General features: G+C 62.4%; 64 protein-coding genes and 1 pseudogene (2 of these 65 cut by a window edge). 36 read left to right on the top strand and 29 right to left on the bottom strand.

Features of this window, described 5'->3' with window-relative positions; all coding sequences use genetic code 11:
- Both NKJ81_RS19815 and NKJ81_RS19810 read right to left on the bottom strand, forming a co-directional pair.
- Positions 1-42, bottom strand: the start of a protein-coding gene (locus NKJ81_RS19815; RefSeq protein WP_352541451.1) for an FMN-binding negative transcriptional regulator. Its footprint begins 609 nt before the window's first position; only the first 42 of its 651 coding nucleotides appear in the window; its start codon is at positions 40-42; the stop codon falls past the left edge of the window.
- Between the two features lie 6 nt (positions 43-48).
- Entirely contained in the window at positions 49-723 is a 675-nt protein-coding gene (locus NKJ81_RS19810) for an alpha/beta hydrolase (RefSeq protein ID WP_023674683.1), read from the bottom strand.
- 255 nt (positions 724-978) lie between these two features.
- Here NKJ81_RS19810 and NKJ81_RS19805 point away from each other — a divergent pair, with 255 nt between their 5' ends.
- The 8 genes from NKJ81_RS19805 (at position 979) to sufA (ending at position 8,527) form a co-directional block, all read left to right on the top strand.
- A complete protein-coding gene (locus NKJ81_RS19805) occupies positions 979-2,157 on the top strand; it encodes a cysteine desulfurase family protein (RefSeq protein WP_352541450.1) in 1,179 nt (392 codons plus the stop codon).
- 188 nt (positions 2,158-2,345) lie between these two features.
- A complete protein-coding gene (gene sufB, locus NKJ81_RS19800; protein WP_352541449.1) occupies positions 2,346-3,863 on the top strand; it encodes a Fe-S cluster assembly protein SufB in 1,518 nt (505 codons plus the stop codon).
- A gap of 19 nt (positions 3,864-3,882) precedes the next feature.
- Positions 3,883-4,149: a hypothetical protein gene (locus tag NKJ81_RS19795; protein WP_352501568.1), complete on the top strand. Its 267-nt coding sequence runs from the start codon at positions 3,883-3,885 to the stop codon at positions 4,147-4,149.
- Complete coding sequence (gene sufC / locus NKJ81_RS19790; RefSeq protein ID WP_023674687.1) at positions 4,149-4,904, top strand: Fe-S cluster assembly ATPase SufC; 756 nt, start codon at positions 4,149-4,151, stop codon at positions 4,902-4,904. Before NKJ81_RS19795 ends, sufC begins: the two co-directional genes overlap by 1 nt.
- A 43-nt stretch (positions 4,905-4,947) precedes the next feature.
- Complete coding sequence (gene sufD, locus NKJ81_RS19785; protein ID WP_352541448.1) at positions 4,948-6,216, top strand: Fe-S cluster assembly protein SufD; 1,269 nt, start codon at positions 4,948-4,950, stop codon at positions 6,214-6,216.
- Positions 6,217-6,395: 179 nt separating this feature from the next.
- Positions 6,396-7,637 (top strand): cysteine desulfurase, encoded by a 1,242-nt coding sequence (locus NKJ81_RS19780; protein WP_352541447.1) that lies wholly within the window; start codon positions 6,396-6,398, stop codon positions 7,635-7,637.
- Positions 7,638-7,642: 5 nt separating this feature from the next.
- Positions 7,643-8,035 (top strand): SUF system Fe-S cluster assembly protein, encoded by a 393-nt coding sequence (locus NKJ81_RS19775; protein WP_352474719.1) that lies wholly within the window; start codon positions 7,643-7,645, stop codon positions 8,033-8,035.
- A gap of 111 nt (positions 8,036-8,146) precedes the next feature.
- Positions 8,147-8,527, top strand: a complete 381-nt coding sequence (sufA, locus tag NKJ81_RS19770; protein WP_006206001.1) for a Fe-S cluster assembly scaffold SufA — start codon at positions 8,147-8,149, stop codon at positions 8,525-8,527.
- Positions 8,528-8,670: 143 nt separating this feature from the next.
- Here the strand turns inward: sufA and NKJ81_RS19765 are convergent, their stop codons facing one another.
- The gene (locus tag NKJ81_RS19765; protein WP_352541446.1) at positions 8,671-9,168 is read right to left on the bottom strand and encodes a GFA family protein; all 498 of its coding nucleotides are present in this window, start codon (positions 9,166-9,168) and stop codon (positions 8,671-8,673) included.
- Positions 9,169-9,258: 90 nt separating this feature from the next.
- Here NKJ81_RS19765 and NKJ81_RS19760 point away from each other — a divergent pair, with 90 nt between their 5' ends.
- Positions 9,259-9,582 (top strand): TfoX/Sxy family protein, encoded by a 324-nt coding sequence (locus tag NKJ81_RS19760; RefSeq protein WP_352541445.1) that lies wholly within the window; start codon positions 9,259-9,261, stop codon positions 9,580-9,582.
- Between the two features lie 34 nt (positions 9,583-9,616).
- Here NKJ81_RS19760 and NKJ81_RS19755 read toward each other — a convergent pair whose 3' ends face one another.
- Positions 9,617-10,540: a PfkB family carbohydrate kinase gene (locus NKJ81_RS19755; protein WP_352541444.1), complete on the bottom strand. Its 924-nt coding sequence runs from the start codon at positions 10,538-10,540 to the stop codon at positions 9,617-9,619.
- Positions 10,541-10,817: 277 nt separating this feature from the next.
- Here NKJ81_RS19755 and recA point away from each other — a divergent pair, with 277 nt between their 5' ends.
- The 3 genes from recA (at position 10,818) to NKJ81_RS19740 (ending at position 15,700) form a co-directional block, all read left to right on the top strand.
- Positions 10,818-11,915, top strand: a complete 1,098-nt coding sequence (gene recA, locus NKJ81_RS19750; protein ID WP_023674696.1) for a recombinase RecA — start codon at positions 10,818-10,820, stop codon at positions 11,913-11,915.
- A gap of 259 nt (positions 11,916-12,174) precedes the next feature.
- Positions 12,175-14,841: an alanine--tRNA ligase gene (alaS, locus tag NKJ81_RS19745; protein WP_352541443.1), complete on the top strand. Its 2,667-nt coding sequence runs from the start codon at positions 12,175-12,177 to the stop codon at positions 14,839-14,841.
- A gap of 64 nt (positions 14,842-14,905) precedes the next feature.
- Positions 14,906-15,700 carry a PhzF family phenazine biosynthesis protein gene (locus tag NKJ81_RS19740; RefSeq protein WP_352541442.1) on the top strand — a complete coding sequence of 265 codons (795 nt, stop codon included), beginning with the start codon at positions 14,906-14,908 and terminating at the stop codon, positions 15,698-15,700.
- A gap of 134 nt (positions 15,701-15,834) precedes the next feature.
- On the opposite strand, the gene NKJ81_RS19735 is transcribed toward NKJ81_RS19740, so the two are convergent.
- The 3 genes from NKJ81_RS19735 to NKJ81_RS19725 are packed head-to-tail and all read right to left on the bottom strand — an operon-like array spanning position 15,835 to position 18,275.
- Positions 15,835-16,416, bottom strand: coding sequence for a demethoxyubiquinone hydroxylase family protein (locus NKJ81_RS19735; RefSeq protein ID WP_352501576.1), 582 nt, complete (start codon positions 16,414-16,416; stop codon positions 15,835-15,837).
- A gap of 15 nt (positions 16,417-16,431) precedes the next feature.
- A complete protein-coding gene (locus tag NKJ81_RS19730; protein ID WP_352541441.1) occupies positions 16,432-17,052 on the bottom strand; it encodes a glutathione S-transferase family protein in 621 nt (206 codons plus the stop codon).
- 11 nt (positions 17,053-17,063) lie between these two features.
- Entirely contained in the window at positions 17,064-18,275 is a 1,212-nt protein-coding gene (locus NKJ81_RS19725) for an NADP-dependent isocitrate dehydrogenase (protein WP_292659842.1), read from the bottom strand.
- A gap of 206 nt (positions 18,276-18,481) precedes the next feature.
- On the opposite strand from NKJ81_RS19725, the gene NKJ81_RS19720 reads away from it, so the two are divergent.
- The 4 genes from NKJ81_RS19720 to NKJ81_RS19705 all read left to right on the top strand — a co-directional run bounded on the left by NKJ81_RS19720 (position 18,482) and on the right by NKJ81_RS19705 (position 21,296).
- Positions 18,482-19,348 carry an RNA methyltransferase gene (locus NKJ81_RS19720; RefSeq protein ID WP_352541440.1) on the top strand — a complete coding sequence of 289 codons (867 nt, stop codon included), beginning with the start codon at positions 18,482-18,484 and terminating at the stop codon, positions 19,346-19,348.
- Between the two features lie 80 nt (positions 19,349-19,428).
- Positions 19,429-20,061 (top strand): DUF805 domain-containing protein, encoded by a 633-nt coding sequence (locus tag NKJ81_RS19715; protein ID WP_352541439.1) that lies wholly within the window; start codon positions 19,429-19,431, stop codon positions 20,059-20,061.
- A 157-nt stretch (positions 20,062-20,218) separates the two neighbouring features.
- Positions 20,219-21,031 carry a glutamate racemase gene (gene murI / locus NKJ81_RS19710; RefSeq protein ID WP_352541438.1) on the top strand — a complete coding sequence of 271 codons (813 nt, stop codon included), beginning with the start codon at positions 20,219-20,221 and terminating at the stop codon, positions 21,029-21,031.
- A gap of 76 nt (positions 21,032-21,107) precedes the next feature.
- Entirely contained in the window at positions 21,108-21,296 is a 189-nt protein-coding gene (locus NKJ81_RS19705) for a DUF3008 family protein (protein ID WP_023674705.1), read from the top strand.
- 90 nt (positions 21,297-21,386) lie between these two features.
- Here NKJ81_RS19705 and NKJ81_RS19700 read toward each other — a convergent pair whose 3' ends face one another.
- The gene (locus tag NKJ81_RS19700) at positions 21,387-21,599 is read right to left on the bottom strand and encodes a hypothetical protein (RefSeq protein ID WP_023674706.1); all 213 of its coding nucleotides are present in this window, start codon (positions 21,597-21,599) and stop codon (positions 21,387-21,389) included.
- Positions 21,600-21,979: 380 nt separating this feature from the next.
- Between NKJ81_RS19700 and rpsD the strand changes: the two genes are divergently transcribed.
- The 4 genes from rpsD to NKJ81_RS19680 all read left to right on the top strand — a co-directional run bounded on the left by rpsD (position 21,980) and on the right by NKJ81_RS19680 (position 24,911).
- Positions 21,980-22,597, top strand: a complete 618-nt coding sequence (rpsD, locus tag NKJ81_RS19695) for a 30S ribosomal protein S4 (protein WP_023717376.1) — start codon at positions 21,980-21,982, stop codon at positions 22,595-22,597.
- Positions 22,598-22,749: 152 nt separating this feature from the next.
- Entirely contained in the window at positions 22,750-23,637 is an 888-nt protein-coding gene (gene ttcA / locus NKJ81_RS19690) for a tRNA 2-thiocytidine(32) synthetase TtcA (RefSeq protein ID WP_352474638.1), read from the top strand.
- Positions 23,627-24,454: an inositol monophosphatase family protein gene (locus NKJ81_RS19685; protein WP_352541437.1), complete on the top strand. Its 828-nt coding sequence runs from the start codon at positions 23,627-23,629 to the stop codon at positions 24,452-24,454. The genes ttcA and NKJ81_RS19685 overlap by 11 nt, the downstream gene beginning before the upstream one ends.
- A gap of 49 nt (positions 24,455-24,503) precedes the next feature.
- Positions 24,504-24,911 (top strand): UCP034077 family protein, encoded by a 408-nt coding sequence (locus tag NKJ81_RS19680; protein ID WP_352474640.1) that lies wholly within the window; start codon positions 24,504-24,506, stop codon positions 24,909-24,911.
- Between the two features lie 18 nt (positions 24,912-24,929).
- Here NKJ81_RS19680 and NKJ81_RS19675 read toward each other — a convergent pair whose 3' ends face one another.
- Both NKJ81_RS19675 and grxD read right to left on the bottom strand, forming a co-directional pair.
- Positions 24,930-26,129, bottom strand: coding sequence for a multidrug effflux MFS transporter (locus NKJ81_RS19675; RefSeq protein ID WP_502893744.1), 1,200 nt, complete (start codon positions 26,127-26,129; stop codon positions 24,930-24,932).
- Positions 26,130-26,336: 207 nt separating this feature from the next.
- Entirely contained in the window at positions 26,337-26,672 is a 336-nt protein-coding gene (gene grxD / locus NKJ81_RS19670) for a Grx4 family monothiol glutaredoxin (RefSeq protein ID WP_023674712.1), read from the bottom strand.
- A 163-nt stretch (positions 26,673-26,835) separates the two neighbouring features.
- Here grxD and NKJ81_RS19665 point away from each other — a divergent pair, with 163 nt between their 5' ends.
- Positions 26,836-27,231, top strand: coding sequence for a hypothetical protein (locus NKJ81_RS19665; protein WP_352541436.1), 396 nt, complete (start codon positions 26,836-26,838; stop codon positions 27,229-27,231).
- A complete protein-coding gene (locus NKJ81_RS19660; protein WP_352541459.1) occupies positions 27,195-27,626 on the top strand; it encodes a phosphodiester glycosidase family protein in 432 nt (143 codons plus the stop codon). The genes NKJ81_RS19665 and NKJ81_RS19660 overlap by 37 nt, the downstream gene beginning before the upstream one ends.
- 2 nt (positions 27,627-27,628) lie before the next feature.
- Here the strand turns inward: NKJ81_RS19660 and NKJ81_RS19655 are convergent, their stop codons facing one another.
- The 4 genes from NKJ81_RS19655 to NKJ81_RS19640 form a co-directional block, all read right to left on the bottom strand.
- Positions 27,629-28,363, bottom strand: coding sequence for a class I SAM-dependent methyltransferase (locus NKJ81_RS19655; RefSeq protein WP_352541435.1), 735 nt, complete (start codon positions 28,361-28,363; stop codon positions 27,629-27,631).
- Between the two features lie 20 nt (positions 28,364-28,383).
- Positions 28,384-28,617: a BolA/IbaG family iron-sulfur metabolism protein gene (locus tag NKJ81_RS19650; protein WP_023674714.1), complete on the bottom strand. Its 234-nt coding sequence runs from the start codon at positions 28,615-28,617 to the stop codon at positions 28,384-28,386.
- Positions 28,618-28,703: 86 nt separating this feature from the next.
- A complete protein-coding gene (gene purL, locus NKJ81_RS19645; protein WP_352541434.1) occupies positions 28,704-30,941 on the bottom strand; it encodes a phosphoribosylformylglycinamidine synthase subunit PurL in 2,238 nt (745 codons plus the stop codon).
- A gap of 148 nt (positions 30,942-31,089) precedes the next feature.
- The gene (locus NKJ81_RS19640; protein ID WP_352541433.1) at positions 31,090-32,502 is read right to left on the bottom strand and encodes an aminotransferase-like domain-containing protein; all 1,413 of its coding nucleotides are present in this window, start codon (positions 32,500-32,502) and stop codon (positions 31,090-31,092) included.
- A gap of 187 nt (positions 32,503-32,689) precedes the next feature.
- Between NKJ81_RS19640 and NKJ81_RS32665 the strand changes: the two genes are divergently transcribed.
- Positions 32,690-32,842 carry a DUF1127 domain-containing protein gene (locus NKJ81_RS32665; RefSeq protein WP_502898832.1) on the top strand — a complete coding sequence of 51 codons (153 nt, stop codon included), beginning with the start codon at positions 32,690-32,692 and terminating at the stop codon, positions 32,840-32,842.
- A 27-nt stretch (positions 32,843-32,869) separates the two neighbouring features.
- On the opposite strand, the gene NKJ81_RS19630 is transcribed toward NKJ81_RS32665, so the two are convergent.
- Genes NKJ81_RS19630 through purC form a run of 6 tightly spaced genes read right to left on the bottom strand, consistent with a single transcriptional unit; the run spans position 32,870 to position 36,373 of the window.
- On the bottom strand, positions 32,870-33,511 hold the full coding sequence (locus NKJ81_RS19630) for a Pr6Pr family membrane protein (protein WP_352541431.1): 642 nt from the start codon (positions 33,509-33,511) through the stop codon (positions 32,870-32,872).
- Positions 33,512-33,515: 4 nt separating this feature from the next.
- Positions 33,516-33,926: a hypothetical protein gene (locus NKJ81_RS19625; RefSeq protein ID WP_352474652.1), complete on the bottom strand. Its 411-nt coding sequence runs from the start codon at positions 33,924-33,926 to the stop codon at positions 33,516-33,518.
- A 2-nt stretch (positions 33,927-33,928) separates the two neighbouring features.
- On the bottom strand, positions 33,929-34,594 hold the full coding sequence (locus NKJ81_RS19620; protein WP_352474653.1) for a glutathione S-transferase family protein: 666 nt from the start codon (positions 34,592-34,594) through the stop codon (positions 33,929-33,931).
- 31 nt (positions 34,595-34,625) lie between these two features.
- On the bottom strand, positions 34,626-35,294 hold the full coding sequence (purQ, locus tag NKJ81_RS19615; RefSeq protein WP_023674723.1) for a phosphoribosylformylglycinamidine synthase subunit PurQ: 669 nt from the start codon (positions 35,292-35,294) through the stop codon (positions 34,626-34,628).
- 1 nt (position 35,295) lies between these two features.
- The gene (gene purS / locus NKJ81_RS19610; protein WP_352541430.1) at positions 35,296-35,538 is read right to left on the bottom strand and encodes a phosphoribosylformylglycinamidine synthase subunit PurS; all 243 of its coding nucleotides are present in this window, start codon (positions 35,536-35,538) and stop codon (positions 35,296-35,298) included.
- A gap of 40 nt (positions 35,539-35,578) precedes the next feature.
- Complete coding sequence (gene purC / locus NKJ81_RS19605; RefSeq protein ID WP_023674725.1) at positions 35,579-36,373, bottom strand: phosphoribosylaminoimidazolesuccinocarboxamide synthase; 795 nt, start codon at positions 36,371-36,373, stop codon at positions 35,579-35,581.
- A 270-nt stretch (positions 36,374-36,643) separates the two neighbouring features.
- Between purC and NKJ81_RS19600 the strand changes: the two genes are divergently transcribed.
- On the top strand, positions 36,644-36,964 hold the full coding sequence (locus tag NKJ81_RS19600; protein WP_254817651.1) for a DUF1476 domain-containing protein: 321 nt from the start codon (positions 36,644-36,646) through the stop codon (positions 36,962-36,964).
- A gap of 120 nt (positions 36,965-37,084) precedes the next feature.
- Positions 37,085-37,858 (top strand): HpcH/HpaI aldolase family protein, encoded by a 774-nt coding sequence (locus NKJ81_RS19595; RefSeq protein ID WP_352541429.1) that lies wholly within the window; start codon positions 37,085-37,087, stop codon positions 37,856-37,858.
- A gap of 98 nt (positions 37,859-37,956) precedes the next feature.
- On the opposite strand, the gene NKJ81_RS19590 is transcribed toward NKJ81_RS19595, so the two are convergent.
- Complete coding sequence (locus NKJ81_RS19590) at positions 37,957-38,505, bottom strand: RBBP9/YdeN family alpha/beta hydrolase (protein ID WP_352474656.1); 549 nt, start codon at positions 38,503-38,505, stop codon at positions 37,957-37,959.
- A gap of 271 nt (positions 38,506-38,776) precedes the next feature.
- Between NKJ81_RS19590 and NKJ81_RS19585 the strand changes: the two genes are divergently transcribed.
- Positions 38,777-39,589, top strand: coding sequence for a VOC family protein (locus tag NKJ81_RS19585; protein WP_352541428.1), 813 nt, complete (start codon positions 38,777-38,779; stop codon positions 39,587-39,589).
- Between the two features lies 1 nt (position 39,590).
- Here the strand turns inward: NKJ81_RS19585 and NKJ81_RS19580 are convergent, their stop codons facing one another.
- From NKJ81_RS19580 to NKJ81_RS19565, 4 genes are read right to left on the bottom strand one after another with little or no spacing between them, the layout of a single operon-like run.
- A complete protein-coding gene (locus NKJ81_RS19580) occupies positions 39,591-40,163 on the bottom strand; it encodes an RBBP9/YdeN family alpha/beta hydrolase (protein WP_352495805.1) in 573 nt (190 codons plus the stop codon).
- Entirely contained in the window at positions 40,163-41,470 is a 1,308-nt protein-coding gene (gene purB / locus NKJ81_RS19575) for an adenylosuccinate lyase (protein ID WP_352541427.1), read from the bottom strand. The genes NKJ81_RS19580 and purB overlap by 1 nt, the downstream gene beginning before the upstream one ends.
- Positions 41,471-41,529: 59 nt before the next feature.
- Positions 41,530-42,030 (bottom strand): hypothetical protein, encoded by a 501-nt coding sequence (locus NKJ81_RS19570; RefSeq protein WP_352541426.1) that lies wholly within the window; start codon positions 42,028-42,030, stop codon positions 41,530-41,532.
- 11 nt (positions 42,031-42,041) lie between these two features.
- Positions 42,042-42,767 carry a DUF2259 domain-containing protein gene (locus tag NKJ81_RS19565; protein ID WP_352541425.1) on the bottom strand — a complete coding sequence of 242 codons (726 nt, stop codon included), beginning with the start codon at positions 42,765-42,767 and terminating at the stop codon, positions 42,042-42,044.
- A gap of 247 nt (positions 42,768-43,014) precedes the next feature.
- Between NKJ81_RS19565 and NKJ81_RS19560 the strand changes: the two genes are divergently transcribed.
- A complete protein-coding gene (locus NKJ81_RS19560; RefSeq protein WP_023674734.1) occupies positions 43,015-43,269 on the top strand; it encodes a DUF2171 domain-containing protein in 255 nt (84 codons plus the stop codon).
- Positions 43,270-43,315: 46 nt separating this feature from the next.
- Here NKJ81_RS19560 and NKJ81_RS19555 read toward each other — a convergent pair whose 3' ends face one another.
- Together NKJ81_RS19555 and NKJ81_RS19550 are read right to left on the bottom strand one after the other, a co-directional pair.
- Entirely contained in the window at positions 43,316-44,335 is a 1,020-nt protein-coding gene (locus NKJ81_RS19555) for a P1 family peptidase (RefSeq protein WP_352541458.1), read from the bottom strand.
- A 14-nt stretch (positions 44,336-44,349) separates the two neighbouring features.
- Positions 44,350-45,423, bottom strand: coding sequence for a branched-chain amino acid ABC transporter substrate-binding protein (locus NKJ81_RS19550; RefSeq protein ID WP_352541424.1), 1,074 nt, complete (start codon positions 45,421-45,423; stop codon positions 44,350-44,352).
- A gap of 179 nt (positions 45,424-45,602) precedes the next feature.
- Here NKJ81_RS19550 and NKJ81_RS19545 point away from each other — a divergent pair, with 179 nt between their 5' ends.
- From NKJ81_RS19545 to NKJ81_RS19525, 6 genes and pseudogenes are all read left to right on the top strand, one after another.
- The gene (locus NKJ81_RS19545; protein WP_352449411.1) at positions 45,603-46,097 is read left to right on the top strand and encodes a flavin reductase; all 495 of its coding nucleotides are present in this window, start codon (positions 45,603-45,605) and stop codon (positions 46,095-46,097) included.
- Between the two features lie 33 nt (positions 46,098-46,130).
- A pseudogene (locus NKJ81_RS32660) lies at positions 46,131-46,259 on the top strand (AAA family ATPase); the annotation flags it as partial.
- A 63-nt stretch (positions 46,260-46,322) separates the two neighbouring features.
- The gene (locus tag NKJ81_RS19540; RefSeq protein WP_352541423.1) at positions 46,323-46,661 is read left to right on the top strand and encodes an XdhC family protein; all 339 of its coding nucleotides are present in this window, start codon (positions 46,323-46,325) and stop codon (positions 46,659-46,661) included.
- 6 nt (positions 46,662-46,667) lie between these two features.
- Complete coding sequence (locus tag NKJ81_RS19535; protein ID WP_352449412.1) at positions 46,668-47,372, top strand: XdhC family protein; 705 nt, start codon at positions 46,668-46,670, stop codon at positions 47,370-47,372.
- On the top strand, positions 47,369-48,979 hold the full coding sequence (locus NKJ81_RS19530; RefSeq protein WP_352541422.1) for an NTP transferase domain-containing protein: 1,611 nt from the start codon (positions 47,369-47,371) through the stop codon (positions 48,977-48,979). The genes NKJ81_RS19535 and NKJ81_RS19530 overlap by 4 nt, the downstream gene beginning before the upstream one ends.
- Positions 48,980-49,071: 92 nt before the next feature.
- Positions 49,072-49,929, top strand: coding sequence for an alpha/beta hydrolase (locus NKJ81_RS19525; protein WP_352501599.1), 858 nt, complete (start codon positions 49,072-49,074; stop codon positions 49,927-49,929).
- Here NKJ81_RS19525 and NKJ81_RS19520 read toward each other — a convergent pair.
- On the bottom strand, positions 49,926-50,963 hold the full coding sequence (locus NKJ81_RS19520; protein WP_352501600.1) for a DUF1176 domain-containing protein: 1,038 nt from the start codon (positions 50,961-50,963) through the stop codon (positions 49,926-49,928). The two genes, NKJ81_RS19525 and NKJ81_RS19520, sit on opposite strands and share 4 nt — an antisense overlap.
- Positions 50,964-51,086: 123 nt before the next feature.
- On the opposite strand from NKJ81_RS19520, the gene NKJ81_RS19515 reads away from it, so the two are divergent.
- Positions 51,087-51,593 carry a DUF1993 domain-containing protein gene (locus NKJ81_RS19515; protein ID WP_352541421.1) on the top strand — a complete coding sequence of 169 codons (507 nt, stop codon included), beginning with the start codon at positions 51,087-51,089 and terminating at the stop codon, positions 51,591-51,593.
- A 45-nt stretch (positions 51,594-51,638) separates the two neighbouring features.
- Here the strand turns inward: NKJ81_RS19515 and NKJ81_RS19510 are convergent, their stop codons facing one another.
- Complete coding sequence (locus NKJ81_RS19510; RefSeq protein ID WP_023674744.1) at positions 51,639-51,803, bottom strand: hypothetical protein; 165 nt, start codon at positions 51,801-51,803, stop codon at positions 51,639-51,641.
- 384 nt (positions 51,804-52,187) lie between these two features.
- On the opposite strand from NKJ81_RS19510, the gene NKJ81_RS19505 reads away from it, so the two are divergent.
- Both NKJ81_RS19505 and NKJ81_RS19500 read left to right on the top strand, forming a co-directional pair.
- On the top strand, positions 52,188-53,255 hold the full coding sequence (locus NKJ81_RS19505) for an aldo/keto reductase (RefSeq protein WP_352501601.1): 1,068 nt from the start codon (positions 52,188-52,190) through the stop codon (positions 53,253-53,255).
- A gap of 48 nt (positions 53,256-53,303) precedes the next feature.
- Positions 53,304-53,367 carry the 5' portion of a cysteine desulfurase-like protein gene (locus tag NKJ81_RS19500; RefSeq protein WP_352541420.1) on the top strand. 1,202 nt of this gene lie beyond the right edge of the window, so the window shows 64 of its 1,266 coding nt (coding positions 1-64); it begins with the start codon at positions 53,304-53,306; its stop codon lies off the right edge, out of view.

Genomic DNA, 53,367 nt, shown 5'->3' with positions numbered 1-53,367 from the left:
GACGTCCGGCCGTGTTTCCTGGAAGTGAGGCGGTTGGTACATCGCCGATTATCTCAGCCGCTTCGGCCGTGGGTCGGACAGTTCCCCGGCCAGCCGGCGATCGAGGTAGTCCGCGCATTCCTCGATCAGAAGCTCAGCATGGTTGGCAAAGAAATGGTTGGCGCCGGGCAGGGTCTTCTGGGTGATGGTAATGCCCTTTTGCGTGTGCAGCTTGTCGACCAGGCCCTGCACGTCCTTGGGCGGCGCGACCTTGTCGGCGTCGCCGTGGATGATCAGGCCTGACGACGGGCATGGCGCCAGGAACGAGAAATCATAGGTATTGGGCTGCGGCGCGACCGAGATGAAGCCCTCGATCTCCGGCCGGCGCATCAGAAGCTGCATGCCGATCCACGAGCCGAACGAATAGCCGGCAACCCAGCAGCTCTTGGAATCCGGATGCAGCGACTGCACCCAGTCGAGCGCCGCGGCGGCGTCGGACAATTCGCCGGTGCCGTGGTCGAACTCGCCCTGGCTGCGGCCGATGCCGCGGAAATTGAAGCGCAGCGTGGTGAAATTGCGCTTCTGGAACATGTAGAAGAGGTCGTAGACGATCTTGTTGTTCATCGTCCCGCCGAACTGGGGGTGCGGGTGCAGGACGATGGCAATCGGCGCGCTCTTTTCCTTCGAGGGCTGATAACGACCCTCCAGGCGGCCGGCCGGACCGGTGAAAATGACCTCAGGCATGAAATACTCCACTTGGCATAAATTGCGCGGCGCCCGGAACAACTCTTCCTCTGGCCCCAGTCTTCCCTAGGCCTTGACGCAGGGCGAGCGTCTTTCTAGAAGCTAGTTTAGAATTGTTCAAAACTGGGCGGCCAAAAATTGTGGCTCGGCCACCCGCGCCGCAAGCCGCGTAAATAGGACGTCTTGCCTTGCAATTTCAAGGAAATAACGCGCTATCTTCGCGGAACGGCTTTTGAAGGGACCAGTTGGACGGAAATGGCCGGAGCACGCGCCTATCTCGACTACAACGCCAGCGCGCCGCTGCTTGCCTCGGCGCGCGCGGCGGTGGTGGCTGCGCTCGACGTTGCCGCCAACCCGTCCTCGGTTCATGCCGAGGGCCGCGCTGCACGGCGGCTGATCGAGGACGCCAGGCGCGACGTGGCGCGACTGGTCAACGCCAAAGCCGAGCATGTCGTATTCACCTCCGGCGCGACGGAAGCGGCCTCGACGCTGCTGACGCCGGACTGGCAGATGGGGCGCGGCGCTGTCCGTATGAGCCGGCTCTATGTGTCCGAGGCCGATCATCCTTGCCTGCTGAACGGCGGGCGTTTCCCAGCGGCGCAGGTGACACGGATCGGCGTCGACACCGACGGCGTCGCCAGGCTCGACGTTTTGGCCGAGGCTCTCGCCCAGCATGACAAGGCCGAAGGCTTGCCGCTGGTGGCGATACACGCCGCCAACAACGAGACCGGCGTCATCCAGCCGGTTGGCCGCATTGCCGAAATCGTCAAGGCGGCGGGTGGCATCCTGGTTGTCGATGCCGTGCAGGCGGCGGGCCGCATTCCGCTCGATATGTCAGCGGGTTACGCAGACTATCTGATTCTCTCCTCGCACAAGATCGGCGGCTCAAAGGGCGTCGGCGCCATTGTCGCGGCGTCGGACCTGATGATGCCAAAGCCGCTGGTCAGCGGCGGTGGCCAGGAAAAAGGCCATCGCGGCGGCACCGAAAACCTGGCGGCGATTGCCGGGTTTGGCGCGGCGGCGCGAGAGGCGTCTGCCGGCTTGCAAACGATCGAAACGGTGCGGCAGCGTCGCGACGAAATCGAGGCGATCGTGAAAACGCTTGTTTCGGACGCCGAAATCTTCGGGACCGGCGCGCCAAGGCTTGCCAATACGACATTCTTCGCTATTGCCGGCATCAAGGCCGAGACGGCGCAGATTGCCTTCGACCTGGCCGGTGTGGCGCTGTCGGCCGGATCGGCCTGTTCGTCGGGCAAAGTCGGGCCGAGTCACGTGCTGAAAGCCATGGGTTACGGTGACGGCCTCGGCGCGTTGCGCGTGTCCATCGGCCACGCGACCAGCGCTGAAGACATTGAGCTGTTTCGTTCGGCGCTGGCGACGATCGTCGCGCGCCAAGCCGGTAAGGAAAAGGCAAGCAGGGAACGAGCCGCCTGAGCGCGGCAGACGAAATGTAGGGCTTGCGGCCTGGTAGAAGCCGTGCGTTCGAATTTGGCCGGGTGAATTTCCGGCATGAACGCACTATATGAAACGTACGCCGCCTCGGGTGCCTGATGGGTGCTTGTTTGCGGTGCCATAGTTTGAAAACTGCCGGGCCTTGACCCCGGCGTGGATGGAGAACGCTGATGCCTGCTGTGCAGGAGACGATCGATCGAGTTCGAAAGATCGATGTCGACCAGTATAAATACGGATTCCAGACCGACATCGCGATGGACAAGGCCCCCAAGGGCCTGAGCGAAGACATTATCCGCTTCATTTCGGCGAAGAAGGACGAGCCGTCCTGGATGCTGGAATGGCGCCTGGAAGCCTATCGCCGCTGGCTGACGCTGGACGAGCCGAAATGGGCGCGCGTCCACTATCCCAAAATCGATTTCCAGGATCTCCATTATTACGCGGCGCCCAAGAGCACGCCGGGTCCGACTTCGCTCAGCGAGGTCGACCCCGAATTGCTGAAGGTCTATGAGAAGCTCGGCATTCCGCTCAGGGAACAGGAAATCCTCGCCGGCGTGCAGAAGACCGATGCGTCGGAGCTCGAGGAAGCCAGCGACAACGTCTACAAGTCGGGCCGCGTCGCCGTCGATGCGGTGTTCGATTCCGTCTCCGTCGTCACCACTTTCAAGAAGGAGCTGGCGCAGGCCGGCGTCATCTTCTGCTCGATCTCGGAAGCCATCCGCGAGCATCCGGAGCTGGTGAAGAAGTATCTCGGCTCGGTCGTGCCGACCTCCGACAATTTCTACGCGACGCTGAATTCGGCCGTGTTCACCGACGGCTCCTTCGTCTTCGTGCCCAAGGGCGTGCGCTGCCCGATGGAACTGTCGACGTATTTCCGCATGAACGAGAAGAACACCGGCCAGTTCGAGCGCACGCTGATCATCGCCGAGGAGGGGGCTTACGTCTCCTATCTCGAAGGCTGCACGGCGCCGCAACGCGACGAGAATCAGCTTCATGCCGCGGTGGTCGAGCTGATCGCGCTCGATGATGCCGAGATCAAATATTCGACGGTGCAGAACTGGTATCCCGGCGACGCCGAAGGCAAGGGCGGCATCTACAATTTCGTCACCAAGCGCGGCGACTGCCGCGGCCATCGCTCGAAGATTTCGTGGACGCAGGTCGAGACCGGCTCGGCCATCACCTGGAAATATCCGAGCTGCATCCTGCGCGGCGACGATTCCAGCGGCGAGTTCTATTCGATCGCCGTCTCCAACGGCTATCAGCAGGTCGACAGCGGCACCAAGATGATCCATTTGGGCAAGAACACGTCGAGCCGCATCATCTCCAAGGGCATCGCCGCCGGCTTCTCGCAGAACACCTATCGCGGCCAGGTCTCGGCCCACCGCAAGGCGACCAACGCCCGCAACTTCACTAATTGCGACTCCCTGCTGATCGGCGACCAGTGCGGCGCGCATACCGTCCCCTACATGGAAGCCAAGAACTCGACGGCGCAGTTCGAGCATGAGGCGACAACCTCGAAAATTTCCGAGGACCAGAAGTTCTACGTCATGCAGCGCGGCATCCCGGAGGAAGAGGCGATTGCGCTGATCGTCAACGGCTTCGTCAAGGACGTCATCCAGCAACTGCCGATGGAATTCGCGGTCGAAGCGCAGAAGCTGATCGGGATTAGTCTTGAGGGGAGTGTTGGGTGAGTTAACTGGAACGGCGATCATGGATTTGTTCAAGCGGATAGAAGGCTTGATATTTGCCGTTCTGATGCTCTTGCTGACATTGGCTGTTGGTGGTGCTGTGATGGCGTTGATAGGCGCAGTGTTTGGCTTGAGTTCGACAAAAACTATTGGTGGTTCGATTGCAGGCTTAAGCGCGGCTGGGTTTTTTGGCTGGATGTTGGTCACCAGCAAGTTTGTACGCCCTTTTCGAGCTTTTAGAAAAGTTCCGTCGCAGGCCGGGCACCGCGAACAAGAAAGTGGAAAATAATGCTTGAAATCAGAAACCTCCATGCCCGTATCGTCGATGACGGCACCGAGATCATCCGCGGCCTGAACCTGACGGTCAGGGCTGGCGAGGTTGCCGCCATCATGGGGCCGAACGGCTCGGGAAAATCGACGCTGTCCTATATCCTCGCCGGGCGCGAGGATTATGAGGTCACCGAGGGCGATATCCTCTACAACGGCCAGTCGATCCTCGAAATGGATCCGGCCGAGCGCGCTACCGCCGGCATCTTTCTCGCCTTCCAGTATCCGATGGAGATACCGGGCGTGGCGACGATGGAATTTTTGAAGGTTGCGATGAACGAGCAGCGCAAGGCGCGTGGCCAGGAGCCGCTGAAAATCCCGGAATTCCTCAAGCGCGTGAAGGAAGCGGCCGCCTCGCTCAACATGGACATGGCGATGCTGAAGCGGCCGCTCAATGTCGGCTTCTCCGGCGGCGAGAAGAAGCGTGCCGAGATCCTGCAGATGAAGCTGCTCGAGCCGAAGCTGTGTGTCCTCGACGAGACCGATTCCGGACTCGATATCGATGCGCTGAAGATCGTCGCGGACGGCGTCAACACGCTGCGCTCGCCGGATAGGGCCATTGTCGTCATAACCCACTACCAGCGCCTGCTCCAATACATCGTCCCGGATACGGTGCACGTGCTCTACAGGGGCCAGGTGATCAAGTCGGGCGACAAGTCGCTGGCGCTCGACCTCGAGGCCAATGGCTATGCCGGCGTGATCGGGCAAGCCGCGTGAGATGCAAGCGGGCCCGGAAGGCAAGCCAAACAAGGCGATACTGATGAATATGCACACGACACCCCAGCGGACATTAGCCGAAACGGCGCTGATCGACGCCTTTGGCGAGCGGCTGTCGCTGCTGCCCGGCGACGGCGCGGTGATGCTAAAGCGCGACGACGCCATCGAGGCGATCAAGAGCGGCCTGCCGACGCGGCGCATCGAATCCTGGCACTATACGGACCTGCGCCGGCTGCTGACCTCGGTGCCGGACTTCGATCCGGCAGCGGTCGCGAAAGCCATTGCGCCGATCGTCGAAGGCTCCAGCGTTTTACCGGTGCTGAATGGCGTTTCGAGCGCGAAATGGGCTGTTGTCGAGGGCGTCACGGTGCAGCGCCTGTCGGAGAAGCTGACCGACGGCAGCATCGCTCCGGGGTTAGATTCCTATGGCGCCGACGATGCCATCGGCGCGCTCAACACTGCCTTTGTCGCCGACGGCTATTTCGTCGACATCGCCGACGGTGCCCAACTGGAAAAGCCGATCGAATTGCAGAATTTGCAGGCCGGTGGACAGACGCATGTACGCCTGGCCGTCCGTGTCGGCGCCGGCGCCAAGGCTGTCGTCGTCGAGCGCCAGGCAGGCGAGGGGGCGGCGCTGGTCAGTTCGGTCAGCCAGCTTGTGCTTGGCGAGGGCGCCGAAGTGACATGGCTCATCGTGCAGGAGCATCCGGATACGGCGACGCACCTTGCCCAGTTCAAGGCGCATCTCGGCAAGAATTCGAAACTGACGCTGTTCGTCATGAATGCCGGCGGCAAGCTGGTGCGCCAGGAGGTCGTTGTGAAGACGACCGGCGAGGGCGCCGAATTCACCTTGCGCGGCATCAATCTGCTCGCCGGCGATACCCATACCGATGTCACTATGGTGCTCGACCACGCCGTACCGCACACAGCCTCGACCGAAGTCATCCGCAATGTGGTGACCGGCAAGGCGCGCGGCGTCTTCCAGGGCCGCATCAACGTCCACCAATATGCGCAGAAGACCAACGCCAAGATGGCCTGCAACACGCTGCTTCTGTCGGACGACGGCGAGTTCTCGACCAAGCCGGAGCTCGAAATCTTCGCCGACGACGTCGTCTGCGGCCATGGCGCGACCGTCACCGAGATCGACCACAGCCATCTGTTCTACCTAATGGCGCGCGGCGTCGACGAGAAGACCGCGCGCGGCTTGCTGGTCAAGGCCTTCGTCGCCGAAGTGATCGAGGAACTGGACGACGAGGCCATCGTCGAGGCGCTGGAAGCACGGCTCGACGATTGGTTTTTGACGCACGGGTAGAGGTGACTGAGGGGTTGGTGCCAACACCCCTCATCCGTCGCCTTCGGCGCCACCTTCTCCCACAAGGGGAGAAGGAGAGGCGCTCTTCCTTCTCCCCTTGTGGGAGAAGGTGGCCGAGCGAAGCTCGGTCGGATGAGGGGTGCTGGACGGAATGAGGCGGTGCCTCGAGAGAGCTTGTAATGGACCAGAAAGTCGAAAACATCCCCTACGACGTCGAGGCGATCCGCCGCGACTTCCCGATCCTGTCGCGGCAAGTCTACGGCAAACCGCTGGTCTATCTCGACAATGGCGCCTCGGCGCAGAAGCCACAGGCGGTGCTCGACGCTATCCAGCACGCCTATTCCCAGGAATATGCCAACGTCCATCGTGGCCTGCATTTCCTGTCGAATGCCGCGACCGACGCCTATGAGAAGGCTCGCGAGACGGTGCGCCGTTTCCTCAATGCGCCGAGCACCGACAACATCGTCTTCACCTCGAATACCACGGCGGCGATCAACACGGTCGCCTATGGTTTCGGCATGCCGAATATCGGCGAAGGCGACGAGATCGTGCTGTCGATCATGGAGCACCATTCCAACATCGTGCCGTGGCATTTCATCCGCGAGCGGCAGGGCGCGAAGCTGGTCTGGGTACCGGTCGACGATCTCGGCGTCTTCCACATCGAGGAATTCGAAAAGCGGCTGACCGACCGGACAAAACTGGTCGCCATAACCCATATGTCGAACGCGCTGGGCACGGTGACGCCGATCAAGGAGATCGTGCGCATCGCGCACGCCCGCGGCATTCCGGTGCTGGTCGACGGCAGCCAGAGCGCCGTGCACATGCCGATCGACGTGCAGGACCTCGACTGCGATTTCTTCGTCTTCACCGGCCACAAGGTCTATGGCCCGTCGGGCATCGGCGTGCTCTATGGCAAGAAGGATATTCTGGAGCGCATGCGCCCGTTCATGGGCGGCGGCGAGATGATCGAGGAGGTGACGCAAGACATCGTCACCTACAACGATCCGCCGCACCGTTTCGAGGCCGGCACGCCGCCGATCGTGCAGGCAATCGGGCTTGGTGCCGCGCTCGAATACATGGAAAAGATCGGCCGCGAACGCATCGCCGCGCACGAGGCCGATTTGAAGGACTATGCGCATCAAAAACTGCGCGCCATCAACTCGCTGCGCATCTTCGGCGATGCGCCCGGCAAGGGCGCCATCATCTCGTTCGAGCTGCAGGGTATCCATGCCCATGACGTGTCGATGGTCATCGACCGGCAGGGAGTGGCGGTCCGCGCCGGCACGCATTGCGCGCAGCCGCTGTTGAAACGCTTCGGCGTAACATCCACATGCAGGGCGTCGTTCGGCATGTATAATACCAGGGCCGAAGTCGATGCTTTGGCCGATGCGCTGGAAAAAGCGCGAAAATTCTTCGGGTGACGATCATGGATGATGCCAGCCACACCGCCGAGACCAATTCGGAAGCGACGACCAATGCGGCGGTTTCCGGATCGACAATCCCCGCCGACGAATTGGCGCGGCTGACCGACGACATCGTCTCGGCGCTGAAGACGGTCTACGACCCGGAAATCCCGGCCGACATCTACGAGCTCGGCCTGGTCTACAAGATCGACATCGAGGACGACCGCTCGGTCAAGATCGACATGACGCTGACCGCGCCCGGCTGCCCGGTGGCCGGCGAAATGCCGGGTTGGGTCGAAAATGCCGTCGGCGCCGTCGAAGGCGTTTCCGGCGTCGAGGTCAACATGACCTTCGATCCCCCCTGGTCGCCCGACCGCATGTCGGAAGAGGCACAGGTGGCGGTGGGCTGGTATTAGCATCCGACCAGACAGAGGCTGGCGCACTTGCGCCGGGTACAAAACTTCACCATTTTAGGTGAGGAATCATTCGGCAGGCCTTGAACCTGCAAAGAATGGAGAAGGAAAGACATGGGACGCTTCGCCGTCATCACGATGACCGAAAAGGCTGCCGACCGGGTGCGCGAGATCGTCGCGACCCGTGAGAATGCGCATGGCATTCGCCTTGGCATCAAGAAGGGCGGCTGCGCCGGCATGGAATATACGGTCGATCTGGTGACCGAGCCGAACACCAAGGACGACCATATCGAGCGCGATGGCGCCCATGTCTATGTCGCGCCGGAGGCGGCACTTTTCCTGTTCGGCACCGAGATGGATTTCGAGCAGACGACACTGCGAACCGGCTTCACCTTCCGCAACCCGAACCAGAGCTCGGCCTGCGGCTGCGGCGAATCGGTCGAATTGAAGCCGGCTGATCTGAAGGCACTGGCCGAGGCGCGCGCTTCGGCCTGAGGTTTTCGTTCTCCCCGTCACTATACGGGGAGAAGGTGGCCCGAAGGGCCGGATGAGGGGCCGAGCCGGCGTTCGCAATGTTTGCGCCGCCCCACATCTGCCTGCCGGCATCTTCTCCCCATATAGCGACGGGGAGAAGAACGCTAATCCACCCACATCCCCGTTCGCTTGTGCCAGTCTGCGATCGACTCCTCCGGGTAGACATCGAAAACCTTGTCGCCCTTGCCGATATCCGGCTCGACCCAGTTCGCCTTGTATTTCAGCATCAGATGCACCTTCTCCGGCGGCTTTGGCAGGTCGGTGTCGATCGCCGAGGCAAACGGATGCACCAGCTCCGGCCAGGTCGGATCGTAGAGCCAGAGTGCCGTCCCGCATTTCGTGCAGAAGTTCCGCTCGCCGGTCGAGATCTCGCGTTGCGGGTGCTCGTCGTCCTCGATCTCGGCGCGGTAGACGCCGAGATGGCGCTTGCCCTGGATTTTCAGCGTCTGGTAATCGGCGCCGAGATTGATGGCAAAACCGCCGCCGCCCTGCTGCTTGCGGCAGATCGAGCAGTAGCACAGCATGAACGGCACCGGCGTGTGGCTTTCCACCTCGAAACGCACGGCATTGCACCGGCAGGACCCTTTGAGCAGAAGCGGCATGAGAAACTCCGACGAAAGTGATTTGCACTTTGTCAGGATGGCGCCGGTTGCGGCGATGACAAGGGGAAATCCGGGTGACATGATCGCCGCATGGACAACGAGCGCATAGAAGAGCTTTTCGAAGGCCTCGGCCCGGTCAGCATCCGCAAGCTGTTCGGCGGCAAGGGCATCTATTTCGACGGCGTCATCGTCGCCATCGTCATCGGTGGCGAATTGATGCTGAAGGCCGACGCCGAAAGCGCCCCGGATTTCGAAGCGGCCGGCTGCCGGCAATGGACCTATACCGGCTCGCGCCACGGCAAGCTCGTGTCGATGCCCTATTGGAGCGTTCCCGACAGCGCGTTCGACGATCCCGACGAGATGGCGATCTGGTCGCGCCGCGCCTACGAGGCAGCACGGCGCGCCGGCAAATAGGCTGCGTCATGCTTCGGCAATTCCGGGCCGCACTTCATGCCAGGTCCCGCGCCTCGGGCACGAGCGCCAGCGCCTCGGCAAAGCCAGCGCTGGTGAAGGCGGCGCGCTCGTCGGCGAGCATCGCTGCGGCAATGCCTTCGCGCAGTGCCGCGCGCAGCGTCAGGCCGCGCAGCAGGGCAGCGATCGTGGCGCCTGCCAATGCGTCGCCGGCGCCGGCAGCATCGGTCCGCTTTTGCAGCGGCGGTGGCGAGATCGAGAACGCGCTCAATTCGTCGAAACCGAGCACTGGTTCGTCGCCGGCGGTGATCACGCCGCTTTTCAGCCCGGCGCGTCTCAGGCCGTCGACGATGCCTTGATCGATTTGGACGCCGGCGAGCACGCCGGCCTCGCGCCGGTTCATGAAGGCCATCGCCAGACGGTCGAGCACCGGCGTCAGCCGCGCCGCTTTGTTGGGCGAGACCGCAAGCGCAAACACCGGCTTGCCGGCGGCGAGTGCCGCCAGCCGCTCCAGCGCGGTCGACGGCAGGTTGGCGTCGCACAGCACCGCGTCGGCCGAACCGATCGCTTCCCGCACCTTGGCACGGCGGATCTGCTTGGGAAGCGCCAGCTCGTAGAGCACCATGTCGGCAAGGCCGGCGATCAGCCCGCCGTCGCTGTCGATCAGCATCGTATGGCTTGGCGTTGCTCGGTCGAGGAACACCGCCGACAGGTCGGCAACGCCGGCCTCGGTGACGGCGCGTAAAACCGTGTCGCCAAGGGCATCGCCGCCGCGCACCGAAAGCAGCGAGGCCGAGACGCCGCGTCGCACCGCACAGCGCAAGGCGTTGAAGACGGCACCGCCGACATGCTCGCGCATCGTGCCGGGGTTGGAAGCGGCCGGCACGAAGGCGCCGGCAACCCGGCCGCGCCGCTCGATATAGGCGCCGCCCACGGCCAGGATCGTCGGGGATTTGATCATGCCGTCAAAATGCCCTTTAGCTGTTGCCCGGGGGAGACTAGGTCGCCGGGCGGAACCCTGCAATCGCGGGTCCGATTCGGTTGGTGACGGCAACGGCGCCGCATGCGAGGCGAGACACATCGGAAGCAATAATTGCGAAACAAAAATAGAACAAATATGGATATCCGTTGTTTTTCAAACCCTTGGTGCTCATTGACAAATGAGAACAAATGAGGTACATTCTTTTAAGGATTGCGGGATTGTCCGGCCTCCATTGACGACCACGGGGTGATGTATCATGGCTCAGAATTCTTTGCGGCTTGTAGAGGACAAAGCGGTGGATAAATCAAAGGCTCTGGATGCGGCGCTGTCGCAAATCGAGCGTGCCTTCGGCAAGGGCTCGATCATGCGGCTCGGCGCGAATGAGCAGGTCGTCGAGATCGAAACGGTGCCGACCGGCTCGCTTGGGCTGGACATCGCGCTTGGCGTCGGCGGCCTGCCGCGCGGCCGCATCGTCGAGATCTACGGGCCGGAAAGCTCGGGCAAGACGACGCTGGCGCTTCACACGGTGGCCGAAGCCCAGAAGAAGGGCGGCATCTGCGCCTTCGTCGATGCCGAGCACGCGCTCGACCCGGTCTATGCCCGCAAGCTCGGCGTCGATCTCGAAAACCTGCTGATCTCGCAGCCCGATACCGGCGAGCAGGCGCTGGAGATCTGCGACACGCTGGTGCGCTCCGGCGCCATCGACGTGCTGGTGGTCGATTCGGTGGCGGCGCTGACGCCGCGAGCGGAAATCGAAGGCGAGATGGGCGATTCGCTGCCCGGCCTGCAGGCCCGCCTGATGAGCCAGGCACTGCGCAAGCTCACCGCCTCGATCTCGCGCTCCAACACCATGGTCATCTTCATCAACCAGATCCGCATGAAGATCGGCGTCATGTTCGGTTCGCCCGAGACGACGACCGGCGGCAATGCGTTGAAATTCTATGCCTCGGTCCGCCTCGACATCCGCCGCATCGGCTCGGTCAAGGATCGCGACGAGGTCGTCGGCAACCAGACCCGCGTCAAGGTCGTCAAGAACAAGCTGGCGCCGCCCTTCAAGGTGGTCGAGTTCGACATCATGTATGGCGAGGGCGTCTCCAAGACCGGCGAGCTGGTCGATCTCGGCGTCAAGGCGGGCGTGGTCGAAAAGTCGGGCGCCTGGTTCTCCTACAATTCGCAGCGTCTTGGCCAGGGCCGCGAAAACGCAAAACTGTTCCTGCGCGACAATCCCGACACGGCGCGCGAGATCGAGCTGGCGCTACGGCAGAATGCCGGGCTGATCGCTGAGAAATTCCTTGAGAACGGCGGCTCCGAAAGCAGCGACGACGGTTTCGAGGACGACGCTGGGGTGATGTAGGGCAAGCGACGCCTCGCTGAGCCTCAGCCAGGTTTCGATTTGATGTTTTGATTGTGAGTTTGCGTAATCGATGCGTTTCGAACCGCCGGCCCAGGGCCGGCGGTTCGCGTTTGACGGCGAGGCAGACGCATTTCAAGGCGCTGGTGAACGCCGGGATTTGTGCCCATTTGGTGTTTCTGGACAGGCTGCGGTGCGACCGCTAAAAGGCCATGTCTATCTTCCGCCGGCAGCCGGCGGTTCTCTCGAAAAGGCAGTATTCATGAGTGGCGTCAACGAGATCCGGTCGGCATTTCTCGACTATTTTCGCAAGGAAGGTCACGAGGTCGTCGCGTCAAGCCCGCTGGTGCCGCGCAACGACCCGACGCTGATGTTCACCAATGCCGGCATGGTGCAGTTCAAGAACGTTTTCACCGGTCTGGAGAAGCGGCCCTATTCGCGCGCCACGACTGCCCAGAAGAGTGTTCGCGCCGGCGGCAAGCACAACGACCTCGACAATGTCGGCTACACCGCGCGCCACCTGACCTTCTTCGAGATGCTCGGCAATTTCTCCTTCGGCGACTATTTCAAGGAGCGGGCCATAGAGCTTGCCTGGAACCTGATCACCAGGGAGTTCGGGCTGAAGAAGGACAAGCTGCTGGTCACCGTCTACCACACCGACGACGAGGCGGCCTCGTACTGGAAGAAGATCGCCGGCCTTTCGGACGATCGCATCATCCGCATCGCGACTTCGGACAATTTCTGGGCAATGGGCGACACTGGACCTTGCGGGCCGTGTTCGGAGATATTCATCGACCGCGGCGAGCACATCTGGGGCGGCCCTCCCGGCAGCCCCGAGGAGGATGGCGACCGTTTCCTCGAATTCTGGAACCTGGTGTTCATGCAGTACGAACAGGTGACGAAGGACGAGCGCGTCGACCTGCCGCGTCCGTCGATCGACACAGGCATGGGCCTCGAGCGCATGGCATCCATCCTGCAAGGCGTTGAAAGCGTCTTCGAAACCGACCTGTTCCGCCACCTGATCGACGCTGCGTCGTCGGCGCTTGGCAAAGGTCCGGATGCGGGCACCGTCGCATCGTTCCGCGTCATCGCCGACCATTTGCGTTCGTCCTGCTTCCTGGTCGCCGACGGCGTGCTGCCGTCCAACGAAGGCCGCGGCTACGTGCTTCGTCGCATCATGCGCCGCGCCATGCGCCACGCGCAGTTGCTCGGCGCCCGCGATCCGCTGATGTGGCGCCTGGTGCCGGCGCTGGTCCGCGAGATGGGCCAAGCCTACCCGGAACTGGTGCGCGGCGAACAGATGATCACCGAAACGCTGAAGCTTGAGGAAACTCGTTTCCGCAAGACGCTGGTGCGCGGCTTGGGCTTGCTTTCCGAGGCGACGGAAAAGCTGGCCTCCGGCGACATGCTGGATGGCGAGACAGCGTTCAAGCTCTACGACACCTATGGCTTTCCGCTCGATCTGACGCAGGATGCGCTGCGCCAGCGCAACATCTCGGTCAACCTTGCCGGCTTCACCGAGGCGATGGAGCGGCAGAAGGCGGAGGCGCGCAAAAGCTGGGCTGGTTCCGGTGAGGCCGCAACCGAGACGATATGGTTCGCGGTGCGTGAGGAGACCGGCGCCACCGAATTCCTGGGTTATGAGACCGAGCAGGCCGAAGGCCTCATCCAGGCGCTGATCAAGGACGGCAAAACCGTCGACAGCGCCGGCAAGGGTGACGCCGTTGCCGTGGTTGTCAACCAGACGCCGTTCTATGGCGAGTCCGGTGGCCAGATGGGCGATACCGGCGTCATTTCGGGCGACGGGTTCTCGATCGAGATATCCGATACCCAGAAGAAGGCCGATGGGCTTTTCGTCCATCTCGGCAAGGTGGCTAACGGCACGGTCAAGACAGGCGCGACCGTCGAGCTGAAGGTGGACCACGCGCGTCGCACCAGGCTGCGCGCGAACCATTCCGCCACGCATCTGATCCATGAGGCGCTGCGCGAGGTGCTGGGTACCCATGTGGCGCAGAAGGGCTCGCTGGTTGCGCCCGAGCGTCTGCGCTTCGACATCTCCCACAACAAGCCGATCTCGCCTGACGAGCTCGAAGAGGTAGAGCGCATGGCAAACGAGATCGTCGTTCAGAACGGCCCTGTAACCACGCGGCTGATGTCTGTCGACGACGCCATTGCCGAAGGCGCCATGGCGCTGTTTGGCGAGAAATATGGCGATGAAGTGCGCGTCGTTTCGATGGGCACGGGCTTGCATGGCGCCAAGGCCAACCGGCCTTATTCGGTCGAGCTATGCGGCGGCACGCATGTCAGGGCGACCGGCGATATCGGCCTGGTGCGCATCCTGTCCGACAGCGCGGTCGCTGCCGGCGTGCGCCGCATCGAGGCGTTGACCGGCGAGGCGGCCAGAAAGCATCTCGACGAACAGGACAAGCGGCTTAAGGCGGCCGCCGCAGCGCTGAGGATTTCGGCGGCCGATGTGCCGGCCCGCGTCGAGGCGCTGCTCGACGAGCGCAAGAAGCTCGAAAAGGAGCTGACCGAGGCGCGCAAGAAGCTGGCGCTGGGCGATCGCTCGCCAGCCGGTGTGCCTGCGGAAAACGAAACCATTGCCGGTGTCGGTTTTCTCGGCAAGGCGGTATCGGGCGTCTCGCCAAAGGATCTTAAGCCGTTGGCCGATGCCGGCAAGAAGTCGCTCGGCTCCGGCATCGTCGTCTTTGTCGGCGCCGGCGAGGACAACAAGGCGAGCGTCGTCGTCGCCGTCACCGATGATCTGACCGGCCGCTTCAACGCCATCGATCTGGTGCGCGTCGCGTCCGCGGCATTGGGCGGGCAAGGCGGCGGCGGGCGACCCGATATGGCCCAGGCCGGCGGCCCGGACGGCTCGAAGGCCGAAGACGCGATCGCTGCGGTGAAAGCGGCTCTCGAAGCGGCGTGAACCTGCCCCGGGGGCGGCACGGCCGAAATGGCGCGCCGCCCAGCGGATATCTTTGAGGGCCGATATGCCGACGCTGACGATGTATCAGGTCGATGCCTTTGCCGAACGGGCCTTCCAGGGTAACCCTGCCGCCGTTCTCCTTTTAGAGGAATGGCTGTCGGAGCAGGTAATGCAGGCCATCGCCAACGAAAACAATCTTGCTGAAACCGCGTTTGTGCGGGCGAATGGCAAAGGTTGGGATTTGCGCTGGTTCACGCCGGTCCACGAAGTCGACTTCTGCGGCCACGCCACTCTTGCGGCCGCCCATGTGCTGGCTACGGAATACAATGGTCAGGGCGAAATGGCCTTCGCCACCCGGGTCGGCGAGCTGCGGGTTTCCCGGTGGGAAGGGGGCTATCAGCTCGATCTGCCTTGTTTTCCGCCGCAGCCCGTCGAGGAAGAGCTGAACTCGGCGCTGCAAGCGATATTGCCTCAGCGGCCGGTTGCGAGCTTCCGCAATTTCGAGAACCTGTTTGTCGAGCTTGCCGACGAGACAACCGTGCGATCTTTCGTTCCCGATCTGCTCAGGATCGGACGTTTTCATCCTCTCGGCCTGGTTATTACCGCGCCTGGGCGAGCCCACGATTTCGTCTCCCGTTACTTCGTGCCTGGGGCGGGCATTCCCGAGGATCCGGTAACCGGCTCCATTCATGCGACGCTGGTGCCTTACTGGTCTGAAAAACTCGGCAAGACGCATCTGTCGGCATTCCAATGCTCGCAGCGCGGCGGGCATTTGCTATGCGAACTGGCCGGAGATCGCGTGCTGATCACAGGCCGTGCGAAGACCTTCATGAAGGCGGAGATCTACCTTCCCGATTGAGCGGCTTGCCAATTCGGTGGCTGCTTCGCCTGAGCCAGGTGTTCAGATCACGGTATGGCGTTAGGGCCAGGCGGCGGCCCGATGGCGCAGGGCAGTGGCCCCAAAGAGGCGGCGCTAGAACGGCATAGCGCTCATCAGAGATGCCTTGATGCCTTCAGGGCACGCGTCATTCGCGTCGAGTCCCCCCAGGTCGACAGCCAAATCAGGCAGTCGGTGGTAACGGAGATCGCTGCGCGCAGGCGGTTCAGCAACGGTCCAGGCGAGGTCAGCTGCTCTTCGGCGTGACGGAGATGTGCAAGCTCTTCTGCGCGGATGGACAGGATGATGCCGTGCAACTCGTGATCGCGTCCGGTGAGAAAGAACAGCTGATCATCGAGATGGCGGTGCACCGCCGCTTCGACAGCTGCGGTGCAGGCCCAGACGCCTTGCGGGCCGAGCAGGGCAGTGAGGAAACCCAGCAGCCAGCCGCCCCAGCTCCAGAATTGCATCACGCGACACGGTCGGGAATTTCGCAGTGGCATGGCTGCATGGAAAGACGCGCAATGGGTGCGCTCGTGCCCAAGCATCTCCGACAAAGACGGCACGCAGTCCGGCCAGAAACGCTTCGCGACAAGAATCTGTGCCGAATAGATTCTGATCGCGCCGTACTCGCCGGCGTGGTTGACTCTGACTATTCTGGCCACCGTCAGTGCGTCCTGGTGAGAGAGCTTGGCCATGAATGCGCTCGAGAGTTAAGTCAGCCTGCCGGCAACGCTCGCACGCGCCGCAATGCGGGTCCACCAATTCTGGATCTCGGCAAACTCGGCCAGCAGGGCTTGTCCCTCGGCGACTTTGACGAAATAGCCGATGATCGGTGCGGCGTGCAGGTCGGCCAGCGTCAGGTCCGTTCCCAACAGCCAAGGCCCTTCAGCTTTCAGCGAGGAGAGCGCCTGCAATGCCATTCTTGCCTGCCGCAACCCGTTGGCGATCACGGCTTCGTCGGGCGGCGTTGTTTCCAGCCGCTCGACCGCGACATCCCAGACCATGGTCCTGTAGGCATAGGCGTCGAGCAGGCTGGTGATCTGGTTCATGCGTGCTCGAGGCCGGGCTTCGACCGGTTGCAGCGCCGGGCCGCCAAAGGCTTCGTCGACATAACGGGCAATCGCGCCGGTCTCGTAGAGGCGAAAGCCGTCATGCTCGAAGGCCGGGATGCGGCCGAACGGCTGGTGCTCGAAATACCAGCCGGGAATGCCGTCCGCGGCAAAGATGTCGACGGGCACGAGCTCGTAGCCGACGCCCTTTTCCTCCAGCACCAGCCGCACGATGCGCACATAGACGCTGTAGTCCGCGCCGTAGACGACGGGCTTGCCCATGCCGGTTGGGCTCAGGCCATCGCTTTCTGCAAATTCTCGTCGATCTTGTCGAGGAAGCCGGTGGTCGAAAGCCATGGCTGGTCGGGGCCGATCAGCAGCGACAGGTCCTTGGTCATGAAGCCGGACTCGACCGTCTGGATGCAGACCCTTTCCAGCGTCTCGGCAAAGCGCCTCAGTTCGGCATTGTCGTCGAGCTTGGCGCGGTGCGCGAGGCCGCGCGTCCAGGCAAAGATCGAGGCGATCGAATTGGTCGAGGTCTCCTCGCCCTTCTGGTGCTGGCGATAGTGGCGGGTGACGGTGCCGTGCGCGGCTTCCGCCTCGACGGTCTTGCCGTCCGGCGTCATCAGCACCGAGGTCATCAGGCCGAGCGAGCCGAAGCCTTGCGCCACCGTGTCGGACTGCACGTCGCCGTCATAATTCTTGCAGGCCCAGACATAGCCACCCGACCATTTCAGGCTCGAGGCCACCATGTCGTCGATCAGCCGGTGCTCGTACCAGAGCTTCTTAGCTTTGAATTCTGCTTCGAACTCCGCCTCGTAGACCTCCTGGAAGATGTCCTTGAAGCGTCCGTCATAGGCTTTGAGGATGGTGTTCTTGGTCGAGAGGTAGACGGGGTAATTGCGCAGCAGCCCATAGTTCAGTGAGGCGCGGGCGAATTCGCGGATCGATTCGTCGAGATTGTACATGGCCATGGCGACGCCGGCGCCGGGTGCGTCGAAGACGTCGTGCTCGATTACCTGGCCGTCCTCGCCGACGAATTTGATCGTCAGCTTGCCCTTGCCGGGAAAGCGGAAGTCGGTGGCGCGGTACTGGTCGCCGAAGGCGTGGCGGCCGACGATGATCGGCTTGGTCCAGCCGGGCACCAGCCGCGGCACGTTCTTCATGATGATCGGCTCGCGAAAGATGGTGCCGCCGAGGATGTTGCGGATGGTGCCGTTCGGCGACTTCCACATCTTCTTCAGCTTGAATTCCTCGACGCGCTGCTCGTCGGGCGTGATCGTCGCGCATTTCACGCCGACGCCGTATTTCTTGATGGCATTGGCCGAATCGATGGTCACCTGGTCGTTGGTGGCGTCGCGGTGCTCGATGCCGAGGTCGTAATATTCGAGCTTGAGGTCGAGATAAGGGTGGATCAGCTTGTCCTTGATGAACTGCCAGATGATGCGGGTCATCTCGTCGCCGTCGAGTTCGACGACCGGGTTCGCCACCTTGATCTTCGCCATGGAAAGAATGCCTCGCTTTTGGGGAACGGAACGGCCTTGCCCGCACGGCTGCCGGCCCTGGGATGCGGCCCGTATATCAAAGGCTTTTTGGCCGCGCAAACGGCGAACCGCGCCGTAGTGCCGGCATTCCTTGCGAAAGCTTCATTTTCGCCGCCAAATGTGGCAGGGGACTGCGAAATGCCGCAAACAGCAGTTCACTGACAACCATGGCCGCTACCCAGGATCCCGCCACCCCTCTTGCCTCCGGAACTCCAGCGTCCGGTCCGGCGATCATCCTGGTCGAGCCGCAGCTCGGCGAGAATATCGGCATGGTTGCGCGCGCCATGGCCAATTTCGGCCTTTCCGAGCTGCGGCTCGTCAATCCGCGCGACGGCTGGCCGAGCGAGAAGGCGCGTGCCGCCGCAAGCCGCGCCGACCACGTCATCGATGCCGTCAAGGTGTTCGATGACCTGGCCTCGGCGGTTGCCGATCTGAACTTCGTCTTCGCCACCACGGCGCGCGCGCGCGACAATTTCAAGCCGGTGCGCGGTCCGGTGGAGGCGGGCAGGGCGCTGCGGGCGCGGCAGCGGGCCGGCCAGCGCACCGGCATCCTGTTCGGCCGCGAGCGCTTCGGCCTCTATAATGACGAGGTCGGCCTCGCCGACGAGATCGTCACTTTCCCCGTCGATCCAGCCTTCTCCTCGCTCAACATCGCCCAGGCGGCCCTGCTGATGTCCTATGAATGGATGAAGTCCGGCCTGGAAGACGAGACCAGGACCAACTTCTCCGGCCCCGAAATGCCGCCGGCTGCCAAGGAAGAATTGCACGGCCTGTTGGCGTATCTGGAAGGTGCACTGGAGGCGCGCGGCTATTTCCGCCCGGCAGCGAAGAAGCCGAAGATGGTCGACAATTTGCGTGCAGTGCTGACCCGCCCCGGCTTTGCTGAGCCGGAGCTCAAGGTGCTGCGCGGCATCATATCATCGCTGGACAGGTTCTCGCCGGCCATGCCGCGCGGCGACGGATCGCCCGGCGACGATCCAAGGCGGCTCCCGGCGGCCGCGGCACGCGCTGCGAGGTCGAAAGACAAAGACTAGCCTCGGAACTGCCCATACCTCACCAGTAACCGAATGTTATTTGGTGTGATCCATTGTCTGGAAAACGATGGATCCTTTCGATGTTCAATTCAAATATCGGGCGTCTTCGCTTTTTCTTCTATTCCGCGGCCTTGCTGGTTGCGGAAATCGTGACATTCGTGCTGTGCGTCGTGGGGACCGTCGGCATCGAGGGTTTGGCCAATTCGAAACCCGGTCCTTCCAGGGAAGGGCTGGCCGCGGCTGTTCTCGTTACCTCGCTGGTGATCGTTCTGTTCCGCGCGAATTTCGCCTGGCGTCGAAGCCGCGACGCGCAAGGGTCGGGTTGGATCCTTTGGTCGTATATCGTGTTCTCGACGCTGTTCGCGATCCTGCAGGCCGGCACTGTTCTTGTCGTAAAATTCGACGGCGAAGATTCGCATTCCGGCCTTAACCTGCTGGGATTAGCTCTTGTCGGGCTGTGGGCCGTCATCTTGGCGGGCAAGCAGGCGGGCGGTGGCTCTGCGGATATGGCGTCATCCCTGAGTTTCGACGATTTCGACCCGCCCGGGCCGCTGCGCGGCACCGCCGCGCTCCATTCAGCGTCAGCCACCAGCGCGACGGCCCTGGCTGCAGCCTACGCCACGCGGGCCGCGCCGGTGCCGTCGAACCACCCTGCATCTCCGGCGAACGGCCGGCCGCGGCCCGGCGGCTTCGGCAAGCGCGGCCTTGTGTGACCGGCTCGCCGCATCAAGGCCATGATGGTTCCACATAGAGGCGGCCGGGATAAAGCATCATTGGCCGAAGCAGAAAGCATGGGCCGGGCCTTCCCCCGTGATCTCGTTTGTGATTCCCAGCCCTTAGTGATTCCCAGCCCTTAGTGACTCAATGACAATGACCGATCCATCGAGCACCCGTCCGATCCTGATGTTCGATTCCGGCATTGGCGGCCTCACCGTGCTGCGTGAGGCGCGCGTGCTGATGCCTGACCGCCGCTTCATCTATGTCGCCGACGACGCGGCGTTCCCCTTCGGCGGCTGGGAGGAGCCGGCGCTGAGAACACATATCCTGGAGTTGTTCGCCAGGCTGCTCGAACGGTTTTCGCCGGCCATTTCGGTCATCGCCTGCAACACCGCCTCGACGCTGGTCATCGATGCCTTGCGCGAGAGGTTTCCCGGCCACCCTTTCGTCGGCACTGTGCCGGCCATCAAGCCGGCGGCGGAACGCACGCGCTCAGGCCTGGTTTCGGTGCTGGCTACGCCCGGCACCGTCAAGCGCCAGTACACGCGCGACCTGATCAGCAAATGGGCGCAGAAATGCCATGTCCGCCTTGTCGGCAGCGACAGGCTGGCGGGATTGGCCGAAGCCTATATGCGCGATGGCTTTGCCGACGAGGACGCCGTGCGCGCCGAGATCGCGCCGTGCTTCGTCGAGCATGACGGGCTGCGCACCGACATCGTCGTGCTTGCCTGCACCCATTATCCGTTTTTGGCCAACCGCATGCGCAAGACAGCACCGTGGCCGGTCGACTGGCTCGACCCGGCCGAGGCGATCGCACGCCGGGCGCTGTCGCTGCTTGCCGATACCGAGGCCCGCTATCGCAGAGAGGCACTGCCGGAAGGCGCCGACCTTGCATTCTTCACCTCGAACAGCGCCGATTTTCCGACGCGCCGGCTGATGCAGGGATTTGGCCTGGCGATATCCTGATCGCAGGCAATTTTCGCTTTGGGAACATCACACCGGACAATGCGTTTTCCTCTCATTGGAAACGGGAGAAACCATCATGCCAGCCACCTCAAAAGCCCAGCAGAAAGCGGCCGGCGCGGCATTGTCAGCCAAGCGCGGCGAGACCAAGAAGGGCGCGCTCAAAGGCGCGTCGAAGGGAATGTATAAATCCATGAGCGAAAAACAGCTCGAGGAATTCGCCGAGACCAAGCGCAAGGGCCTGCCGGAAAAGAAGTCGAAACACTGATCGACTGGCCATTCTGACGGCGGATGCCGGTCAATAAAAGGCCCGCGGCTGAGCCGCGGGCCATGAAGTCTCAACGGGCGAGGACGAAAATTACCAGTTCCAGCCCCACCCGCAGCGCCGCACTTTGTAGCGGATCACCTTGCGATGACCGTGCCGCCACACCACCTTCTTTTTGACCACGATGCGGCAGACCTGGTGATGCCTGTGCCCATGCCAATGCCGGGCCTGCGCCGGCTCGGGCGCGACCGCCATCGTGCCGGCCATCACCGCGGCTCCTACCAACGTAAGGAAGAACTTCTTCATGCGAATTCCAGCTCCTCTGACTTCAGTCCCTTCCTGATGCCGCTGGCGCAACCTCCCGCCACATCCGGCACGTTCTACAACCGTAACACTATCCGGTTCGGCGATTCGCGCCAGCCGGAAGCTTGACAGCGGTTAAATCTCCGTTTAACCAGCCCACCAACACCGGGCCGCAATGCCCGGTGGTTTTCTTTATGTGTGCGAGACGTTTGGGAAGCCGGTTTTACTTTCCCTATGTCTTGTTTGAAATGACGTGTCCCGTGGGTTTTCCGTCGCGTTGCGTGGAAAACCCTGTCAGGTCTCGAAAACGGAGGCCAGAGGAGGGCGCGTTTCCTTCACCCGGACCATGAGGTTCCGGGTGCATTGTTTTGAAAGGGAATGCGATGAGCAAGCGCGAATCCGCGAAGTACAAGATCGACCGCCGTCTTGGCGAAAACATCTGGGGCCGCCCGAAGTCCCCGGTCAACAAGCGTGAATACGGCCCCGGCCAGCATGGCCAGCGCCGCAAAGGCAAGCTTTCCGATTTCGGCCTGCAGCTGCGCGCCAAGCAGAAGCTGAAGGGCCACTATGGCGACGTGTCGGAAAAGCAGTTCCGCAAGGTCTATGAAGAGGCGGACCGCCGCAAGGGCGACACCTCGGAGAACCTGATCGGCCTGCTCGAATCGCGCCTCGACGCGGTCGTCTACCGCGCCAAGTTCGTGCCGACCATCTTTGCGGCGCGCCAGTTCGTCAATCACGGCCACGTCAACGTCAACGGCAAGCGCGTCAACATCGGCTCGTACCGCTGCAAGCCGGGCGACGTCATCGAAGTGCGCGAGAAGTCGAAGCAGCTGGTCATCGTGCTGGAATCGGTGGGCCTGGCCGAGCGCGACGTGCCCGATTATATCGAGGCCGATCACAACAAGATGACCGCGGCTTTCACGCGCATCCCCGGCCTGGCGGACGTTCCGTTTGCCGTGCAGATGGAACCGAACCTGGTCGTCGAATTCTATTCGCGCTGATCGGCGCGTTCGTCGCGATACAATCGAAGGCCGCCCGTCGAGGCGGCCTTTCTTTTTTCGTTCCTTTTCCGCGGCGTGAATCCGAAATCGATTTCGGTTTTCGGTCCGATGCGCTACTGCGGGCGGCAACAGGATCTTGGGGCGGACGCGCCATGAATATGCTGCCAGACGCCGAAACACTCGAACCGGTCGCCGACACCGAAGGCGGCTTTCATCCGCTGTTTGCCGATGTGCCGTCCTCCGTCGAGTTCAACAAGCTGCGCAAACGGCTGTTGCGGCTTGCCCGCCAGGCGATCGACGATTTCGCCATGGTGAGACCCGGCGACCGTTGGCTGATCGCTCTGTCGGGCGGCAAGGATTCCTACGGCCTGCTTGCCGTGCTGCTCGATCTCAAATGGCGCGGGCTGCTGCCGGTCGAGCTGTTGGCCTGCAATCTCGACCAGGGCCAGCCGAACTTTCCCAAGCACATATTGCCCGATTATCTCGATAGATATGCCATTCCGCATCGCATCGAATATCAGGACACCTATTCGGTGGTCACCGACAAGCTGGCCGAGGGCAGCACCTATTGCTCGCTGTGCTCGCGGCTGCGGCGCGGCCATCTCTATCGCATTGCCCGCGAGGAGGGCTGCTCGGCGCTGGTGCTCGGTCATCACCGCGAGGACATACTGGAAACCTTCTTCATGAACCTGTTCCATGGCGGACGCCTTGCCGCCATGCCGCCGAAGCTGCTCAACGACGAAGGCGATGTCATGGTGCTGCGGCCGCTCGCCTATTGTGCGGAAGCCGATCTCGAGAAATTCGCCGGCGCCATGAAATTCCCGATCATTCCGTGCGATCTGTGCGGTAGCCAGGAAGGCCTGCAGCGCAACGCCATGAAGGCGATGCTCGACGACATCGAGAAGCGCATGCCTGGCCGCAAGGACACGATGATCCGCGCCATGACCAATGTGCGGCGTTCGCATCTGCTCGACAGGAAGCTGTTCGATTTCGCCGCCCTCAACGAAACCCTCACCACCAGGCGTCCCGATGACATTTGACGATAGCGCGATCGACTGGCTTGCCGACCTTCTGTCGGAAGCCGCCGTCGCCGAGATCATGCCGCGCTTTCGCCGGTTGAGCGAGGGCGACGTCCGTCGCAAGACCTCGGCCGCCGATCTCGTCACCGAGGCCGACGTCAATGCCGAACGGCTCATCACCGCCAGGCTGCGCCAGCGTTATCCCCACGCAATGATCGTCGGCGAGGAGGCCTGCTCCGACGACCCGACGCTGCTCGACGGTCTCGGCGATGCCGAACTCGCCTTCGTCATCGACCCGGTCGACGGCACCTTCAACTTCGCCTCCGGCGTGCCGCTTTTCGGCGTCATGCTTGGCGTCGTGATCAAGGGCGAGACGGTCGCCGGCATCATCCACGATCCCGTCGGCAAGGATTGGCTGATCGGCGTTAGTGGCGCCGGCAGCCATATCCGCCATGCCCATGGCAATCTGGAAAAGGTCCATGTCGCCAAACCGGCGCCGATGTCGGAAATGACCGGTGCGGTCTCATGGCACTACGTGCTCGAGCCGGACCGCTCACGTTTGGCGCGCAACCAGACCAAGTCGCTATCGCAGTTCAATTATCGCTGCGCCGCCCACGAATACCGCCTGCTGGCCAGTGGCCACGGCCATTTCGTCGTTTACAACAAGCTGATGCCTTGGGACCACCTGGCCGGCGTGCTGATCCATGCGGAGGCCGGCGGCCATGCCGCGCGCTTCGACGGCAGCGCCTATCTGCCGTCGCATGTCGGGGGTGGCCTGCTGGTCGCGCCGGACCGGGAGAGCTGGCGGGAGCTGCGCCGCGAGCTCTGGGCAGAATAGCTCTTCGCTGCCAAAGTTGTCCAATCTTGTGCGAAACCGGAGATCTCGAATGAAACCTCGGTCCGCAATTGTTGCAACGGCCTTTGCCCTTGCCTTGGTTGCCGGTGTCAATGAAGCAAGCGCTGGGGAACGCGCATGTCGCAGTCCCGACTCCGTCGACACCATAGACGAGATGTTCTCCGCGATCTTCGCCTGTTGGAAGCCGCCGCGCGGAACCGCGGGCATGACCCTGACGCTGCAGTTCTCAATTCGCCGAAACGGCACGCTTATCGGCAAGCCGCGCGCCACCTACTCCCATCTAGGGGACGATGGTCCGCTCAATCGGGCCTTCGTGGCTTCCGTCCTCGAGGCGCTCGACAAGGCTCTTCCACTGCCCGTTTCGGACAGTATGGGTGGAGCAATCGCAGGACGTACGCTGTTCCCCCGCTTCACCGCGGTCAGTGAGGGTGCATCCTAGGCGCACGCGCAATGTGCATTAAACCGGCGGGTTATGCGGCTGGAACAGTCTGCCGCGCTCGGCCAGCAGGATCATCAGCAGCGCCGCCACCGACACGCTGCAGAACCCGGCGGCCAGCGGCGTCACCGTGCCGTTGAAGGCTTGGCCGATCAGCGTACCGAGAATGCCGCCAAGAAATGTCTGCATGAACCCAAGGATCGACGACGCAGTGCCGGCCAGGTGCCCCAGCGGCTCCATGGCGAGCGCGTTGAAGTTCGCGCCTAGCGCGCCGAACGGGACCATGGCGCAGGCAAAGAAAGTAATGAAGAGCCAGAGCGGCATCTTTATTTCGATGGAAACGACCAGCCAGGCAAGGCTGATGGCCAGAAACAGCAGCAGCGCGCTTTGCGACAGACGGCGCATGCCGATGCGGCCGACGAGGCGCGAGTTGAGGTAGTTCGAAAAAGCAAGTACGCCGGCAACCCCCGCGAAGATGACGGGGAACATCTCGCCGACATTGAACACGCTGACATAGATTTGCTGGGCCGAGGCGATGAAGCCGAACATGGCGCCGAAGATGAAGGTGCTGGCAAAGGCGTAGCAGAGCGCGATGCGGTTGGTGAGAACGATGCGGAAGCCGCCGATGATGGAGGACAGCGTCAGCGGCCGGCGATATTCGGGGTGTAGTGTCTCGGGCAGGCGCAGCAGCGACCAGGCGGACACGATCAGCGCGCCGGCTGCCATGGTGACGAAGATCACATGCCAGGTCGCAAACAGCATGATGAACTGGCCGATACCGGGCGCCACCACCGGAATGGCCATGAACACCATGAAGATCAAGGACATGACTTCGGCCATGCGCCTTCCGTCGAACGTATCGCGCACGATCGAGACGGCAATGACGCGCGTCGCCGCCGCGCCGATGCCTTGCACCGCCCGGCATAGCAGAAGCGTGGCGAATGACGGGGCGATTGCCGCAGCGCCGGCCGCCAGGACGTAGATCACCAGCCCTGCGACAAGCGGCGCGCGGCGCCCGAAGCGGTCCGAGATCGGCCCGAAGAACAGCTGTCCGCCGCCAAAGCCAAGGATATAGGCGGTGACAACATATTGCCGGTGGTTTTCATTTTCGATGCCAAGCGAAGCGCCGATCTGCTGCAGCGCCGGCAAAATAATGTCGATTGCCAGCGAATTGAGCGCCATCAGCGCCGCGCACAGCGCAATGAATTCCCAGCGCGGAATGGGCAAGGTGCTTGCCTTTTGCTGCGCTTGTGCTTGCTGATCCAAGGCCAGTCCGATCCTCAAACGAAAATGCGCCGGCTGGCCGACGCATCCATTCGTTGATTGCCCGATAGCGGGCAGAACTTTTTGCCAAGGTGGGGGCTGCCCCGGCGCTTAGCGCATGACCCCCGAAAATCGCAGGCGGAAGGTCATACGCAGAAACAGAAGTCAGGCGGCGCCTTTGACGCTGACGCCCTTTTCGACGAGGAAGGTCTGCAATTCGCCCGCCTGGAACATCTCGCGGATGATGTCGCAGCCGCCGACGAACTCGCCCTTGACGTAGAGCTGCGGGATGGTCGGCCAGTTGGAATAGTCCTTGATGCCTTGCCGCAGTTCGGCCGACGTCAGCACGTCGACGCCCTTATAGTCGGCGCCGATATAGTCGAGGATCTGCACGACCTGGCCGGAAAATCCGCATTGCGGGAAGCCGGGCGTGCCCTTCATGAAGAGAACGACGTCGTTGCCCTTCACTTCATTGTCGATGTAGTCGTTGATGCCGCTCATGGAATACCCTTTCATGCCTGTGGGAGTCAGGCTCGAACATTACCCTTCAAATAAACCCATGGGTTGCGCGAAACAAGATGTTTGCCGCCTTGCCATGCAAATGGCGCAAAGGAACGTCTGATCTTGGGCCAAGAGCGTTGGCCACCATCTTTCCCGAGGCGCGATGAAAAGACGATATCTCGCCGGGTTCCTCCTCGCCGTTCTGTTCGCCGCACTGTCCTTGATCTGGTGGGCCAGGTCGCCGAGACAGCCATCTCTCGTCGTCGGCGGTGAATTACCGGCGCCGTGCCGCGACGCGAGCTTCGAGGCGGTCGCCTATGTCGTCTGCGAAATCGATCTGCGCCACTATGACATCGGTGTGTTCCACGCAGGCCTTGACGGCAAGGCTTTCGGTTCACTGGACAAATTCGACAAGGCGATGGCGGATCATGGCCGGCCGGTGCTGCTCGCCATGAACGCCGGCATGTATCACCAAGACCTCCGGTCGGCCTTCTCGTCGAAGACGGCCGGGAGAAGGCGCCGATCAACGTCGCCGACAGCGAAGGGAATTTCTTCCTGAAACCGAATGGCGTCTTCCTGGTCCGGAAGGACGGCAAGCCGGCGGTCATGGAGACAAGCGCCTATGCTGCGACCAGACTGGACGTGATGTTTGCCACGCAATCCGGCCCGATGCTGGTGATCGACGGCCGGCTTCATCCCCGCTTCGAGCAAAACGGCACATCGCGCTATATCCGCAATGGCATCGGCGTGCGTGACGAAAACACTGTCGTGCTGGCGATCTCGCGCTCTGAGGTCAGCCTCGGCAGCTTCGCGCGACTGTTTCGAGATGCGCTCAATTGTCCCAACGCGCTTTTCTTCGACGGGGTCGTTTCGGCGCTGTCGAACGGCGAGCGGATGATTGTGGGTGGAAGCTATCCGGTCGGGCCGATCATCGCCGTGTCGGCGAAAAGGTGAATTTATTTATGCGCACGTACGCATATGAATGCCGGCGCCAAACTCAGTTCGGCAAAATGCCTGGAGTCGACCATTTCCATCTCGGGCGCGGGAACCGGCTCGACGAAACGATCGAGCGTCCAGCCTGTGTCGGCAAGCCCGTTGAGGATATCGCCGAGCGGCCTGCGATAGGATTCGACATAGGGCTTGGGCTCCCCAAAACCTCCCCAATACATGCCCCAGCGATTCGTTTCAAAATAGGTTTTCGTCCCGCGCGTGCGCGTGTCCTGCCAGTCGCGCATTGGATGGCCCATAGAGAACACCAGCCAGCCGCCCGGGCAGGCCACGCGATGAAACTCAGCGAATACCGGCTCCAGTTTTTCGACATAGTCGAGCGCCAGCGAGCAAAGTATTCGGTCGAAACTGCCATCCGCGAGCCAGTCGAGAGCCCTTTCGAGGTTGCCAAGCCGGATATCGACATCGAGCCCAGCGCATCGCTGACGTGCCAGAGCCAGCATTTCCGGCGTAATGTCGAAGGCACTTACCCGCGCACCTGAGCCAGCCAGCTTTTCCGAGCAGATACCGGAGCCGCAACCGGCGTCCAGTATGTTCAGACCCGTCACGTCGCCCAGCAACTCCAGCGAGGCTGGCCGTTCATAAAGGGCGTTGTGGGGCTTGATCGGCGCCAGCGCGTCATAGCGCTCGGCGAAGGAAGCATAGGCACTGACTGCAACCGGATCGCTGTCGCCTTTGGCCATGACTTCCCGCTTGCGTAGAATTAGTCCGGCACGCTGGTCTGCAGGGCAAGCGCGTGCAACACGCCGCCCATATTGCCCTTCAGCGCGTCATAGACCATCTGGTGCTGCTGGACCCGGCTTTTCCCGCGAAAGCTTTCGGCCACAACCTCAGCCGCATAATGGTCGCCGTCGCCGGCCAGGTCGCGAATCGTCACCTTGGCGTCGGGAATGCCTTCCTTGATCAGCCGTTCGATGTCGTGGGCGTCCATTGCCATATGAGGATTCCTTGTTCAGGTCGTGATCTCATAGATATGGTCGAAATGGCGGATGAACCACAGGGAAAGGGGCCCACTCGATCACATCACGGGTCCACGACCTCATTTGCCATGAAGCGAGGGAACCAGGATTCGTGGGCGGCGGTCAATTCGCTGACCGGTATCGCACGCGCCTCGCCCAGCTTCAGGTCGCTGCCGCCGGTCGAGCCGATCCACGGCGCAAAAACGCCGAGCTTGTTTTGTTGTTCGCGAATGGCGTCCCATTGCTCGCTCTGCGGGTCGATCGACAGCGTCAGCAGATAACGGCCTTGGTCCTCGCCGAACCAGACGGGGATTGGATCCGTACCGATCAGGCCGGGGATGGTCGCGCCGATGCCGGAGGCCATCGCCATCTCGGCCAGCGCCACCGCGATGCCGCCATCGGAAACGTCATGCGCCGCGGTAACGACACCGGAGGCGATCAGTGCCCGCACATGATCGCCGACCCGCTTCTCGTGGCCGAGATCGACCGGCGGCGGCGGGCCGTCGGCGCGGCCAAAGATGTCGCGCATATAGACCGACTGGCCAAGATGCGAGCCCCATATCGTCGGCGCGCCGACCAGCACGATCATCTGGTCTTCGGCGGCAAAGCCGATGCGCACCATTTTCGACCAGTCGGCAATCAGACCGACGCCGCCGATGGTCGGTGTCGGCAGGATGCCCTGTCCGTTGGTCTCATTATAGAGGGAGACGTTGCCGGAGACGATCGGAAAGCCAAGCGCCCGGCAGGCATCGCCGATGCCTTTCACAGCACCAACCAGCTGGCCCATGATCTCCGGCCGTTCCGGATTGCCGAAATTGAGGTTGTCGGTGGCCGCGAGCGGCAGAGCGCCGGTGGCGGTAAGATTGCGCCAGCATTCGGCAACCGCCTGCTTGCCGCCCTCGTAAGGGTCGGCCTCGCAATAGCGCGGCGTCACGTCGGAGGAGAAGGCGAGCGCCTTGGTCGGGTGGCCATCGACGCGCACGACACCGGCGTCGCCGCCGGGAAGCTGCAGGGAATTACCCTGGATCAGCGTGTCGTACTGCTCCCAGACCCAGCGGCGCGAGGAAAGGTCCGGTCCGCTCAGCAGCTTGAGCAGTGCGTCGGCCACATCGGCTTGCGGTGCATCGCCGGCCAGCGGCGCCGGCTTCTTCGGCTCGACCCAGGGACGGTCATATTCCGGCGCTTGATCGCCGAGATCCTTGATCGGCAGGTTGGCGACCTCGTCGCCCTGGTGCAGCACGCGAAAGCGCAGATCGTCGGTAGTCTTGCCGACGATGGCAAAGTCGAGGCCCCATTTGTGGAAGATCGCCTCGGCCTGTTTTTCCTTTTCGGGGCGCAGCACCATCAGCATGCGCTCCTGGCTCTCCGAAAGCATCATCTCATAGGCGCTCATGCGCTCTTCACGCACCGGCACCTTGTCGAGATCGAGCTCGATGCCGAGGTCGCCCTTGGCGCCCATCTCGACCGCCGAGCAGGTGAGGCCGGCGGCACCCATGTCCTGGATGGCGATAACGGCGCCGGACGCCATCAGTTCGAGGCAGGCTTCGAGCAGGCATTTTTCGGTGAACGGATCGCCAACCTGCACGGTGGGCCGCTTCTCGTCGATCTTGTCGTCGAACTCGGCCGAGGCCATGGTGGCGCCGCCGACACCGTCGCGCCCGGTCTTGGCGCCGAGATAGACCACCGGCAGGCCAACACCCTTGGCTTCCGACAGGAAGATCGCATCAGTCTTGGCAAGCCCCGCCGCAAAGGCATTGACCAGGATGTTGCCATTGTAGCGGGCGTCGAAATTGACCTCGCCGCCGACTGTCGGCACGCCGAAGGAATTGCCATAGCCGCCGACGCCGGAAACGACACCGGCAACGAGGTGCCTGGTTTTGGGGTGGTCCGGCGCGCCGAAGCGCAGCGCGTTCATCGCCGCGATCGGCCGCGCGCCCATGGTGAAGACATCGCGCAGGATGCCGCCGACGCCGGTCGCAGCTCCCTGATAAGGCTCGATATAGGAGGGGTGGTTATGGCTCTCCATCTTGAAGACGACGCAGTCGCCGTCGCCGATGTCGACCACGCCGGCATTCTCGCCCGGGCCCTGGATGACTTGCGGCCCGGTGGTCGGCAGCGTGCGCAGCCACTTCTTCGAGGATTTGTAGGAACAATGCTCGTTCCACATCGCCGAAAAAATACCAAGTTCGGTAAAGCTCGGTTCGCGCCCGACTAGGTCGAGGATGCGCTGGTACTCGTCGGGCTTCAGCCCGTGCGCGGCAACGAGTTCAGGAGTGATCGGCACGGAATTGGAAATGGTCATGATCGGCAATTGTGTCCTTGGGATCGAGTCCCGTCTTATCGCAAGCGTTGCAGCCGATACACCCCGTTGGATGACTAAAACGATGGAAAGCAACAGCTGACCGCAAGTAGCGAAAGATCGCCACTCGACCCGCCGGTTTCAAGCCGGTTCAGGAAAAGCTGTCGTAGCCGGCGCGGCCTTCGTCCAGAAGCCGCCGGATTACCGCGACGCCGTGCGCGATATCGTCCCGCTGTCGCGGTTGCGAGATGCCAAACCGTACGCCGTGAAAGGCCTGTTCGGAACGCCCTGCCTTGAACTCGTCCTCGTCGTCGATGAGCACGCCATGTTCGAGGCAGGCCTGCTTGAAAGTGCCGGAAAGCCATGGGTCCGGCAAAGTGAGCCAGACGAACGGCACATTATCCAGCGCCTTGAAATCGAAGCCGTCGAGCGTCTCGCGCACGATCGCGATGCGCGCACCGATCTCGGCAATGCTGCGCTTGCGCATCTCGGCGGCCTGACCGGACAGCACCAGCCGGCTGCCCACCTCCGCCAGCAGAAAGGGCAGGCCGCCCGTCATCATCTTGTGGGCAACCCGGATGCGGTGACGGTAGGCCGGCGGGCAAGCGAGCCAGCCGCCGCGAACACCCGCCGCAACCGATTTCGACAGGCCGCCGGCAACGATGGTCCGTTCGGGAGCATATTCGGCCATTAAAGGCGTTGGGTCATCGGTCAGTCCGCCATAGAGATCGTCCTCGATCAGGACGACGTTATATTGACGGGCGACATGCGCGATTGCCTCGCGGCGCGATGCCGACAGCGTAGTCAGCGTCGGGTTCTTGGCCGTCGGCATCAAAAACATCATTTTCGGATGCTTTTGTGCACAGACGCGCTCGAAATCCTGGGGATCGATGCCCTCGTCGTCAGCCGCCACCAGTGCGGTCCGGCGACCGATCAGGCCGGCACTGCGCGAGATCTGCGAATAGGTGAGGTGCTCGAAGACGACATAGTCGCCGGGGGCGGTGAGCCCCGCAATGGTTGCCATCACCGCGGCGTGGGTGCCGAGCGTGGGAACGATGGCATCTACCGCCGGGCGATAGGAATTGCGCGACAGCCAGCGCCTGCCGGCTTCGAACCAGCGGTCCGGGAAATCACGCGTATAGCTTGAAATCTCATGCGGATGGTCTTGCGCCGTGCGTGTCAACACGTCGGCGACGATGGCACCCTGGCCGACGTCCGGTGCGGCCGTGCTATCGAAGCGCAGCTTGTCGCCGGGCGCATCCATATAGCGCGTGCCTTGTTCGACCGGCCCCAGGAAATCCGGCTTTGCGCTCTCCGACTGTTGAGCGAGAACATAGGTTCCGCGGCCGACCTCGCCGCTGACCAATCCCCGCTCGCGCAGCAATTGATACGCCCTGCCGACGGTGCCGACGGTCGTGCCGATGTCGTATGCCAGATCGCGCTGCGGCGGCAGCTTTGCCCCTGCGCCGATCAAGCCGCGGTCGATGTCCGTCTCGATGGAATCGGCAAGCCTCTGATAGAGCGGGCCGGTGCCGGCGGTAAGGTCTGGAAGCCAAGTTGTCATGGTGACAATTTTCTACATTGCACCGAAATGAGAGTCAATACATATAAAACGGGCGATACAAAAGGGCACAATTGCAGTTTTGGTAAGAAAGAAAATGGGTACAATAGGCACAATCCATAGCACGGCAGCTGAATTGCCCGGACTCGGTCCTTCAGGCCGGAGATCCTATGTTCGCCGGCTCGTGCAAGTGGTCACGTCATTCGCCCGATGGATCGGCGGTCTCCTGGAGCGCCGGCGCAGTCGGCTGCTCCTGCTCGAGATGACCGACGATCAGCTCAAGGACATCGGCATTTCGCGCTGCGATGCCCATCGTGAGGGGCTGAGGCCGTTCTGGGACTGAGAAGTTCGACGGGGCGGCTATCGCACTTTAGCGGATGCCCGCCGCCCTGATCCGCGTGACACCGTGGTCCACAAGCACCGCCACAATGCACAGCATTAGAAAGAGCCCGGTGATGGCCAGAGCCGAGACGGCGACGCTGGTCGCGCCGTTCTTAGCGAGATCGAGGAACGGGTAGGGCACTTCACCGGCAATTGGCGCCCGCAGCAGCGCGTAGGCCAGATAGGCGATCGGATAGATCATCCACCAGGAGATGTCGCGCCACCGCGTCGAGCCGTCGGCGCCTGCCACAAGCCACCACAGCACGAACAACACCGGCGTCACATAGTGCAGGAGCACATCGCAGAGCAGGAACAGCCCTTGCGGCTGCCAAAGCTGCGCCAGGACCGTTGCATAAACGATGAGGACCAGCGTTATGGCGACGGCTACGCCCGCCCGCATCCGTGGCGCGGCAAAGGCCGGAAACCAGGCATAACCCGTCGACGACAGCAACGAGGCATGGACGAGCACCGCGCCGATGTTGGTCAGGATGGTGAAGAAGCTGAAATAGAAGACCAGCGAGCCGGCAAAGCCGCGGCCGGCTTCCATTGATGCCGGGACGGTGATGCAGAGCTGCAGGACGAGCCCGGCCAGGCCGACGACCAGACCGATGATCTGCAGCACGCGACCCATTGGGCTAGGCAGCAGCGCCGCAGGCCGGATTGCCCGCCTGCCAGCGGGCAATGTCCGAGCCGATGCGGGCGCCGAGCGGTTCCGCCATCAATGGGCCGAACACGTCGACGCGGCTCGAATTGCCTTGCGCCTGCACGACCAGCAACGGCTTTCCACCATAATGTTTGGCCGGCACCAGCAGGAAGCGCGGCGTGCCGCTGAACGAATTCAGCTCGTTGGCCATCTGGTACGATTTGAAGGCAGGGTCCTTGCTGGCGATCCAGCATTTGTGGGCAGCTATTGCCACCTGCTCCATGGCAAGCAGTGACGCGCTCTTGCCCGCCGGCGCCGGCGCGCTCTTCGGGCCTGACTGGCAGGAGGCGAGTACAAGACCGGCGGAAGCGGCGAGGGCGAGGCGGGCGAGTGTCGATCGCATGGTCAAGCGGCGCCCATCTCGAGTTCGGACAGAAACACCTTCAGACCGTCTGTCATCTCACCCCAGACGCGCGACAGCGCCGGATGCTGCAGGGCGATTTGCTCATAGGCATCGAATTTCGGATAGCCATCAAGCAGGTCGGGGCGGCCGATCGTCGCCCTGAAATTGTTGAAGACGAAGCGGGTCGGCGTCAGCCAGGCATCGGCGAAGGAGATGTCGTCGCCGAGCGCGAACGGGCCATGCGCCATGCGCGCCTCGATTGCCGCGAGCCCGTGATGCAATCGGGCGAACTGTGCCTTGATCTCCGCCTCGTTGCGCTGCGGCACGAAATGGAGCTCGAACAGCTTCATCGTCGGGGCGAGCACGTCGAGGTCGGTGATGCGGGCGAACATGCGCACCAGCGCCCGGTCCTTCGAGTCCCTCGGCAGCAGCGCCGGCTCGGGAAAGCGCTCCTCCAGATATTCGGCGATGACCACCGATTCGACGATCGTTTCGCCGGAGCCGGTGATCAGCACCGGAATCCGGTTCAACGGCGAGATGGCACGAAACGCCTCGGGGATGGGAAACCCCGGCGGCGGTGCAATGAGCTTGAGCGGGACGTTCTTGATGTAGGCCAACGCCCGCACGATCGACGAATAGGGCGACAACGGCCGCGAATAGAGTTTCATGACCGTGGCTCCAGGAGGAAAATTGAAGGTATCAAGCGGCGATGCCCAGCGCGCTTTCGAACAGCGCCCGGCCGTCGCTGCCGCCATGCGCCGCTTCGATCAGGTTCTCGGGATGCGGCATCAGGCCGAGCACGTTGCCGCGGCCGTTGACGATGCCGGCAATGTCGTTGATCGAGCCGTTGGGATTGGTGCCTTCAGCATAGCGGAACACCACCTGGCCTTCGCCTTCGAGGCGGGCCAGCGTTTCGGCATCGGCGAAATAATTGCCGTCATGGTGCGCCACCGGCGCACGGATGATCTGGCCCGGCTGGTAGCGGCGGGTGAACATCGTGTTGGCATTGGCGATCTGCAGCTTCACCTGGCGGCAGACGAATTTCAGCGAAGTGTTCCGCATCAACGCGCCCGGCAGCAGGCCGGCCTCGACCAGGATCTGGAAGCCGTTGCAGACGCCGATGACCGTGACGCCCTTGGCCGCCTTTTCGGCCACCGCCCGCATTACTGGCATGCGCGCGGCAATGGCGCCGCAGCGCAGATAATCGCCGAACGAAAAGCCGCCGGGAATGGCGATCAGGTCGACATCGGGAATTTCGGTGTCGGTCTGCCAGACGGTGACCGGCGGCGTGCCGGAAATCTTGGTCAGCGCCGCGATCATGTCGCGGTCGCGATTGAGGCCGGGGAGCAGGACGACGGCTGATTTCACCTCAGGCGATCTCCACCGCGTAATTCTCAATCACCGTATTCGCCAGAAGCTTGTCGCACATGGCTTTCAGATCCGCTTCGGCCTTGGCCTTGTCGCTCTCGGCAAGTTCGATATCAAAAACTTTGCCTTGCCGCACCTGGCCGATGCCGCCGAAACCCATTGCGGACAGCGCATGCTCGATTGCCTTGCCTTGTGGGTCTAGCACGCCGTTCTTGAGGGTTACGGTAATGCGGGCCTTGATCACGCTGGACATGTTCCTGTTCATCTGTTGAGCGGGCAAGCCATCAGTGCGGCTTGCCTTTGACACCGTCGGTCGATGCGACGAGCACCGGCCCGGCTGGGCGCGGCGGCTCGTTCTCGTTCATGATGCCGAGGCGGCGGGCAACTTCCTGATAAGCTTCGACCAGCCCACCCATGTCGCGGCGGAAGCGGTCCTTGTCGAGCTTGTCCTGCGTCGCCACGTCCCACAGCCGGCAGGAATCCGGCGAGATCTCGTCGGCGACGACGATGCGCATCATGTCGCCTTCGAACAGGCGGCCGCATTCGATCTTGAAATCGACGAGCTGGATGCCGACACCCATGAACAGGCCGGAAAGGAAGTCGTTGACGCGGATGGCCAGCGCCATGACATCGTCGATCTCCTGTGGGCTCGCCCAGCCGAAGGCGGTGATGTGCTCTTCCGATACCATCGGATCGTCGAGTGCATCGGCCTTGTAATAGAATTCGATGATCGAGCGCGGCAGCACGGTGCCTTCCTCGATGCCCAGGCGCTTGGCCAGCGAGCCGGCGGCGACGTTGCGCACCACCACTTCGAGCGGGATGATCTCGACTTCCTTGATCAACTGCTCGCGCATGTTGAGCCGGCGGATGAAGTGGGTCGGAATGCCCATCCGGTTGAGGTGGTTGAAGATGTGCTCGGAAATGCGGTTGTTGAGCACGCCTTTGCCATCGACGATTTCATGCTTCTTCTTGTTGAAAGCGGTAGCGTCGTCCTTGAAGAACTGGATCAGCGTGCCAGGCTCCGGTCCCTCATAAAGGATCTTGGCCTTGCCTTCATAAATGCGGCGGCGATTTTTCATCTGATTTTTCTCTGGATTTGCGGGCAGGCGGCAAGCGACCAGTTCCTGTCCGTCTGCCTAAAATAAGATGGCGACGGTGGGGTTCAATGCCGGTGTCTATCCCAATCGCACTGTTTGCTCAATCGGCAAATCCTTTCAATCAACCGCTTTCGGGCACCGAAATGCCGCAGCGCAGCAAGCAATGTAGCATATTGACCGGCCTGCGCCCTTTTGGTTTGTGCTCCGGCAACACATATTGGCACAACGAATCGGATTTCACGGAGGGATGCCATGAGCAGCATGAAAGACCGCGAAGAGGGCTTTGAGCGCAAATTCGCATTCGACGAGGAACTTCGGTTCAAGGCTGCGGCACGCCGCAACAGAGCGCTCGGCCTGTGGGCTGCCGAAAAGCTCGGCAAATCCGGCACCGATGCCGACGCTTATGCCAGGGAAGTGGTCGTCAGCGACATCGAGGAAGCCGGCGATCACGACGTTTTCCGCAAGATACGCAAGGATTTCGATGCGGCGGGCATCGACCAGTCGGACCATCAGATCCGCCGCACCATGGATGAATTGATGGCGCAGGCGATCGAGCAGATCAAGAACACCTGATCCTTGCATCGATACCGATCGAATGCTGGACCAATCGACCGCCCGGCCTAGCCGGGCGGTTTTTCTTTGCCTTTGCGGTCATTTCCGGCTGAATTGCTGCAACCAAAGAGGAAATCGCCAATGTCCCTGAAGTCACGCCTTGCGGCCGACGAGACGCTGTTCACCGCATGGTCCGGCGTGCCGGATGCCTTGACCGTCGAGATACTGGCCAGGCAAGGATTCGACGCGGTTACACTCGACATGCAGCATGGGGGCCATCACGAGGACAGCGTGCTGCGCGGGCTTGTGCCGGTGCTGGCCGCCAACAAGCCGGCTTTGGTGCGCATCCCGGTCGGCCGCTTCGACATGGCCAGCCGCGCGCTCGACTTCGGCGCCGAAGCTGTGATCGCGCCGATGGTGAATTCAGTGGCGGACGCAAAGCTGTTTGCCGCCGCCATGAAATACCCGCCGCTCGGCGAGCGCTCCTGGGGGCCGACCTATGCTTTTCCGCGCCATGGCAAGGGCGACTATGCCGACTGGCTGCGCGACAGCAACCAGCGCACCATGGCGTTCGCCATGGTCGAAACGCGCGCCGCGCTTGATGCACTCGACGGCATTCTCGACACGCCGGGTATCGACGGGATCTTCCTCGGCCCGTCGGATTTCTCGATCGCCTGGTCGAAGGGGACCACCGTCAGTTCGACGCTGGAGAGCATGATGGAGACCGTCGCCTTGATCGCCGAGCGCACCCGCAAGGCCGGCAAGCATGCGGCGATCTATGTGATGGAACCGGCCATTGCCGGTCGCGTGGTGTCGATGGGCTACCGGCTGCTGGCGTTGGGTTCCGAGCATTCGCTGATTTCGCTTGGGGCAAAGACCCTGCTGAGCAGCGTCAGGGATTCGATCGCTTCCTAGAGCAATTCCAGGAAAAGTGTGAAACGGTTTTCCGTCCGGAATTGCGTCAAAACAAAGAGATAGAGCGGTTCGCCGTTTCCGTGAAACGATGAACCGCTCTAGAGATCCGTCAGGAATTTCGCGAACGTCATCGAACCTTCGGGCCATGGGCCGAAGCCGGAATCCGCGTTGAGATGACCGGCATCGCCGGCGTCGATGAACAGCGAGCCCCACGCCGCGGCAATGTCCTCGGCGACGCCGAAGGCGCAGAACGGGTCGTTGCGGCTTGCGATCACCACCGACGGAAATGGCAGCGGGTCACGCGGGTAGGGGCCGAAGGTCATCAGGTGCCTCGGCTTTATCTCAGGGTTGGCGACATCGGGCGGCGCCACGAAGAAAGCGCCGGCGACCGGTCGCTCGAACCGAGGCAATGCCTGGATGACCGCGGCGACGCCAAGCGAGTGAGCGACAATGACGACCGGCCGCTCGGCCTCGTTAACCGCCTTGGCGACACCGGCCGTCCAATCCTCGCGCACCGGCTTCGACCATTCCGTCTGTTCGACGCGGCGCGCTGTCGATAGTTTCGACTGCCAGCGGCTCTGCCAATGATCGGGGCCGGAATTGGTGTAGCCCGGCACGATGAGAATATCTGCTTCCCTGACTTTCATGGCGCGCATGTAGCGAGAGGCGCTGTCGGGTGCAACCGGGTATGAACTCAACAGCGACACGCAAACGGCCTCTCATCAGCCCGGTTCTGCTCGCTATTGTGAACACCATGTTCGCTTCTTGCGCTCTTGTGTGAACGATCGCGATCGACGATCTGTCGCTGAGAAAGAATGGCTGTTCCGAGATTTTGGCACGGACACGGCGTAGAATGATTGATGGCGCCGGGTTCCTTCGTTGGAAGCTTGTCGAGCGCCGGCTGAACGGAGCACTTTGATGAGCGAACTGCCTTTTGCCGCGACGACCCCGGTCAGCGTTGCCCGTGTCGGCTTGCGGGCGCGCGATGCAGAAAATCTCGCTGCCTACTATCGCAAAGTCGTCGGTTTGCAGGAACTGACCCGCTCCGGCGGCACGATTACGCTCGGCGCAGTCAATCGCCCTTTGCTCGACATCGAAGCGGATCCGGCTGCGAAACCCGATGACCCGCGCAGCGCCGGTCTTTTCCACACCGCCTTCCTGCTACCCAGCCGGGCCGATCTCGGCCGCTGGATCAATCACGCCATCGCCGGTAAGATCGGCATCGAGGGCGCATCCGACCATCTGGTCAGCGAGGCTCTTTATCTGACCGATCCGGAAGGCAACGGCATCGAGATCTATGCCGACCGCCGCCCCCAGGATTGGAAATGGAATGGCGACAAGATCGCGATGGCGACGGAGCGGCTGAACATTCCGTCGGTCATTGCCGAAGTGCCGGCCGGTGACGCCGGCTGGCAGGGCGCGCCGGAAAACAGCATTATCGGCCACGTCCATTTGCGGGTCGGCAGGCCGGAAGAAGCCGAAGCATGGTGGCATCAGGAGTTCGGTTTCGACACAGTGGCAAAGTACGGTGGCGCGGCGGTGTTCCTGTCGTCCGGCGGCTATCATCACCACATTGGCGCAAATGCGTGGCAGAGCGCGGGCGCCGGTCGCCGCGATCCCGCCCGCTCCGGCTTGGCCTGGGTCGAGATGCGTTCGGACAATGCCGCAAGCGAGACCACCCGCGAGGATCCGTGGGGCACGGTGATAAGGACGGTTCCCGGTAAGGCGTAGGCTAGAGGTTCGCCTTCTCAAGCAGGCGTCCAAGCATCAGCAGGCCCGCTGGCCATAAGCCGAGGCGGGCCTCGTTTCCCATATGGCCAAGATCGCCGGCATCGGCGATGTCCGCACCCCAGGCTCCGGCAAAGGCGGTCGCCTTGTCGAAGGTGACGCGTGGGTCGCTGCGGCTCGCCACCACCAATGTCGGGAAGGGCAGGCGCTTCAGCGGCATCGGCGCGAACGGGCGCACCGCGTCGAATGAAGGATCGGTATCCTCGACATTGGTCGCGGCAACCAGGAATGCCGCCGCGACCTTGTCGAGCTGGCTTTGACTGGCGCCGGCAGCCCATTTCACCGCCGTCGCCACCGCCAGCGAATGCGCAAGCAGCACGACGTGGCGCGGTGCGGCGGCCACCGCGGCATCCAACTGGCCGATCCAGTCTTCAGGCTTAGGCCGGTCCCACTCGGCCTGCAGCACGCGGCTCGAATTGGGGAACACCCGGCACCAATGCGACATCCAATGATCCGGCCCGGAATTGCCGCGCCCGGGCAGGGCAAGAAAATCGAAATCTCCGGCCGACGAAATCATCAGACCTCTCCAAACACTCTGCTGAAGATCGTATCGACGTGCTTGGTATGATAGCCCAAATCGAATTTCTCGCGGATCTCGGCCTCGGGCAGGGCAGCGACAACGTCCTTGTCGGCCAGAAGTTCCTCAAGAAAATCAGCGCCTTGCTCCCACACCTTCATGGCGTTGCGCTGCACCAGCCGGTAGGCGTCCTCGCGCGAAACACCGGCTTGCGTCAGCGCCAGCAGCACGCGCTGCGAATGCACAAGGCCACGGAATTTGTTCATGTTCTTCAGCATGTTGTCGGGGTAGACGAGCAGTTTGTCGACAACGCTGGTCAGCCGTGAGAGCGCGAAATCGAGCGTCACCGTCGCGTCGGGCCCGATCATGCGCTCGACCGAGGAATGCGAGATGTCGCGCTCGTGCCAGAGCGCCACATTCTCCATTGCCGGCCATGCGAAGGAGCGCACCATGCGGGCAAGGCCGGTGAGGTTCTCGGTCAGCACCGGGTTGCGCTTGTGCGGCATCGCCGACGAGCCCTTCTGGCCGGGTGAAAAGTACTCTTCTGCTTCGAGTACCTCGGTGCGCTGCAGATGGCGCACCTCGATCGCCAGCCGCTCGATCGACGAGGCGATGACGCCGAGCGTGGCGAAGAACATCGCATGGCGGTCGCGCGGAATCACCTGCGTCGACACCGGCTCGGGCTTCAGTCCGAGTTTCTTGGCCACGTATTCTTCGACGTAGGGGTCGATATTGGCGAAGGTGCCGACCGCACCCGAGATGGCGCAGGTGGCGATGTCCTCGCGTGCGTGCACCAGCCTCTCGCGGCAACGCGAGAATTCGGCATAGGCCTGCGCCAGCTTGACGCCGAAGGTGGTCGGCTCGGCATGGATGCCGTGGCTGCGGCCGATAGTGATGGTGTCCTTGTGCTCGAAGGCGCGACGCTTGAGCGCCGCAAGCAGCCCGTCAATGTCGGCCAGCAGGATGTCGCTGGCGCGGGTGAGCTGCACGGCAAAACAGGTGTCGAGAACGTCGGAGGATGTCATGCCCTGGTGGATGAAGCGGGCATCCGGCCCGACGAATTCGGCAAGATGGGTGAGAAAGGCGATGACGTCATGCTTGGTGACCCGCTCAATCTCGTCGATGGCGTCGACGTCGAACTTCGCCGCTCCGCCTTTCTCCCAGATGGTCTTGGCGGCCTCCTTTGGGATGACGCCGAGCTCGGCCAATGCGTCGCAGGCGTAGGCCTCGATCTCGAACCAGATGCGGAACCGGGTTTCGGGCGACCAGATGGCCACCATTTCCGGCCGGGAGTAGCGAGGGATCATCAGTCGGTCCTGACTTGCGAGAGCATTTGCCCGCGTCCTAACAGAGGCAGGCAAAATGCTCAACGTTGCTGGCGCGCAAACCAGACACTGGCGACAGCGAGTGCAACGAAACCGAGCGGAAAATACAGCCGGATGCCGAGGACGACGAACTGGTAAAGCGCCGTCAACATCGTGAACACGAACTGGAAAACCCACGTGATGGTGAGCGCGGGTGCATGCCATTGGACGTAGTAGGAGCGGTATTGCAGCCCAAAGAGGCCGCCGGTGAAGGTAATTGTCGCGGCGAGAAGGCAGACGAAGGCGGCGGCGAGGGCGATTTCCCAGTGGCGTCCGAGCGAGACGAGCCGCGCCAGAAACAGCCCAACCGGGAAGGCCAGCGCGCCGCCGGCAGCATAAAGCAGCGAGACGAAGCGGACCTTCGCCGGGGTCTCCCAATCGTACAACAGCAGATTGAGCAGCGCGCTGGCGCCCATCGCTGTGGCCCACAGCAAGGCACCGGCAAATGCGGTGCGCAGCGACGGCAGAGCACGGCGGAGACGGCGCAGAGCGCGATAGCGCATGGCGGGGAACGTCACAGGCGACCGGTTACCGCGATCCAGCGATAGTCCGGCCCTTCGAAGCCGTATTGGCGCACCGCGATCAGCACGGCATAGGCGCTGAGGCTATTCAGCGAAAATGTCTGAACCGCGCCGATCTGGTAGCCATTCGGACAGCCTCTGCTTTGCGGGATCGATTTGTCCTCGTGAATGATCCTCGTCTGGCCGCCATCCTTCGCCTCGATGCGCAGCAGGCGAAAGCCATTGATCTCGCCCTGGCTCTGGCAGCGTTCGGTGTCGTTCATGCCGATCTGGTCGAGCCGGAACTCGAGCGGATCGTCGACCGGCGAGAAGATCGGGCGCGGATTGACCACCATGCGGAAGGGATCGGCAGAAAGCTCGGTCACCGGGTTGAAGCCGGCGGTGATGCCGCGATTTGCCGTGAGTTCCGCCTGACTGACGATCGCTTCGCCCCTTTGCCGGGCTTGCAGCCGCGCTGCGGCCACCGTGGCATTCTCGTCGTCGAGCCGGACACGTATCGGCGAGCCCTTCAGGAAACTGTCGTCGGCCGTGTCGATATAATAGCGGATCGCATAGGGAAATCCCGATCCGTCCTGGACGCCGTATTCCTCGAAGGCAAAGACCCCGCCATCACTGCTGAAGCCGAGGATCTCAAGCTCGGCGACATCGCCTGCGTGGGCGGCGGCCAAAGTTGCGAGCGGGGCAAGCAGGCAGACGGCAAACAGGGCAAGATTTCGCATGGGCTTTCCATTCAGGCAGTCGATGCCGCTAAATTCCCTATCACGATGCTGTCAAAAGATCGTGCTGACTGAAACACAAAGTCGATGCATCCAATCCGGCCGCCGTTTGTTATTGTCGGCAGCTTCACCGCATCGTGCCTTCCGAAAATCAGAATCGATTTTCGGAAGGCACGATGCATTGATTCAAAATGTTTAGAGCGTCGTTTGCGCGTCCAAAAGGACGCGCGGCGCTCTAAGGGAGACCCCCATGACAGATGCAGCCAAGATTCGCGAACGTATGGAAGTGATCGGCGCCGACGGCGTCCATGTCGGTACCGTCGACAAGGTTGACGGAGATCGCATAAAGCTGACCAAGCGCGACAGCGGCGAGGGCGCTCACAGGGGCCATCACCACTTCATTCCTCTCAGCCTTGTCGCCGAGGTCGAGGGCCAGAAGGTGCGGCTGTCGGCAAACTCGGATGTTGCGGTCACCTTCGAGGAAGAAAAATCCGAACCCACCTGATCATAATCCAGTCTGATTACGGCTCACCCGAATGAGCGTTGCGCGTTCAGCGCGACGACCAGACCGGGAACAGGTCGCCCTCGGCCGGCGTCGCGGCAAAGACGCCGCGGCTGATGGCGCGCGCCATCGTGGCGCCGGCCGCGGCGTAGAGATCGACGGCATCGTTGGGTGCGAGCTCGATGCCGCTCTTGCCCGTTGCCAGCGCGAAGACCAGATCGCCGTCTGCGGGCGTGTGCGTCGGCCAAATGGCACGGACAAAGCCGTCATGCGCCGATATCGCCAGGCGTTTGGCGGCGGCCTTCGTGAGTACCGCATCGGTGGCGATCACGGCGATGGTCGTGTTGGCGCCGGTTTCCGCCTGCTCTGCCGCATGCTTGTCACGGAACTTCAGCAGGACCTTTCTGGCATCGTCAGGCATCGGGTGGGGATAGCCTAACCCGCCGAACTCGTCGCCGATCTCGAACGGCGCCGCCCAGAAATGGCGGGTCCCGGCGACCGTCACCGAGCCGGTCGGGTTGACGGCGGCGAGCGCGCCGATGGTGACGCCGCTGTCCAGCACTGTCGAGGCCGAGCCGAGCCCGCCCTTCAGGCCGGAACTCAAAGCCCCGCTACCTGCGCCGGCAGTGCCGAGCGCAAAGTCTATCGCAGCGGCTTGCGCGGCTTCGTAGCCAAGGTCACGGTAAGGCGGATACCGGCCCCAATCCTTGTCGCCGCCATTGCGCAGGTCGAACAGGATCGCCGCCGGCACGATCGGCACGCGAAAGCCGCCGACCTCGACGCCGATGCCCCTTTCACGCAGTGCCGCCTGCACCCCCGACGCGGCGTCGAGGCCAAAAGCAGACCCGCCCGAAAGCACCAGGGCATGGATGGCGTGGATCGAATTGTGCGGCTCGAGCAGGTCGGTTTCGCGGGTGCCCGGCGCACCGCCCAGGATTTGCACGCCGGCCACGGCCGGTTCGTCGCAGATGACGGTGGTCACACCGGATTTCAGCTTGGCATTCGCCGCATTGCCGACACGCAGGCCGGCGACGTCGGTGATGAGATTGCGCGGACCCGTATGGAACATCCCTGTGCTGGACATCATTGGCTCTCCGCCGGCACGAAACGGCCGCCGTCGAAACGGAAGGCTCGATAAGAATTTTGCGTCAGGTCACCTTTTTCGTCAAAGCGGATCGGTCCGATCGCCGTGGTGAAGTCATGCGCGGTCAGCACGTTGGCCACCCTCTCGCCGGAGCTTTGCGTCAATGCTGAAGCCGACTTGGCGATCTCGACCGCGGCATAGGCGGGCAGCGTGTAACCTTCCGGCACGATGTTTTGTCCGGCAAAGCTCTGCAGCACCTTGGGGTCGGCGACATCGGCCCATTCGGGCGGCGCGATCATCAGCGTGCCGACGGCATAAGGCATGTCGCCGAGCGGCGCGCGCAACGCTTCGCCGCCGGCAAACACCATGCCGGTATTTAGCTGGCCAGCATCCCGGCCCATAATGGCGACATCATCGCCGTCGCCGCCGGCAAAGACATGCGTTGCGCCGGCTTTCCTAAGTCGGCCGATCAGGCCAATCTGGTTATCGAGCTGCGGCCGGAACGTGTCGACGAAAACCGGCTTCAGCGCCGCTTGCTCGGCGGCTGCCCGAAACGTCTCGGCCATTTCGCGGCCATAGATCGTGCCGTCGTCGACTATGGCGAACAGCTCGGTCTGCCATAGGCGGGTGAGGATGGCAGCGACGGCATTGCGCTCGTCGTCGCCGCGCGGCCCGAGACGATAGATCGGCCATCCGGTCTTGGCGCGCCGGTCGGTCAGGCTTTCCGTGCGAACGCCGACTGTGATCACCGGTATGCCGGCATCCTTGAGGATCGGCAGAGCCGCCTCGATTGCGTCGGTGCACAAAAACCCGACGACGACGTTGACCTTGGCCGCGGTGAATTCCCGCGCGGCGGCGGCGCCACCGTCGGCCGTGCAGGCGTCATCGATCGTCCTGATCTCGGTACCGTCAGCTTCAGCCGCCATTGTCGCGCCGGCCTCGATCTGTTTGCCGAGGATCGCCGACGGCCCCGACAAAGGAGCCGCGACGCCGACCAGCAGCGTCTCGGCGCTCGCACCACCGGCGACCGAGAGCCAGGCCAGCACCGCTATTGTGGTTGTCGAACGTCGCATGCGAGCGAAGAATTCCTCCACGCCGGTCGCGTGGTTGCCGGCGCCAATGCCGTCAAGACCTAAAGGCTGGCCAGCTTTGGCGCAACACGCGAATTCGGGATATGGGTCAAGCACTTCGCTTGTGGCCTGCAATATCCCCCCATATATAACGGTTGGTTCTGACTAATGGAAAATCATCGGTGCTGAAGAAGAATGACATCGGGCCGCAGGCCTACCGCGACGCGATGGCCCATTTTGCTGGCCATGTGCATGTAGTCACCACCGATGGCCCTGCCGGCAGGCGCGGCGCGACGGTGATCGCGGCCTGCTCGGTGTCGGACACGCCGCCAACCATCCTGGTTTGCCTCAATCGTGAAAATCCCAAGAACGAGCCGTTCGTGGAAAACGGCAAATTTGCCCTGAACACGCTGGCTTCGGATCAGGAGCCGCTGTCGATCGGCTTTTCCGGCATTACCGGCCTGCCGGTCGAGGAGCGTTTCGCGTTGGCCGAATGGGATGTGATCTCGACCGGTGCGCCGACGCTGAAGGGCGCGCTCGCCGTCTTCGACTGCGAACTGATCGACTCCAAGGATCTGGCCACCCACCGTGTGCTTTTTGGCCAAGTTACAGGTTTGCGCATCGGCGATAATTTGCGGCCGCTGATCTATCACAACCGCGGCTACCACGCTTTGTAGAGGCTTTCAGATGGCCGCGCCCGCGAAAACAGAATGACCGAGTTGAAAACCGCGTCCGACGCCGCGGACGGTCGACGAGACGCTCGATCTGTTAACCCGTGCGGATTATGTGCGGACCGGTCGCTGGCAACCGTGCTGTTTTTATGCGTTCGGTCGACGCGCGCCCGTGGATCGAGGCTGGCGTGAAGCGCGTCGCATAACCACATGTCTGCCAGGGAGAAAATCATGGAACGCACTATCTATCTCGATGAGGCCCGCGACCCGCTGATCATCGCGGAGGGCTGGATGAAGGACGGCAAGGATGTCGCCATTGCCACTGTGGTCGAGACCTGGGGCTCGGCGCCGCGCCCGGTCGGCAGCCACCTGGTCATCGACGCCGAAGGCAATTTCCACGGCTCAGTCTCTGGCGGCTGCGTCGAAGGCGCGGTGGTCACCGAGGCGGTCGATGTTATCGATAGCGGCAAGGCCAAAATGCTCGAATTCGGCGTCGCAGACGAGACCGCCTGGCAAGTCGGCCTGTCATGCGGCGGCCGCATCAAGGTCTATGTAGAAAGATTGGGTTGATCTCGAATGGATCCCTATGCGCTGAAGACACTCAACGCCGAACGCCGCGCCCGCCGCGCGGCAATCCTGGTCACCGATCTCGACGACGGCCGCGACCGTGTCGTGCGCGAGGGCGACCGGGTAGCCGGCGAACTCGGGGCGGCCATCGCCAAGGCATTTCGCACGGGCAATTCCGGTTCGGTCGAAGCTGAGGGACGGACCTTCTTCCTCAACGCACATCTGCCGCAGCCGCGCCTCGTGGTGATCGGCGCCGTCCACATCAGCCAGGCGCTGGCACCGATGGCCAGGATCGCCGGCTATCCTGTCGAGATCATCGATCCGCGCACGGCCTTTGCCACGCCCGATCGTTTTCCCGATATCGCGCTGCATGCCGAATGGCCAGAGGATGTGCTGACGCGTCAGCCGCTCGATAGCTATACGGCGCTGGCTGCTCTCACCCACGATCCGAAGATCGACGATTCCGCGCTGAAGGCGGCGCTCGACGCCGGCTGCTTTTATGTCGGCGCGCTCGGCAGCCGCAAGACCCACGCCAAACGTGTGGAACGCCTGCTGGCTTCGGGAGCGACCGCCGACCAGATCGCCCGCATTCATGCCCCGATCGGCCTCGACATCGGCGCCGCCAGCCCCGCCGAGATCGCCGTCGCGGTGTTGGCGCAAGCGATCCACGCCTTTCGCTCCCGCGGCCTCGAATCCAAAGGCGCGGTCGCGTGAAATTTGGTCCCGTTGCGATCGATGCGGCCGAAGGGGCAGTGCTGGCGCACGCCACCACAGCCGGAGAGCGCCGCTTCCGCAAGGCGCACAGGCTAAGCGCCGGGGATGTGTCCCTGTTGAAGGCCGCTGGCATTTCCGAGGTCGTAGCGGCGGTGTTGGCGCCCGATGATCTCAGCGAGGACGTCGCTGCCGAAAAGATCGCCGCATCCATGATCCATCGCAACATCGAGGCGAAGCCCGCCGCGACCGGCAGGGTCAACCTCCACGCGCAGGCTGCCGGCATGTTCACCGTCGACGCGGCGATGATCAACGCCATCAACGCCGTCGATCCGACGATCACCATCGCCACGCTCGCGCAGCATGCGCCGGTCGAAAAAGGTCAGATGGTAGCAACGGTGAAGATCATCCCATTTGCGGTCGCCTCCGCTTTGGTCGATGCCGTGGCAAGGATCTGCGCCGGCGGCGAGATATTTGCGGTCAACGCCTATCAGCCGGTGCGCGTCGGCGTCATCCAGACGGTGCTGCCCGGCATCAAACCCAGCGTGCTCGACAAGACGCTGCGCGTCACCGAAGCGCGCCTGGCGCGTTCGGGCGGCAGGCTGACGGCGGAGCGTCGAACCCTGCATGAAATTATCCCCGTCGCCGAGGCTGCGGCCTCGCTGATCCGCGACAACGATATGGTGGTTATCTTCGGCGCCTCGGCGATGGCCGATTTCGGCGACGTCGTTCCCGCTGCCATCGAAAAGGCAGGCGGCACTGTCATCCGCGCCGGCATGCCGGTCGATCCCGGCAATCTGCTGGTGCTAGGCACTCTAGGCGGCAAGCGCATCATCGGTGCGCCGGGCTGCGCCCGCAGTCCCAAGGAGAACGGCTTCGACTGGGTGCTTGACCGGCTGATCGCCGGTCTCGACGTGACCGCCAGGGATATTGCCGGCATGGGTGTCGGCGGGCTGTTGATGGAAATTCCGACGCGGCCGCAGCCGCGCGAGCCATTGCCGGCCAAAGCCGAACCAAAGGTCGAGATCGTGCTTCTGGCCGCCGGCCGCTCCAGCCGCATGGGCGGGCCGAACAAGCTCTTGGCGCTCTTCGATGGCAAGCCGCTGGTCCGTCGCACTGCCGAACGCGCGGTCGGTTCGAAAGCCGGGGCCACTATCGTCGTCACTGGCCACCAGCGCGAGCGCGTGCGCGATGCACTGTCTGGCCTCGATGTGACCTTCGCCGACAATCCGGATTTCGGCGAGGGTCTGTCTTCGTCGCTGAAGGCCGGCATCGCCAAGATTTCCGGCGACGCCGCCGGCGCCATGATTGTCCTCGGCGATATGCCCGGCGTCGCCTCGGCCGACCTCGACAGGCTGATTGAGGCGTTCCGCAGGTCCGAAGGCCGATCGGTGGTGCGGGCCTCGCACGACGGGCGGCGCGGCAATCCGGTGCTGCTGCCGCGTTCGCTGTTTGCCGCGATCGCTCACCTCGAAGGCGATACCGGCGCCCGCCATCTGGTCGAGGCCGAAGGGCTAGACGTCATCGATGTCGAGATCGGCGAAGGGGCAGCCGTCGACGTCGACACGCGCGAGGCGCTGGAAGGCGCCGGCGGCGTGCTGCAGGATTGACAAACCGAAGCCGAAAAACGCATGGCTGAGGGATGGCCTTTCGTTCCTGCTTCCGGTTCCGCTTGCCTCTCTTCGGCCTCCCGGCCCTGCTGATGGCGATTCTTTTGTCGCTCTCTTGTGCCGCCTACGCCAACGCTCTCGAACTCAAACCCTTCAAGGACGATCTGTTCGCCTACCCGGGCACGCTCTCGTCCGAGAGCAACGGCGCCTATACGGTTGTCGATTATCGTGAGCTGCGCGACATCAACGCTCGTGACGAAGTGCCTGAGCGTCGTGTACACGCGCAATACTCCGACACCGGCGTGCGTAAGGTGCAGCACGATCTCTTGCTGCCGACCGATGCAGGCGATGTCCGCCATATTGCCGTCGGCAAGACCGGGGGCGCCAGCATCATCGTGCTTTATCTGCACGGGCAGGGCGGCAGCCGCAAGCAGGGCATTGACGACTTCACCTTCGGCGGCAATTTCAACCGCATCAAGAACCTGATGGCCGGCAATGGCGGCCTCTATCTGTCGCCGGATTTTTCCGATTTCGGCGACACCGGTGCGACCCAGATCGCCGCGCTGATCAACCACTATGCCGAACAATCGCCGAGCGCAAAAATCTTCGTCGCCTGCGGCTCGATGGGCGGCTCAATATGCTGGAAGCTGGCCGCCCGCCATGACACCGGCGGGCGCATCGACGGGCTGCTGCTGCTCGGCTCGCTATGGGACGAGAGTTTCTTCTCAAGCCCCGCCTTCAAGCGTCGTGTGCCGGTCTTCTTCGGCCAGGGCAGCAAGGACCCGGTGTTTCCAATCGAGAAACAGGAAGCCTTCTTCCGATCGATTCTGGCCAAATCGAAAGCCTATCCGACCCGCTTCGTCCGCTTCGAGACCGGCACGCATGGCACCCCTATCCGCATGACCGACTGGCGCGGCACGCTCAATTGGATGTTGTCGAAGGCTCCCTAAGGCGCGGTATTGTAGTCGACGACCGTCTGCGGATTTTCCTCGCCGTCATAAGACGCGTCGACATCGTACTGGACCAGGGAAAAATCGCCGTTGCGAAACAGATAGGTCCCTGATGAAGAGGCATCGCCGATGCCACGCCATTTGTTGAAGCTGGTGATCGTCTTGGTCTCTTCGTCGTAATCGGAATTAGTTGCCCAGCCGGAGGTCTGGAAGCCAACTATGGTCATGCCCAGCAATTTGCCGTCGCTGTCATTGTTCTCGTAGCGGATGTCCATCTCAGGTTCGGCGAACTGCAATTGTCTCACGCCAAGCACGTCGTCGCTCATGTAATAGATCGAGTTTTCGTTGTAGGCCGCGGCCGAGCAGGCGAAATGGAAAAGCCGCGTTTCGCTTTCGGGATCACTGGCAGACGTATCCTTGCCCTTATAGTGGATCGAGAAAATGTCCGGCTCCTGCGCCAAAAGATCCTTGTCACACTGGTCGCCATAAGTCGCGGCAAACGCCTTTTTGGCTTGCTCAAGCGCTGCGTCCTTCTTCGGCGGCGGCCGTCCTTCGCCGCAGCTTGCCGGCACGGCATCCTCGAAATCGGCCTTTGAGGGTTTCAGCGCACCCTTATCGATGAAGATCGAGCGAAATGGCGGTTCCTGGATCGAGGCGTTGATCTGGCGCAGCGTATAGCAGCCGGCAAAGACATTTTCGCTGCCGTCCTTGGCCGTCGCCCGGATGGCGACCGGAACGCTATAGTAGATGCTGCCGGCAGCCCCGTCTTCGGATACGCCACCGGTTTTGACTTCGACCGTGTCCGTGCTGTCATAGCCTTTGACGAAGGAATTGAAATCCTTGGCCGGCTTGGTGTCGCCGAAATAATCCCAGGCGCGCGCGAATTCGTGCCGGCTGATGGCACTATAAAGTGACCGGATGACCGCTTCGGCATTCGACCTGTCGTCGATATAAGGCGCGTCTGCGGCGAGCGCCGATTGGCCGGCAATGGCAAGAGACACAAAAGCGGTCGCTGCAAAAAGGGCGCGTCTCATCGGGAACCTCCACTCGATGAAAAATCCTATCATATCGATTGCGGCGACGTGGTGACGCTTGAACAATCGCCTGCGAAGGCGCTACCTCTCGCCCTCGGCAGTCGGGCCGCGTGGAGATTTCTTGTGACCATATCAATGTATGAAGCATCCGTGCCGGTATTTTCGGCGAGGCTGAAGGCACTAGCCAATGTGCTGAACATTGCCGAGCAAAATGCGGCTGATCGCAAGATCGATCCGCAGGTGTATCTGACGGCGAGGTTGGCGCCGGACATGTTTGCCCTGACCAGGCAGGTACAGATTGCCACCGATCACGCCAAAGGCGCCCCGTCACGGCTTGCGGGACGCGAGGTGCCAAAATACGAGGACAATGAGGCGAACTTCGCTGATCTGCAGGCCCGCCTTACCAAGACGCTCGACTATCTCGCGACATTTTCGGCGGCCGAATTCGATGGTTCAGATGACAGGATAGTCGAACTGCGGCTTGCGGGACGCGAGGTTTCGATGCCGGGGATGCAGTATCTACTGCATGCCGCCATGCCCAATTTCTATTTCCACCTGACCACCGCCTACGACATCCTGCGCCACAACGGCGTGGCATTGGGCAAGTCGATCTTCCTCGGATCGCGTTGAGATCCGCTCGGGAGATTTCCGCCACGGCGGATATCTCACGGTTGTTTAGCGCAGGGACATTTCCCGGGCGATGCGCGGGAAATCGGCAGGCTTAACGCCGATATCGGCGCGATCGGCATTGCTCATCGAATGGAGCAGCGCCAGCGCCGCTCGATAGCGCAGCTGTTCCCGCGGACGCGGACGAGCGAACATTTCAGTGAAGAATCCCATGATTCAAGCCCCTTATTGAACCTCCAAGGCGGTCAATATAAGCAGATCATGACGATTGTGCAGTGCAGCATTCGCATGGCAGCCATGCTGCCCTGATCTTTTTTGACATAATTCGGCTGGTCCGGCGAAACTTCTGCGGCGCTTTGACCGTAGGCGTCTATGCCGGCACTTGGCCGGTTTTTTCCTCGCCATTCCTGGCGAACTTCCGGACTGCATGAAAATGCAGTCCGGCTTTTTATTAGCCGCAGGGATAAACCCTGTCCGCCGGCGTCCCGGGAAAGTCGTCTGACCTTCCATCCGTGGGCTTGGAAGCGGGCGACGCTTTCCTGTATGCTATTGCTTCCTCCTCGCGCAGCCGCGCAAAATTCCCGCCGGAGAAACTCCATGCACAAACGCCGTCTCGGCCAGACCGATCTTTTCGTGTCGCAAATCTGCCTCGGATCGATGACCTGGGGCCAGCAGAACACCGAGGCGGACGGTCACGCCCAGATGGATCTGGCGTTTGCTCGCGGCGTCAATTTCATCGACACCGCCGAACTCTATCCGATCCCGCCCAAGGCGGAGACACAAGGCCGTACCGAGACATTCATCGGCAATTGGATGAAGGCGAAGCGCAATCGCGACCAGGTGATCATCGCCTCGAAGGTAGTTGGTCGCACCGCCAACACTTGGTTTCGCGGCGACCGCCCGTCTAAGCTGGTGCGCGCCGATATCTTCGACGCTATCGATAAGTCACTCGCCAGGCTCAACACCGATTACATCGACCTCTATCAGATCCATTGGCCGGAACGCGACGTGCCGTGGGGCGCCAATCCGAACCGCATCGGCGCCGTACCGCGACGCTCCGATGCCGCCGGCGTGCCGGAAGGAGAGACGCCGATCGCCGAGACGCTTGCCGTATTTGATGAACTGGTGAAGGCCGGCAAGATCCGCCATTTCGGCCTGTCGAACGAGAATTCCTGGGGCGTCATGCGTTTCATCGCCGAAGCCGACAAGGGCCTCGGCCCGCGCGTCGCCTCGCTGCAGAACGCCTATAATTTCGTCAATCGCACCTTCGAGGTGAACCTTGCCGAAGTCTGCGAGCGCGAGCAGGTGTCGCTGCTTGCCTATTCGCCGCTGGCGCAAGGCTATTTGACCGGCAAATACGATCATGGCGCGCGGCCGCAGGGCTCGCGCTCGCAGTTGTTCAACCGCGGCCAGCGCTACGAGACTCCGAATGCTGCCGACGTGCAGCTCGAATACAACCGGTTGGCGCGCACCTTCGGCATGGAGCCGGCGCTGTTTGCCAATGCCTATGTCTCGAACCGGCCCTTGGTCACCTCGAACATCATCGGCGCCACCACCATTTCGCAACTCGAAATGGCGCTCTCTTCCGCCGACGTGGTCTGGACCGAGGACATGCAGAAAGCCGTTGATGCGATCCACCAGCGCGTCGGCAATCCGTGCCCTTGATGCGTCGGGACGCGGTTGTCCGATCGTCATAAGGAGAGGGGAACAGCCATGGACTTCTGGATCGACGCGGTGCGCGCGAAATTTCCGGCTTTGTCGCTGACCGACAAGGGCC

The organism is Mesorhizobium sp. M0018, assembly GCF_040323955.1.
GTDB lineage: Bacteria > Pseudomonadota > Alphaproteobacteria > Rhizobiales > Rhizobiaceae > Mesorhizobium.
This window is presented reverse-complemented; position numbering and strand designations above follow the sequence as displayed.

Bases quoted from the DNA above. Each gene is read 5' to 3' on its own strand.
- NKJ81_RS19810 (WP_023674683.1), bottom strand. From the start codon at position 723: ATGCCTGAGGTCATTTTCACCGGTCCGGCCGGCCGCCTGGAGGGTCGT.
- NKJ81_RS19805 (WP_352541450.1), top strand. From the start codon at position 979: ATGGCCGGAGCACGCGCCTATCTCGACTACAACGCCAGCGCGCCGCTG.
- sufB (WP_352541449.1), top strand. From the start codon at position 2,346: ATGCCTGCTGTGCAGGAGACGATCGATCGAGTTCGAAAGATCGATGTC.
- NKJ81_RS19795 (WP_352501568.1), top strand. From the start codon at position 3,883: ATGGATTTGTTCAAGCGGATAGAAGGCTTGATATTTGCCGTTCTGATG.
- sufC (WP_023674687.1), top strand. From the start codon at position 4,149: ATGCTTGAAATCAGAAACCTCCATGCCCGTATCGTCGATGACGGCACC.
- sufD (WP_352541448.1), top strand. From the start codon at position 4,948: ATGAATATGCACACGACACCCCAGCGGACATTAGCCGAAACGGCGCTG.
- NKJ81_RS19780 (WP_352541447.1), top strand. From the start codon at position 6,396: ATGGACCAGAAAGTCGAAAACATCCCCTACGACGTCGAGGCGATCCGC.
- NKJ81_RS19775 (WP_352474719.1), top strand. From the start codon at position 7,643: ATGGATGATGCCAGCCACACCGCCGAGACCAATTCGGAAGCGACGACC.
- sufA (WP_006206001.1), top strand. From the start codon at position 8,147: ATGGGACGCTTCGCCGTCATCACGATGACCGAAAAGGCTGCCGACCGG.
- NKJ81_RS19765 (WP_352541446.1), bottom strand. From the start codon at position 9,168: ATGCCGCTTCTGCTCAAAGGGTCCTGCCGGTGCAATGCCGTGCGTTTC.
- NKJ81_RS19760 (WP_352541445.1), top strand. From the start codon at position 9,259: ATGGACAACGAGCGCATAGAAGAGCTTTTCGAAGGCCTCGGCCCGGTC.
- NKJ81_RS19755 (WP_352541444.1), bottom strand. From the start codon at position 10,540: ATGATCAAATCCCCGACGATCCTGGCCGTGGGCGGCGCCTATATCGAG.
- recA (WP_023674696.1), top strand. From the start codon at position 10,818: ATGGCTCAGAATTCTTTGCGGCTTGTAGAGGACAAAGCGGTGGATAAA.
- alaS (WP_352541443.1), top strand. From the start codon at position 12,175: ATGAGTGGCGTCAACGAGATCCGGTCGGCATTTCTCGACTATTTTCGC.
- NKJ81_RS19740 (WP_352541442.1), top strand. From the start codon at position 14,906: ATGCCGACGCTGACGATGTATCAGGTCGATGCCTTTGCCGAACGGGCC.
- NKJ81_RS19735 (WP_352501576.1), bottom strand. From the start codon at position 16,416: ATGGCCAAGCTCTCTCACCAGGACGCACTGACGGTGGCCAGAATAGTC.
- NKJ81_RS19730 (WP_352541441.1), bottom strand. From the start codon at position 17,052: ATGGGCAAGCCCGTCGTCTACGGCGCGGACTACAGCGTCTATGTGCGC.
- NKJ81_RS19725 (WP_292659842.1), bottom strand. From the start codon at position 18,275: ATGGCGAAGATCAAGGTGGCGAACCCGGTCGTCGAACTCGACGGCGAC.
- NKJ81_RS19720 (WP_352541440.1), top strand. From the start codon at position 18,482: ATGGCCGCTACCCAGGATCCCGCCACCCCTCTTGCCTCCGGAACTCCA.
- NKJ81_RS19715 (WP_352541439.1), top strand. From the start codon at position 19,429: ATGTTCAATTCAAATATCGGGCGTCTTCGCTTTTTCTTCTATTCCGCG.
- murI (WP_352541438.1), top strand. From the start codon at position 20,219: ATGACCGATCCATCGAGCACCCGTCCGATCCTGATGTTCGATTCCGGC.
- NKJ81_RS19705 (WP_023674705.1), top strand. From the start codon at position 21,108: ATGCCAGCCACCTCAAAAGCCCAGCAGAAAGCGGCCGGCGCGGCATTG.
- NKJ81_RS19700 (WP_023674706.1), bottom strand. From the start codon at position 21,599: ATGAAGAAGTTCTTCCTTACGTTGGTAGGAGCCGCGGTGATGGCCGGC.
- rpsD (WP_023717376.1), top strand. From the start codon at position 21,980: ATGAGCAAGCGCGAATCCGCGAAGTACAAGATCGACCGCCGTCTTGGC.
- ttcA (WP_352474638.1), top strand. From the start codon at position 22,750: ATGAATATGCTGCCAGACGCCGAAACACTCGAACCGGTCGCCGACACC.
- NKJ81_RS19685 (WP_352541437.1), top strand. From the start codon at position 23,627: ATGACATTTGACGATAGCGCGATCGACTGGCTTGCCGACCTTCTGTCG.
- NKJ81_RS19680 (WP_352474640.1), top strand. From the start codon at position 24,504: ATGAAACCTCGGTCCGCAATTGTTGCAACGGCCTTTGCCCTTGCCTTG.
- grxD (WP_023674712.1), bottom strand. From the start codon at position 26,672: ATGAGCGGCATCAACGACTACATCGACAATGAAGTGAAGGGCAACGAC.
- NKJ81_RS19665 (WP_352541436.1), top strand. From the start codon at position 26,836: ATGAAAAGACGATATCTCGCCGGGTTCCTCCTCGCCGTTCTGTTCGCC.
- NKJ81_RS19655 (WP_352541435.1), bottom strand. From the start codon at position 28,363: ATGGCCAAAGGCGACAGCGATCCGGTTGCAGTCAGTGCCTATGCTTCC.
- NKJ81_RS19650 (WP_023674714.1), bottom strand. From the start codon at position 28,617: ATGGCAATGGACGCCCACGACATCGAACGGCTGATCAAGGAAGGCATT.
- purL (WP_352541434.1), bottom strand. From the start codon at position 30,941: ATGACCATTTCCAATTCCGTGCCGATCACTCCTGAACTCGTTGCCGCG.
- NKJ81_RS19640 (WP_352541433.1), bottom strand. From the start codon at position 32,502: ATGACAACTTGGCTTCCAGACCTTACCGCCGGCACCGGCCCGCTCTAT.
- NKJ81_RS19630 (WP_352541431.1), bottom strand. From the start codon at position 33,511: ATGGGTCGCGTGCTGCAGATCATCGGTCTGGTCGTCGGCCTGGCCGGG.
- NKJ81_RS19625 (WP_352474652.1), bottom strand. From the start codon at position 33,926: ATGCGATCGACACTCGCCCGCCTCGCCCTCGCCGCTTCCGCCGGTCTT.
- NKJ81_RS19620 (WP_352474653.1), bottom strand. From the start codon at position 34,594: ATGAAACTCTATTCGCGGCCGTTGTCGCCCTATTCGTCGATCGTGCGG.
- purC (WP_023674725.1), bottom strand. From the start codon at position 36,373: ATGAAAAATCGCCGCCGCATTTATGAAGGCAAGGCCAAGATCCTTTAT.
- NKJ81_RS19600 (WP_254817651.1), top strand. From the start codon at position 36,644: ATGAGCAGCATGAAAGACCGCGAAGAGGGCTTTGAGCGCAAATTCGCA.
- NKJ81_RS19595 (WP_352541429.1), top strand. From the start codon at position 37,085: ATGTCCCTGAAGTCACGCCTTGCGGCCGACGAGACGCTGTTCACCGCA.
- NKJ81_RS19590 (WP_352474656.1), bottom strand. From the start codon at position 38,505: ATGAAAGTCAGGGAAGCAGATATTCTCATCGTGCCGGGCTACACCAAT.
- NKJ81_RS19585 (WP_352541428.1), top strand. From the start codon at position 38,777: ATGAGCGAACTGCCTTTTGCCGCGACGACCCCGGTCAGCGTTGCCCGT.
- NKJ81_RS19580 (WP_352495805.1), bottom strand. From the start codon at position 40,163: ATGATTTCGTCGGCCGGAGATTTCGATTTTCTTGCCCTGCCCGGGCGC.
- purB (WP_352541427.1), bottom strand. From the start codon at position 41,470: ATGATCCCTCGCTACTCCCGGCCGGAAATGGTGGCCATCTGGTCGCCC.
- NKJ81_RS19570 (WP_352541426.1), bottom strand. From the start codon at position 42,030: ATGCGCTATCGCGCTCTGCGCCGTCTCCGCCGTGCTCTGCCGTCGCTG.
- NKJ81_RS19565 (WP_352541425.1), bottom strand. From the start codon at position 42,767: ATGCGAAATCTTGCCCTGTTTGCCGTCTGCCTGCTTGCCCCGCTCGCA.
- NKJ81_RS19560 (WP_023674734.1), top strand. From the start codon at position 43,015: ATGACAGATGCAGCCAAGATTCGCGAACGTATGGAAGTGATCGGCGCC.
- NKJ81_RS19555 (WP_352541458.1), bottom strand. From the start codon at position 44,335: ATGTTCCATACGGGTCCGCGCAATCTCATCACCGACGTCGCCGGCCTG.
- NKJ81_RS19550 (WP_352541424.1), bottom strand. From the start codon at position 45,423: ATGCGACGTTCGACAACCACAATAGCGGTGCTGGCCTGGCTCTCGGTC.
- NKJ81_RS19540 (WP_352541423.1), top strand. From the start codon at position 46,323: ATGGAACGCACTATCTATCTCGATGAGGCCCGCGACCCGCTGATCATC.
- NKJ81_RS19535 (WP_352449412.1), top strand. From the start codon at position 46,668: ATGGATCCCTATGCGCTGAAGACACTCAACGCCGAACGCCGCGCCCGC.
- NKJ81_RS19525 (WP_352501599.1), top strand. From the start codon at position 49,072: ATGGCGATTCTTTTGTCGCTCTCTTGTGCCGCCTACGCCAACGCTCTC.
- NKJ81_RS19520 (WP_352501600.1), bottom strand. From the start codon at position 50,963: ATGAGACGCGCCCTTTTTGCAGCGACCGCTTTTGTGTCTCTTGCCATT.
- NKJ81_RS19510 (WP_023674744.1), bottom strand. From the start codon at position 51,803: ATGGGATTCTTCACTGAAATGTTCGCTCGTCCGCGTCCGCGGGAACAG.
- NKJ81_RS19505 (WP_352501601.1), top strand. From the start codon at position 52,188: ATGCACAAACGCCGTCTCGGCCAGACCGATCTTTTCGTGTCGCAAATC.